This window comes from Streptomyces sp. CBMA291 (genome assembly GCF_014596525.1).
In the GTDB taxonomy this organism is placed as follows: Bacteria; Actinomycetota; Actinomycetes; order Streptomycetales; family Streptomycetaceae; genus Streptomyces.
In genome coordinates, this window is sequence record NZ_MSJP01000079.1 from 1 (window position 1) to 56730 (window position 56730).

Genomic DNA, 56730 nt, shown 5'->3' on the forward strand with positions numbered 1-56730 from the left:
GGTGGCGGCCCCGCCGCTGATCGCCGCCCTCGGCCCGCACCGGGGCGTCCCCACGGTCCTGCTCCTCGCGGTCCTGGCCTCGCTGCTGCCGCTCTCCCGGGGCTGGCGGCACACCCGCGCCCGGGACCCGGGCCGCGGGGGACGGACCGCGTGCCGAGGCCCAGTGGCGCAGGGGCCGTCGGCTCGCCGTCGAGGGCGGTGCCCGGCTGCTCGTGGACCTGGCCGACCGGACCCGCCCCGACGCGCCGGACCCGGCCACCGGTGGCCGCCTCGCCGGGCTCACCCCGCGCGAACGGGAGATCTCCGTCCTGGTGGCCGAGGGCCTGACCAACCAGGCCGTGGCCGAGCGGCTCTGTCTGAGCCCCCGTACGGTCGAGAGCCATGTCGCCCGGGTCTACCGGAAGACGGGCGTGGAGACCCGGGCGGCCCTCGCGTCGCTCGTCGCGCGGGACGGCGCCGCCGAAGGAGGTCAGTCCTTGCGGGGGTAGCTGGCGGTCACCCGGCCCCTGGCGTCGGCGTGCAGGGAGGCGGAGCCGTACGAGTCGGACAGGTACACGATGATGCCGAGGCCGTTTCCGGCGATTGTCGAGGCGGGGACGAGGACGACGTAACGGCTCGTCGGCTCGGCCACGCCCAGTTCCCGCTCGGCGCGCTTCAGGAGCGCGGGCAGGACGTCCCAGTCGACGGAGGAGAGGTCGGCGGGGACCGAGCCGGGGAAGGCGGTGCCCGAGCCCTGGCGGACGACCGCTTCCCCGCCCCGGTAGAGGTACCGGTCGAACCGCTTGGTGCTGCCCTTGACCAGCGCCTCGGCGACGGCGTACTCCGGGTACACGACGAAGCCGGTGACCTTGGTCCCGCCCGAGGCCTCCTTCACGGCGGCGATGGCGGTGCGGACCCCGGCGGGCGTCAGCAGATCGAGCCGCTTCGCTTCGGGCGCCGTCGTCTGCTCCGCGGGAGCCTTCGCCGGGGGTGTCGTCGCCGCGGGGGTCCGCAGCTCCGTCCTGTCCTGCCCGGAGGGCGCGGCGCCGCCGGGCCCGTCGCCGGAGTCGGCCGGCCGCCAATCCCAGGCCACCGCTCCCACGGGGATGCCGACGGCGAGCACCACGACGGCGACGGAGCCGAGGAACCGCCCGGTCCGCCCACGCCCCCGCCGCGCGCCCGCCCGCGCCGGGGCGAGGCCCGCCGGGGCGGTCGTCGCGGGGGAGGCCCCCGGCGCCGGAGCCCGGACAGACGGGGAGGAAGACCCCGGAGCCGGAGCCGGACCCGAGGGCGGTGCGAGGCGGAAGGAGGTCGTGTCGGCGGGGACGGACGGGGACACGGCCGCCCGCGAGGACGGGGCCCCGGCGGGAGCGGAGGGGGATCCGGACACCCGGGAGTCCGGGGCCTCGCCAGAAGCGGGCGAGGGCACGGCCGCTCGGGAGCCCGGGGCCTCGCCGGGAGCGGAGGGAGGCCCGGCCGCCCGGCCGCCCGGGGTCCCGGCGGGGGCCTGCGAGGGCGTGGGCGTCCCGGCCTCCGGGGCCTCGGTCCCTTCGCCGACGGCTCCGTCCGCCGACGCCGCCGCAGCGAGCACACGGTCGAGTTCCCCGGCGTCCGGGCGGGCGGCCGGGTCCCGTACCAGGAGGCGGACGAGCACCTCGGTCAGCGCACCGGCCCCGCGCGGCGGCGGCACGTCGTCGGAGAGGACGGCCGCGAGCGTCGCCAGGGTGTTCTCCCGGCGCAGCGGGTGGACGCCCTCGACCGCCACGTAGAGGAGCATGCCCAGCGACCACAGGTCGGCGGCCGGACCGCTGGTGCCGTTGCCCCGGATGCGCTCGGGGGCCATGTAGTCGGGGGAGCCGATGATGGAGCCGGAGGCGGTCAGGACGGTGGACTCGCGGATCGCCGCGATGCCGAAGTCGGTGAGGACGGGCCGCCCGTCGGGCCGCAGCAGGACGTTCGCGGGCTTCACGTCGCGGTGCTCGATGTCCCGTTCATGGGCCGCCCGCAGGGCCGCGAGCAGCCCACGGCCCAGGACGGCGGCCTCGGCGACCGACAGGGTGCCCCGGTCGAGCCGGTCCTGAAGGGAACCGCCGGTGACCAGCTCCATCACGAGCCAGGGGTACGTTCCCTCACCGGCGTCCACGATGTGGTGGATCGTCACCACATTGGGGTGGTCGATCCTGGCCAGCGCGCGGGCCTCGCGCAGGACCCGGGCGCGCAGGGTCCGGGCGCCCTCCACGTCGTGCTCGGCCATCGCGGGGTCCGGCGGGCGTACCTCCTTGAGCGCCACCTCACGGTGAAGGGCCAGGTCGCGGGCGCGCCAGACCGTGCCCATACCGCCCCCGCCCAGCCGTTCCACCAGCTCGAACCGGCCGTCGATCACTCTGCTCACACGCATCCCCGCACTCGGGTCCCCGGGACGGTCGCGGACCTCGGCCCGACTCCGCCCACCTCGCCGTACACGTTCATCTGATACCGCCCCACGGGCACCCCGGCCTCGGGAAGATCACGCAGCCCCGCCCAGGACCCGTCCCCGCCGCCGTCCCCGCCACCCGGGCCCGTACCGGCGTCGCCCCCGACCGTACCGCCGACACGACCGGAGCCGCCGAGCCCCCTGGACTCGCCCTCGGCGGCCGGGCCCCCGCCCGGCCGCCGTATCCCCGCCGCCCGCTCGTACGCGCGAGCCGCCTCCCCCGGTGCGCCCGCCGTCTCGAAGGCGTACCCGGCCCGGTGGTGCAGGGCGGCGGCGTGTCGGCGGTCGTCCCAGGACTCGGCCGCTTCGGCGGCCCGTGTGTACTCCCGTGCCGCCCGGCCCGGTTCGCCGAGCAGCAGGACGCAGTACGCGAGCCAGGCCCCGGCCCGTACCCGCTCCGCCGTCTCGTCGTCCCCGGCGAACCCGGTCAACGCCCGTTCCAGCAGCGGGGCCGCCTCACGGACGCGCCCCCGCTGCGCGTACACGACCCCGAGACCGAGCCGGGCGAAGAGGTCCACGAGGAGGTCCGGGCCCGGCCCCTCGGAGTGCCGGACGGCCTCCGCGAGCAGCGAGACCTCCTCGCCCCCGGCGTCCGTCGCCCCCGTCGGCGCGAGCGCCCGCACGAGGGCGAGCAGCAGCCGGGTCCGGTCGCCGGGCCGCAGCGGCGCCGCCGGCTCCTCGGCGGCGAGCGCCGCCCGCAGCAGCGCCACCGCCTCCGCACGGGCGCCGGTGGCCCGCAGGACGGCGGCGAGAAGCAGTTCGTGCTCGACCGCGCACCAGGAGCGGCCCCCGAAACGGTGACCCGCCACCGCCGTCCTCAGCAGGACGAGCGCGGCGGCCGGATCGTCCGGGGCGGTGACCCGGCCGAGCAGCGCCCGCGTGTCGGCGAGGACCCGGGAGACGGCCGGATCCTGCGCGTGCGGTACGGCGAAGGCGACGAGCCCGGTCAGTTCCGCGCGGAGGGCCGCCGCCTCGGCGGTGGGATCGGGCGCGGTGTCGAGCAGGTCGGCGGCGGCCCGGTCGCGCAGCAGCCGTACCGTCGCGGTCTCGGCGACCGAGGCCCTGCCGCTGACGTACAGGGCCTCGGCCCGCTCGTGGAGTTCGTCGAGCGCGGCCCGTGCCGTCGCGCCAGGACCGGCCCCGGAGAGCAGCGCCCGAGCCCGGGAGACCAGCGCCTTGCCCCGCTGACCGGCCTGTTCGTGCAGGTCGGCGGCCCGGGTGAAGAGCGGGCCCACGTCCGCCCTCGGAGTCTCCCGGCAGCCGAGCGCGGCGGCGTCCAAGGCGTCGGCGTGGTCGCCGGGGGCGAGGTTCCCGCCCGCGTGGCGCAGGGCCGTCGCGGCCCGCTCCCAGGAGGCCGAGGCCTCCGGGTGGCCCTCGGCGGTCAGCCGCCGGGCCCGGTACAGCAGCTCGTGCGGGTCCTCCGGCTCTTCGGCGGCGCCACGCCCCGAGTCGTACGGGCGCTGGGCGCAGGGGAACGCGTCGGACGAGCGGCTGCTCATGGAAGGTGCTCCGGCAGGTGGTGGGGGTGGGGGGAGACAAAGAGAGACGAAAGGAGGGAAGGGGAGGGGAAAAGAAGGGGAAACGGGGTGGAGGGCTGGGAACGTACAGGCCGGACCGACTTTCGCAGGCCGAAGCCGCCCGCACATCCGTAGAAATACGGAACCCTTGCTCCGGTCCCGAGGCTCCGGCCCCCACCCCGCCCACCCCGCTCGCCCGACCTCGCGGCTCCGATCGGCCGTGCTGCGCAGCGCCCGGGGGCGGGTCCTCGGCTACGGTGATGCGGTAGGCGCCCTCCGGGGCCGGGCCGATGTGTAGGTCGATGCGTGGAGACTCACCAGTCGTCGAGCGGGGTCCCGCAGCCGCCCCGGGCGGCCGTCGGGGACGCCGGTGTGCTCCGTGAACTGCTGCCGATCGCGCTCTGGCGGGAGGACTCCGGCGGCCGTGTCGTCGAGTGGTCGCTGGCCGCGCAGGACCTTCTGGGCCACCGGCCCGAGGAGGTCCTCGGGCGGCTCGCCGCCCCGCTGCTCGTCCCCGACGCCAACCGTGAACTGGCCGACCGGCTCACCGAACGCGTCCAGGCAGGCGAGACGATCGTCGGCACCCTGCCCGTCCGGCACCGGGACGGGCACCTGGTCGCCATGGAGATGTGGATCGTCCCGGCCACCGACCCGGAAGGGCGGCCGGGCGCGCTGCTCATCGCGGTGGAGACCTCCGAGGTCCTGCGGATGCGGGAGAACCTGGCGGCGATGGAGAGCCTGTTCACCCAGTCGCCCATCGGCATCGCCCTGCTCGACCCCGACCTGCGGTATCTGCGCGTCAACGACACCCTGGCCAGGATGAACGGCGTGTCGGCCGCCCGGCATGTGGGCCGCCGCCTGAGCGAGGTCGCGCCCGGCGTCAACACCGACGCGCTCGAAGCCCTGATGCGGCAGGTCCTCGACAGCGGGAAGGCGGTCGTCGACGCGCGCCGGGTCGGCCGTACCCCCGCCGACCCCGGTCGCGACCACGTCTGGTCCTGCTCGTACGCCCCGCTCGTCGACCGCGCCGAACGGCGCCCGCTCGGCATCATCGCCTCCCTCGTCGACATCACCGAGAGCCAGGAGGCGCACGGCGAGGTCGAGCGGGCCCGGCACCGGTTCGGGCTGCTCGCCGAGGCAGGGGCCAGGATCGGCACGACCCTGGACCTCGCGCAGACGGCCGAGGAGGTCGTCACCTTCCTCGTACCGCAGCTCGCCGACTCCGCCGACGTGCAGATGCTGGAGTCCTTCCTCGCCCCGGACGACTCCGCCGCCGCCACGCGCGGACTGCTGCGGCGGCTCGCGGTCCGCTTCCCCGACCCGACCGCCCCCACCACGGTGCTCGTCCCCGGAGGGACCTACCAGATCCCGCTGGACTCGGTGTACGAGCAGGTCGTCACCCGGGGGCTGCCCACGAACCTCTACCCGACCGACCTCCCCGCCCTCTTCACCGAGCCCGGCAGCGAGCCGCTCCGCGCCTACTTCGACGAGCACATCGGCTCGGCGCGGCTCGTGCCCCTGGTGGCGCGGGGCAAGGTGCTCGGGGCGGTCACCGTGACCCGGATGCGGGACCGGGAGCCGTTCGACGCGGAGGACCGCGTCCTCATCGACGAGGTCGTCGCCCGCGCGGCCCTCAACATCGACAACGCCCGGCTCTACACCACCCAGCGCGAGGCCGCCCTCACCCTTCAGCGCAGCCTCACCAACAGCGCGCTGCCCGCCGTCACCGGGCTCGAACTCACCGGCCGCTACCTCCCGGCGAGCGTCCACGACGTCGGCGGCGACTGGTTCGACGTCATCCCCCTGCCCGCCGGCAGGACCGGTCTGGTCATCGGGGACGTCATGGGGCACGGCATCCACGCGGCGGCGGTCATGGGCCAGCTCCGCACCGCCGTACGGACCCTGGCCCGGTTCGACATCGCGCCCGCCCGGCTGCTCAGCTCGCTCGACGCCGTCGTCGCCGACCTCGGCGAGGACACGATGGCCACCTGTGTCTACGCGGTCCACGACCCGGCGGACGGCGGCTGGGTCATCGCCCGCGCCGGGCATCCGCCACCCGCCGTGGTCACCCCGGACGGCACGGTCTCCTTCCTCGACGGGCCGCCCGGCACCCCGCTGGGTACCGGCGCGCTCGACTTCGGCACCGAGACGGTGGACCTCCCGGCCGGGGGGCTTCTCGTGCTCTACACGGACGGACTGATCGAGGCCAGGGACCGTGACCTCGACGAGGGGATGCGCCAGCTCGGCCGGGCGCTGCGGCACCCGGAGCGCCCCCTGGACGTGCTGTGCGACGGCATCCTCGCCCGGCTGCTCGCGGCCCCGGCCCAGGACGACGTGGCGATGCTGCTCGCCCGTACGGCCCGGTGAATCCCGCAGGGGACCCGGACTCGTCTCCGTACGGGCCGGGGGCGTCCCCTACGGGCCCGGGGTTCGTCCCGTACGGGCCCGGAGTCCGTCCCCTACGGGCTCTGTCCCGCCCCGTACGTGTCAGGGGACGGGGACAGGGCCCCTGGCGGGGGGTCACCCCGAGGCTCCTCGCAGCCGGTACAGGTCGCGTAGCAGGGCGATCTCGGCCCCGTGGTGCAGGAGTTCCTGGTTCACCCACCAGACGGTTTCGAGGAAAGGGTCCTCGGGGTCGCTCCCGTACGGGTAGGCGCTGAACCCGACGGTGTCCAGTGCCGTGTCGTCGACGGACAGCAGCGTCGCCCGCCAGGCGTCCGCCGCCGTGCCGAAGGCGGCCACGGCGGCGGTGGCGTCCCCGCTGCTCTCGTAGTCGTCGCGGGTCAGGGAGCGGCTGCCGCAGGTGTGGTCGGCGCGCAGCGCGAGCATCTCGCCGAGGTGGCTCAGCCGCCAGGCGATCGTGGTGAACGGCGGGGGCGTGGGGTGCGGTGGGGGAGTGGCGTCCCTGCCCCACCCTCCGGCGCCGGTGAGGAGGGCGGCGCCCGGCCCGGGACCGTCGGCGTGGCGCCGCACGGACCAGCAGCCGGGGCCCGGCTCCCACAGGTGCTCCGCGTCGCCCATCGGGCCCACGGCGACCTCCGTGCCGTTGCCGCTGTCCACCGCCGGGCCCGCCATCCGGTCGACGAGGCGCTTCCGGGCGAAGTCGAATTGCCGGAGCAGGGGATCGAGTCGGGCGGGCACGGCCATCGGACGCTCCGGATCGCTCGGGGACGGAACGCACGTACTGTGCCACGGGCCCGCCCCGGAAGCTCCCGCATTTTTCCTGCCTGCCGGCCCCCGGGGTGGCGGAGGCGGGGGATCAGACCCGGTCGATGTGCACGTTGGTCGACTTCACCCGGGCCGTGGCCTGCATGCCGACCGAGAGGCCCAGCTCCTCGACCGCCTCGCGGGTGAGCAGCGACACCAGCCGGTGCGGCCCCGCCTGGATCTCGACCTGCGCGGCGACGTCGCCCAGCTTCACGGCGGTCACGATTCCGGGGAACGCGTTCCGCGCCGAGGTGTACGGCACGTCCTCGTCGCCCTGCCCGCTGCCGGTCGCCGCCTGGCCCACCTCCACCGCGAAGGCGGCCAGGTCCCGCCCCTCGATGAGCCGCCGCCCGTTGTCGTCGCGACGGGTCGGGACCCGCCCGGCGTCGGCCCAGCGGCGTACGGTGTCGGGGCTCACGCCCAGCAGACGCGACGCCTGCCCGATGGTGTAGGACTGCATGGCCGCCAGCCTAGGCCGTACCTCGCGGTCCGCGCCGGGCCCACCCCTCCGCCGACCCAGGCCGTACCTCGCGGTCCGCGCCGGGCCCACCCCTCCGCCGACCTGGGCCGTACCGCTCGGACCGCGCCGGGCTCACCCCTCGTCGGACCGGCGGCCCACCGACTCCACCAGCGGCAGCAGCCGATGCGCCACCCGCTCGCGCAGCGCGATCTCGGTACGGGTGCGCACCACGCCCGGCAGCTGGATGAGCCGCTGGATCACATCCTCCAGATGCCCCGCGTCCCGGGCCACCACCCGGGTCAGCAGGTCGCCCCCGCCGGTGATGGAGAAGGCCTCGACGATCTCCGGCACGCCCGCGAGCGCGTCGCCGACCTCGTCCAGGTGTCCCTGGGTCACCTCGACGTGCACGAAGGCGAGGACCGGGTGGCCCAGGGCGGCGGGGGAGAGCGCCGGGCCGGTCGAGGTGATCACCCCGTCCCGCTCCAGCCGGTCGATCCTGGCCTGCACGGTGCCCCGGGCCACGCCCAGGATCCGCGCGTACTCGCGCACGCTGGTCCTCGGCTGCTCGATCAGCAACCGCAGGATGCGGGTGTCGAGTGCGTCCACCGCCATGTTCCGTCGCCCTCCCTGTGCTCCGGACGGCACCATCCGGACGGCTCCATTCTGGTACGCGGCCGGTGGGAAAGTTTCCTCCCGGGGATGTCGAGAACCCGTGTCCCGCTCCGTCCCAGGAGTGAACGCGGCCACCATGGCCGTACGACACGGAGGAGCGACACCATGGCCAAGTACCTGCTGCTGAAGCACTACCGGGGCGCCCCTGCCTCGCTCAACGACGTCCCCATGGACCAGTGGACGCCGGAGGAGATCTCGGCGCACATCGGGTACATGCGGGACTTCGCGGACCGGCTGGAGAAGTCGGGCGAGTTCGTCGACGGGCAGGCGCTCGCCCCCGAGGGCACCTTCGTACGCTACGACGGCGAGGGCCGGCCGCCGGTCACCGACGGCCCCTTCGCCGAGACGAAGGACCTGATCGCCGGCTGGATGGTGATCGACGTCGACAGCTACGAGCGCGCGCTCGAACTGGCCGGGGAACTGTCGGCGGCCCCCGGAGCGGGCGGCGAGCCGATCCACGAGTGGCTGGAACTCCGCCCGTTCCTCACCGAACCGCCGACCGTCACGGAGTGACCGCCGGGGCCCGCCCGCCACGCAGCGACCACCGGAGCCCGCCTGCCACGCAGCGACCAGGAACGGAGTACCCCCCATGGCCCCGCCCGAAGGCCCGGTCCTGCCTGACGGCCTGTCCTCGTCCGACGGCCCGCCCTCGCCCGAAGGCCCGGTCCCGCCTGACAGCCCGGCCCCGCCCGGCAGGGGCCCCACCCCGATGCCGCCCGGCAGGGCCTCCGTCCCCGCCCCGCCCGTCCCCGCCCCGCCCGTCCCGCCCGGCGACGGCCCGCCCCTGGACCAAGCCAGGCTCCGGGGGCTCATCCCCGAGGTGATCGCCTTGCTCGTCCGGCGCGGCGTGGACTTCGCGGCGGCCGAGGACGCCGTCCAGGACGCCCTGGTCGAGGCCGTCCGGGTCTGGCCGGGCGGCCCGCCGCGCGATCCGAAGGGCTGGCTGGTGACGGTGGCCTGGCGTCGCTTCCTCGACGCGGCGCGGGCCGACACCGCGCGCCGCCGCCGGGAGGAGCGCGTGGAGGAGGAGCCCGCGCCCGGCCCCGTACCGGACTCCGACGACACGCTCCGGCTCTACTTCCTCTGCGCGCACCCCTCCCTCACGCCGTCGGCGGCGGTCGCGCTCACCCTGCGGGCCGTCGGCGGGCTCACCACCCGGCAGATCGCACAGGCCTGTCTCGTCCCCGAGGCGACCATGGCGCAGCGCATCAGCCGGGCCAAGCGGACCGTCTCCGGGGTGCGTCTCGACCGGCCGGGGGACGTCTCCACCGTGCTGCGCGTCCTCTACCTGGTGTTCAACGAGGGCTACTCAGGGGAGATCGACCTCGCCGCCGAGGCCATCCGGCTCACCCGGCGGCTCGCCGCCTCCGTCGACCACCCGGAGGCGGCGGGACTGCTCGCCCTGATGCTGCTGCACCACGCCCGGCGCGCCGGCCGCACCGCGCCCGACGGCAGTCTCGTCCCCCTCGCCGAGCAGGACCGCGCCCGCTGGGACCGGGCGGCGATCGCCGAGGGCGTGGACCTCCTGCGGGCGGCCCTCGCCCGCGACCGGCTGGGCGAGTACCAGGCCCAGGCGGCCATCGCGGCCCTGCACGCCGACGCGCCCACCGCGAAGGAGACCGACTGGCAGCAGATCGTCGAGTGGTACGACGAACTGGTGCGGCTGACCGGCAGCCCGGTCGTCCGGCTCAACCGGGCCGTGGCCGTCGGAGAGGCCGAGGGGCCGCGCGCCGGACTCGCCGCGCTCGCCGAGCTGGACGGGACCCTGCCCCGGTACGGTGCGGCGGCCGCGTACCTCCACGAGCGCGCGGGCGATCTGGCGACCGCCGCCCTGCTCTACGCCGAGGCCGCCCACCGGGCCCCCAACCTCGCCGAACGCGACCATCTGACCCGGCAGGCCGCCCGTCTCAACGCCCTCAGGCCCCGCTGAGACCGAGCTGAGACCGAAGACCCGGCCGAAGATCCGGCCGATGGCAGGCGTGGTGGTCCGTTGGCTCCCCGATGGACCCGTGTAACACCCAGGTGCTAGGCCAATGGTCCAGTGGAACGGTGTTGAGTTGAGCCACGGGCCGTCAGGATGTTTTCCTTGGGGCATCCAGGTATTTTCGGCGCCGCGCAGCGCCGGACAGGCGACGAGGCCGGTCCGGACCGCGGCGCCTTCGTCGTGTCCGCGCACCCACCACCCCGGGTCGCCCGCGCCATGGCGGAGAGCAAGACAAGGGGGCGGCGAAGAGCCGTGAAGAAGATGTTCGTGGCGCCCGATCCCGGGCTCGTCAGACTCAGGAACTCCCTGCGGGCCGTCGTGGGGATCGCCCTCGCGGTCGCCCTCGCGGAACTCGCCGGGCTCTCGCTCACCGCCTCCATCACCGGCGGTCTGGCCGCGCTGCTCGCGCTCTTCACCGTCCTGGACGCCACCGTCCCCGCCCAGCGCCTCACCACCCTGCTCCTCCCGGTCGCGGGCTTCCCCGTCCTCGCCCTCGCCACCCTGCTGCACGACCTCACGGTGCTGCGGGACATCGCCTTCCTCGCGGTCGTCTTCTGCGGGGTCTACGCCCGGCGCTGGGGCCCGCGCGGACACGCCCTCGGCGTCTTCGCCTTCATGAACTTCTTCTCCACCCAGTTCCTGCACGCCGTCCCCGGGCAGCTCCCCGAGCTGTACGCGGCCGTGGGCATCGCCCTCGCCGCCGCCGGAGCGGTCCGCTTCGTCCTCTGGCCGCTGGAGCGCCGGGTCCCGCCGCCCGCCGCCCCCGCCCCGCTGCCCGGCACCGGGCTCGCCCGGGTGACCACCCGGCAGGCCGTGCAGGCGGCGGCCGCGTGCGCCGTGGCGCTCGGCATCGGCCAGGTGCTGTCCGAGGACCGCTGGTACTGGGCCGTCGGCACCACCTGGTGGATCTTCGTGAACACGGTGTCGCGGGGGGACACCCTGGTACGCGGCTTCCGCCGGGTCCTCGGCACGGTCATCGGCGTCGCCGTGGGCCTGGTCGTCGCCATCCCGCTGCACGGGGCCCCCGCCCCCACGGCCGCCCTGGTCGCCGTCTGCGTCTTCGGGATCTTCTACACGGCCCCCCTCTCGTACAGCTGGATGATGCTCGCCGTGACCGTGATGGCGGGCCTGCTCTACGGACTGCTCGGCGTCCTCGACCCGGAGCTGCTGCTCCTGCGCGTCGAGGAGACCGCCGTCGGTGCGGTGTGCGCCGCGCTCGCCGTCGTCGTCATCCTCCCCGTCACCACCCACGCCATCAACGACGTGTGGATCCAGCGGGCCCTCAACGGCGTCCGGGCCGCCACCTCCGCCTCCCTGCGGCGCCTCTCCGGCGAACCGGACGCCGACCCGGCCCCGCACGCCGCCGAACTGGAACTGCTCCTCGGTCGTGTCCGCCTGTCCCTGGCGCCGCTGGTCCATCCGCTGAGCCCGTTCCGGGCCCGCAAGGCCCGCGCCCGGCGGGTGCTCGCCCTCCTCGACGAGTGCGCGGCCGAGGTGCGGGGCCTCACCGTGGTCGCGGCCGACCCCGCCGCGAGCCACGACGCGAGGCTCGCGGCCGCCTGCTGGCGCGTCGAGGCCGCCGTCGAACGGCTCACCACCCCCGGCGACGGCCCCCGCACCGCACAGACCGCCCACGGCGCCTCGGCCGCCGGGGGACACGGCGCGCTCGGCCACGTCAGCGGCCTGGAGAAACTCCTCGCCGCCCTCGACGAACCCCTGCGCACCCCGCCGGGCTCCCTGCTGGTCCGCTCCTGACCCGCCAGGCTCCTGCCGGTCGGCTCCCCTGACCTGCCAGGTTCCTGGCGGTCGGCTCCCCTGACCTGCCAGGTTCCTGCCGGTCGGCTCCCCTGACCTGCCAGGTTCCTGCCGGTCGGCTCCCCTGACCCACCAGGCTCCCGCTGGTCGGTGTTCCTGCCCACGAGGCTCCCGCTTGTCCGCTCCCGACCCGCCTTGACCCACCCTGGCCTGCTGCCTCGCCCTCGGTCCCCGCCCCGGCCTCCTCGCCCTCGCCGTGTCCCCGCCCCGCCCCGTAGCGAAGGCCCCTGTGCCCCCGCCCGCCCTCGTACCCCCTCTGGTCTAGACCGCCTGCTACCGTCGGCCGCACGAAGGCCCTCGCGGCCCGGTCGTGGCACGGCCCCAGGGGCGGACGGCGGCCGGGGCGGGCGGCCGTGGCAGGCCGGGCGTACAGGACCGGCCCCGGGGACAGGGGTAACTCATGAGCGACACAGGGACGGTCCGGCCCGCCGCGCGGGCGTACATCGGCTCCTTCACCTCGGCGGGCGGTCTCGGCGTCCTCGCCGCCGATGTCGATCCCGGGACGGGCGCCCTCACCGTCACCGGCGGCAGCGCCGCCCTCGCGGACCCCTCCTTCCTCGCCCTCGCGGGCCCCGTGCTGCACGCCGTGTCCGAGACCGAGCCGGGCGCCGTGGCCGCCTTCGACGTCACCGGGCCCGCGCCCCGCCCGCTCGGCGGCCCCGTCCCCGTGGACGGCGCGGCCCCCACGCACCTCGCCGTCGCCGACGGACATCTCGTCACCGCCAACTACGCCTCCGGCAGCGTCACCGTCCTGCCCCTCGCCGAGGACGGCACCGCCCGGCCCGCCAGCGCGGTCCTGCCCCACGAGGGCAGCGGTCCCGTCGCCGACCGCCAGGCCGCCCCGCACGCCCACCAGGTCCTCCCCGACCCCACCGGCCGCTGGGTCCTCAGCGTGGACCTGGGCACCGACTCCGTACGGATCTGCGCCCTCGATCCCGCGAAGGGGACGCTCACCCTCCACGGCGAGACCGCCCTGCGCCCCGGCACCGGCCCGCGTCACCTGGCCTTCCACCCGGACGGCAGGCACGCCTACGTCCTGAACGAGCTGGCGCCCACCCTCACCGTCTGCCGGTGGGACGCTGCCACGGGCCTCCTCGAACCGCTCGCCGAGACCCCCGTCGTCCCCGAGGGCACCACGGGTCCCAGCTATCCCTCCGAGGTCGTCGTGGCCCCCGACGGACGTTTCCTCTGGGCTGCCGTGCGCGGCGACGACACCCTCGCCGTGCTCACGCTCGACCCGGAAGGCGCCGAGGCCTCCCTCGTCGCCACCGTGCCCTGCGGCGGCAACTGGCCCCGGGACCTGACACTCGACCCCACCGGACGGCACCTGTACGCGGCGAACGAGCGCTCCGGCGACGTCACCTGGTTCACCGTCGACCCCGAGACCGGCGTCCCCGCCCGCGCCGGCTCGGTCGAGGCCCCGGCGGCCTCCTGCGTCGTCCTCGGCTGAACCCCGCCCCGCCCCTACGCCGAAGGGCCCGCACCGGACATCCGGCGCGGGCCCTTCGGCGTAGGGGCGGACCGCCTGCCTCAGTGGGCGGCGGCACCCTGCGGCTGCTGCGGCGGGATGCCCAGCGCCGTCGTGTACTGCGAGAGCACCAGCTTGCCGATCGCCGGGTAGGCGCCGAGCGCCTCGGCGGACGCGCAGTCGGCCTCCTTCGAGGCCTCGTCGAGCAGACCGTCGGCCAGCTCGGGACCGATGAGATACGGGGCGAGCGCCAGCTGCTCCGAACCGGAGGCCCGCAGCTGGTCGGCGACGGCCGCGATCGAACCCTCCTGGTCGAGCGCGGCGGCCATCACCGGCACCGCGAGGCGCGCGGCGAGCAGCATGCCGGTGATCCCGGCGGCCTGCACGGCCTCCTCGCCGCCCACGGTGGCCAGGATGATGCCGTCGGCGGCCGTGGCCACCGTGAAGAGCCTGGCCCGGTCGGCGCGGGCGAGACCCGCCTCGGAGAGCCGCACGTGCAGTGCCTCGGCGAGCAGCGGGTGCGGGCCGAGGACATCGGTCAGCTCGGCGGTGTTGCCCGAGTCCATGACCGCCTGGCGCACCAGCCGCGTCTGCGCGCTGTCGGGACCCGCGAGCAGCGGCACGACCACCGCGGCGGGACCCGAGGGGGCGGCCACCTCACGGCCCGCGGCCACGGCCACGTCGTACCGCTGGACGCGCAGCGCGTCGATGGCCGTGAGCACGCCCGCGAGCGAGGCGTACTCGATGTCGTCGCCCTCCAGGAAACCGATCGCGGCCTCCAGACCGGGAAGTTCGGAGCGGGCGATGCTCACGACCTCTTCGGCCAGCGAACGTATGGCGGCGGACGGAGCACCGGGTACGGCGAGAACCAGCGCGGGAGCGCCCTCGGGCGCCGCCGCTGGTTCGGGGCGACGGTGCCGCCCGGACTGGCGGGGTCGAGGCATTCGTACAGGCAGGCCGGAAGCAGGCCCATTGGGGGAGCTCATGGCGCCGCATGCTACTGGTTTCGCCCCGTGCGCCGTCGGTTGAGGTAGGGGTCCGCGCCTTCTGCCCCTCTATGTCCGTACCTGTCCTTGACATGGCTCCGCTACACCGCCTCCGACCTGGGAGAACGCCCTTCGCGCGACGGTCCGACCGAGGTTGCGGGGCCCTCCGCCGGGGCCGCCGCCCGGCCCGCTCAGGCGCCGTGCAGGTGCAGCAGCGCGGCGTCCCCCGGCAGCCTCAGCGTGCCCGTGGCGAGCGCCGACGCGAGCGTCACCGCCCCGGCCAGCGGATCACCCGCCGGTTCCGTGACCCCGGCGTGCGGCAGCCGCTCCCGCAGAGCCGTTCGCAGGGGTACGAGCAGGGGGTCGCCCATCTTGAACACCCCACCGGTCAGGGCCACGAGCGCCCCCGGCCCGGCCGGACAGACCGCCTCGGCCGCCTCGGCGACATGCCCGGCCGCCCGCACGAGGATGTCCGCCGCCACCGGGTCCCGCTCCGCGCACCGGCCCACCTCGGGCGCGAAGGAGGCGAGCACCGCCGGCCGGTCCGGCCGCGGATAGAGCGCCCCCGGCAGACCCGCGACCGGACCGAACATCTTTTCGGCGCGGGCGAGGAGCGCCGCCGAACCGCCCCGCCGTCCGTCGTACGCGCGCATCGCCGCCTCCAGACCCGCCCGGCCGATCCACGCGCCGCTGCCGCAGTCGCCGAGGAGATGACCCCAGCCGTCCGCGCGCCGCCAGGAGGCCAGGTCCGTGCCGAGGGCGACCATGCCGGTGCCGCCCGCCACGACGGCCCCCGGCCGCTGGCCGAGCGCTCCGGCGTACGCGGTGACCGCGTCGGCCGCGAGCGCGAGCCGCCGCACCCCCCACGCCCCGGCCAGCGCCCCGGGCAGTTCGGCCCGCAACTCGTCGCCGAGGGTGGCCATCCCGGCGGCGCCCACGGCCACCGCGAGCAGCGGGCGCGCCCCGTGCGGTTCCACGAGGGCGGCGACGGCGGGCAGGACCTGACCGAGGAAGTGCCGGGCGGAGATCCCGCCGGGGCCCGTGGGCACCGGCTCCCGGGAGGCGCGGACACCGAGGACGGTGCCGTCGGCGGCCCCGGCGAGGGCCACCCGGAGCCCGGAGCCGCCGGAGTCGATTCCCACCACGAGACCCTCGGAGAGCCCGCCGGAGGGAAGCGCGGAGGGCGCGGTGACCGAGGAGGATTCGACGGCTTCGGCGTGCTCGGGGGGCACGGTGGGCTCGTTCACGGTGTCACTGTAGGCCGGTAGAGTGGCCGACCGTGGCAGCGCGACCCTTGAACGAACTGGTGGAGCCCGGCTGGGCGGAGGCCTTGAGCCCCGTCGGTGGCCGTGTGGCGGAGATGGGCGACTTCCTCCGGGGGGAGATCGCGGCGGGCCGGACGTATCTGCCGTCAGGGCAGAACGTCCTGCGGGCCTTCCAGCAGCCCTTCGACGAGGTGAGAGTCCTGATCGTGGGTCAGGACCCCTATCCCACCCCGGGCATGGCCATCGGTCTGAGCTTCGCCGTCGCGCCCGAGGTCCGCTCGCTGCCGGGCAGCCTGGAGAACATCTTCCGGGAGCTGCACACCGACCTCGGACTGCCCCGGCCGTCCAACGGCGACCTGACCCCGTGGACCCGCCAGGGAGTCCTGCTGCTCAACAGGGCGCTCACCACCGCCCCCAGGAAGCCCGCCGCCCACCGGGGCAAGGGCTGGGAAGAGGTGACCGAGCAGGCGATCCGCGCGCTCGCCGCCCGGGGCAAGCCGCTGGTGTCGATCCTGTGGGGCAGGGACGCGCGCAACGCGCGCCCGCTCCTCGGCGACCTGCCCGCGATCGAGTCCGCGCACCCCTCGCCGATGTCGGCGGACCGGGGCTTCTTCGGCTCCCGGCCGTTCAGCCGCGCCAACGAACTGCTGCTCGGACAGGGCGCGCAGCCGGTGGACTGGCGCCTGCCCTGAAGCCGGGGCAGGCCCGCCTGCCCGTTCCCACGGCCTCCTGCCCGCGCCTACGTGCCTTCCGCGTCCGCGCGGTACGGCCCCTGTCCGTGCCCGCGGCCCCGGTTCCGTGTGAACCGGCCCTGCTTCACGCGGACGCTCAGACGACCGCCGCCCGGACGCAGAGGACGTCCGGCAGGTGTTCGGCGAGCAGGCTCCAGCTGTCGCCGTCGTCGGCGCTCGCGTACAGCTCGCCGTTGCGGTTGCCGAAGTAGACGCCCGCCGGGTCGGCGTCGTCCGTGCACAGCGCGTCCCGCAGCACCGTGCCGTAGTGGTCGCCCCGGGGCAGCCCCTCGGCGAGCGGTTCCCAGGTCTCCCCGGCGTCGGTCGTCCGGTAGACCCGGCACCGGCGCCCGGCCGGGACCCGGTCGGAGTCCGCCGTGATCGGGAAGACGTACGCGGTGTCCGGGCGGTGCGGGTGGGCGGCGACCGCGAAGCCGAAATCGGAGGGCAGCCCCGCGCCGATGTCGGTCCAGTGGACCCCGGCGTCGTCGCTGCGGTAGACGCCCCAGTGGTTCTGGAGGTAGAGCCGGTCGGGATCGCCCGAGTCCTGGGCGATCTTGTGGACGCACTGGCCGAACTCGGGGTGCGGGTCCGGCAGGAACACGGCCGACACCCCGTCGTTCGACGGGTCCCAGTCCGCCCCGCCGTCCCGTGACCGGAACACCCCGGCGGTCGACACCGCGACCGTCAGCGCGTCCGGGTCCCGCCGGTCGGTGACCACGGTGTGCACCGCCTCGCCGCCCCCGCCGGGCACCCAGTGGCGCCGGGTGGGGTGCTCCCACAGCGGGCGGACGAGTTCGAAGGACTCGCCGCCGTCCGCCGACCGGAAGAGCGCGGCCGGTTCCGTCCCGGCGTACACCACCCGGGGCGAGTGGGCGGGCGCGGGGTGAAGCTGCCAGACGCGCTCCAGGGAGGCTCCGGTGTCCTCGGGGAACTTCACCGCCGGCCGGGCCGGTTCGGTCCACGACCGGCCGAGGTCGTCGGAGTGGAAGACGGACGGGCCCCAGTGGGCGCTGTCGCCGCCGACCAGGACGCGCGGGGAGGGACCGCGGGTGTCGACGGCGACCGAGTAGACCGCCTGAGAAGGGAAGGCGGGATCGTCGAACTCCCAGCGTCCTGCCTGCCTGCGACCGATGAAGAGCCCCTTGCGGGTGCCCACGGTGAGAAGTACGTCGGGCATGGCTGCCACCTTCAGGACGCCGTTGTCTCGGATACGGGCCAGTCTGCACCCGTGTGCCGACGACGACCTTCCGGAACACCCCGTGCCACCGGAACCGAGCCGAGGGTGACCGCCATGGAGTACGCGCGTACGCCCGGCACCCGGACGGGCTCAGATCACCAGCGGCGCCTCCGACCAGCGGCGGACCCGGTACGGGGCCCACCAGAGCCGGTCGCCGAAGCGGAAGGCGAGGCTCTCGGAGAGGAGGTCGTCCAGGACGGGCCGGGGCACCGCGTCGACGGACGCGCCGTCGGCGAGGCTCTCGATGGCCTCGTGGTACTCCGGCTCGTCGATGGTGAACCGGCGCAGCTCCCCGTAGCGCCGGTCGCGGACCTGGACGAAGCCGGGGCCGTACCGGTAGACGCACTTGCAGATGTAGTACGTGGCGCGCCAGGCGAGCGCCGTCGCGGCGGGGGCGTCGGTGCCGAGGACGGCGGTCGGCGGGTGGAGGTGGCCGTAGTGGCGCCAGGCGTCGGGGTCCGGACCGGTGTGGAGCTGCCAGTCGACCGAGACGGCCAGGCTGGACAGGTCGCCCACGAAGGCGAGCGCCCGGACCGTCCAGTCGGCGTCGGCGGGGTCGGTCACGTCGACCGGGCGGGGGAGCGTGACATGCCGGGCTCCGGCGGCGAACAGGCGCCGGGCGGCCTCGGCGCCGGACATGTCGATCTCGTAGCGGCCCAGGGCCATCGAGGGCAGCGTGCCCACCTCGGGGTCGTAGTCGCGTGAGGCGGTCACGGTGAAGGGCGCGGGGCCGGTGAGTGCAGGAGTCATCGTCGTCTCTCCGTCGGGCGGTCGTCAGGCGGTCGGCACGGCGAGCGCGGCCTCGCGGGCGGCGGTGTGCCGCATGAAGTCGATCCGCAGGAACTCCTCGTTGCGCGCCGGGGGCGCGATCTGCACGAACTGTCCGCCGTCCTCGAAGACCACCCCGAGCGCCCGCCACCGCGCGAGCAGCCCGCGCAGTCCGTCCTCGTCGAGGGTGTGGTCCTTGCCCAGCTTGCGGACGGCCGCCTTCACCGTGTGCGGCTGGTCGAGCAGCCGGAACAAGGCGAGTTCGAGCGGGTCGGTCAGTTCCAGGTGCGTCCAGTCGAAGGCCCGGCGCCTGCTGACGAGGACGATCCGGTCCTCCAGGTCGCAGTGGGTGAGACGGCTGCCGGCGTAGTTCCGCCGCCAGTGCCCGATGGCCTCGTCGAGGCGGGCGACGACGTCCTCGCCGATGCCGCGCGGCGGCACGTCGAAGACGTACGCCAGGTCCAGCATCTCGTCCTCGGGGAGGTCGTAGGTGAGCCGGTACGGTTCGGCCGGGCGCAGTTCGGAGAAGCCGAGTTCCGGCTTGTTGAAGTAGGGGCTGAACCGTTCGATGGCGATCCGGGAGGACGGGCCCACCGGCGGGTTGAGGTGTTCGAGCGCGGCCAGTTGGTCCACCACGTCGTCGTAGTCCTCGCGGTCCTCGCCGGGGAAGCCGTGCAGATAGTTCCAGGCCACCGAGAGGCCGACGGTGGCGGCGTCCCGGAGCATCCGGACGTTCTGGCCGCCGGTCACGCCCTTGTCCATCAGGGTCAGGACCCGGCTGTTGAGGCTCTCGATGCCCGGCTGGACGAAGATCAGTCCCGCGTCGGCGAGGGTCTGGAGCTGCCCCTGCCGCATGTTCGACTTGATCTCGATGTGCATGCGCAGGTCGTAGCCGCTGTCGATGATGCGCGGCAGCACCGTGTTGACGTACCCCATGTCCAGGATGTTGTCGACGACGTACATGTCCAGGATCCGGTGCTCGCGGGCCAGTTCCATGATCTCGTCGTAGAAGACGTCCGGGCTCTTGCTGCGGAACTCCATGAACGAGCCGTTCAGTCCGCAGAAGGTGCAGTGGTGCTTCTCGCCCCACCAGCAGCCCCGGGCGCCCTCGACGACCAGCTTGGGCTCGACCCAGTGCCGGGCGTGGGAGGCGGCGAGCCGCTCGAAGTAGCCGGAGTAGTCCGGCGGCAGGATCGCGGCGGGCGGCAGCGGGCGGGTGTTCATGGAGTTGACCACGGAGGCGCCGTCCGCGTCGCGCCAGCAGAGCCCGGGGACCTGCGACAGCGGCTCTCCGGCGTCCAGCGCGTTGAGCAGGGCGGGGAACGACACCTCGCCCTCGCCGCGCAGGACGTAGTCGACGAAGGGGAAGTTGCGGTGCACCGCCTCGCCCTGCTTGCCGTCGCAGTTGGCGCCGCCCATGGCCGTCGCGATGTGCGGGGCGAGACGCTTCACGTACTTCGCCGCCGCGAGGGCGGCGGTGTTCTGCTGGAACGTCGAGGTGAAACCGACCACGTCCGGGGCGATTTCCACGATGCGCTCGGCGATGTGACGGACGAAATCGGGCGCGGTCGTGTGGAGTGCCTTCGTCATCTCCATACGGGGCCCGCGCACCCGGGTGCGCATCGCGTCGGTGAATTCCTGGACCCGCCATCCGGGGTCGTCGTAAAGGGCGGACGAGAACACCCAGTCGCCACAGCCGAGGAAATAGGAGCCAAGGGAGTAGTAGGAGTAGTCCTCAAGGGTGAATTCCGTGTTGCTGGTGATCCAGTCCACGTATTCGATATTCGCGTGGAGAACGTCCGCCGTGCCGTTCGGGACGCGCTCGTCGACACTGCGCTTGAGAATTCCGAGAGCCAGCGACGGGAGGTCGATCGGGGCCCAGGGCATGTTCACCAGGAGTACGCGCATGGCTCGCCTCTTCTCGTGTGACCGGTCGGGTCGGGTGGGTGGGGAGCCGGTCCCGCACGGGTGCGGGACCGGTCCCTCGGTGCTACTTGCCCTCGTCCTCCATCTCCTCCGCGGAGCGGAGGTAGACGACGACGCCGACGCCCGGCTTGCGGCTCTCCTCGTCGCCCTCGAGCGGGTCGCCGTGGATGATGTCCTTCTGCATGATGTTCACCCCCTCTCCCGGTGCGAGGACGGCTCGGCCGGTGCGGGTGCCGGAGGCAGCCCGCGGCCGAGAAATCTGAGGGACCGTGTGATCACGGCCAGGTGGTCGGCCCCGTCGTAGCCGTCGTGGCCCGAGTCCAGCCACATCAGCTCGTGGGCCACGCCGCCCGCGCGCAGCACGTCCAGATACGCCTCGATCTGCTCCGGCGGGCACTTGGCGTCCCGGCGCGCGGCGACCACCAGGAGCGGTGCGCGGATGGCGGAGGCGTACGTGGAAGGGGAGGCGTGGGCGTAGGCCTCGGGGACCTCGTCCGGGGTGCCGCCGAACAGCGCGGTGTCCAGCGCCTGGAGGGCGGGCGTGGAGTGCCGGAAGGCCGTGACGCAGTCGGCGAGCGGCTTGACCGCCACCCCTGCGTCCCACAGCTCCGGCCGGGTCCCCAGGGCGAGCAGGGTCAGATAGCCGCCCCACGAGGTGCCGCACAGTCCCACGGCGCCCTCCCGGCCGATGCCCCGCTCGATCAGCTCGGCCCTGGCCCGCACCAGGTCGGCGACCTGGGTGTGCCCGACGCCCTCGGAGTAGGCGGAGCGCCAGCGGGGTCCGTAGCCGGTCGAGCCCCGGTAGTTGACCCGGGCCACGGCGTATCCCGAGCCGACGAGGGTCTGGACCATGGGGTCGTAGGCGTCGCGGTCGTGGTCGGCCGGTCCGCCGTGGACGAGGAAGACCAGCGGATACGGGGCGGGCCGGTCGGCGGGGGTGGTGACGAAGGTGTGCACCGGTCCGTCGGGGCCGGGTGTCCACAGGTCCTGGCGCTGCCCGAAGCGGGGCAGGCGCCACTGGCTCTGCCCGGGGAGCGAGGCACCCGAGAGGGACAGCGCGCGCGGTACGTTCACGGCGTCGGTCCAGAGGAAGTGGACGTCGCCGTCGGCGGCGGGTACGGCGTCCAGGACGCTGCCCTCGGGGGTGGGTACCGGGGTCAGTTCGCGGCGGTCCAGGTCGGCGGTGAAGAGCCGGCTGCGGCCGTGCCGGTCCTGCCGGAGCAGGACCCGGGGGCGGCCCGTTCCGGGGTACCAGCGGGCGGTCGTCTCGGTGTCGAAGGCGCACCAGGGGAGCAGGTCGAGGCCGCGCCCGGGGGCCCAGGTGCCCAGGTGGTAGCGGCCGTCCCGCTCGCGCATCACGAGGAGGAGGGGGCGGCCGGGGGAGGAGCCCGGGGCGGGTGGGGACGGGGGTGCGGTCGCCGAGGGGCCGGGCGCGGGCCCGGTCGCGGAGCTTGACGCGGGCGCGGTCCCGGCTTCGGCTTCGGGCAGGCTCGCGGCGGCGGGGGCGAAGCCGAGGGCCCAGGTGCGTTCGCGGGTCCCGGAGAGCACGTCGACGATGGTTCCGTCCGGGGCCAGCAGGGTCACGGCCCGCGCGGAGTGGGCGGGTCCCGAGACCGCGAGGAGCCCGCCGTCCGGGGACAGGTCGCAGAGGGTGCCGGACTCCTTCGTACGCAGGACGGGGACGCCGGTGCCGCCGCGCCGCCCCAGGTGCACGCTGAACCCCTCGGGGTCCCGGATGCCGACGGCGACCGTGCCCGCCTCGGTCAGGGCGAGACCGGCGGGCCGCCCGTACGGCACTCCGGCCAGGGCCGGGCGGTCGGGTCCGCCGTCGAAGTCCTGGGTGCGCCAGGCGCCGCTGCCGCCCGGGTCCTCGTCGAACCACCACACGGCGTCCTCGGCGTCGAGGGCGCAGAGCAGGGTGCCGTGCGGTCGGTCGGTCAGCTGTCGTCCGGTGCCGGTGGAGCGGTCCCAGGTGAAGATCTCGCAGCGGCCGTCGGCGTCGCCGGTGTAGACCATCCGGTCCGGGTCGCGGGGGCTGGTCACGGGCAGGACCGGCCGGTAGACGCCGTAGGTGCGGGCGGCCGTCTTCGGGGGCGGGGGCGGGGTCACGGCGCCTCCTTGACGACGAGTCCGGCGCGGACGGTCGCGTACAGCGCGAGTGCGGCGAACGCGCCCGCGCAGCCCCAGGCCACCGGGCGGCCGCCGTACGAGGCCACCAGGACCCCCGCCGCCACGGGCGCGAGGACCGCGACGGCCTGCCCTGCGGTGCCGAGGACCGTGCCCATCCGGGCCAGCAGCCGGTCGGGGGTGACCAGGATCGCCCGGGTCTGGAGGACGACCACGACGGACGGCACGATCAGCGACACCCCGCTCAGGAGCAGCCCGTAGGTCCAGGTCCGGGAGGCGAAGGCGAGTCCGGCGGCGGTCGGGACCATGGCCCAGGAGGCGCCGGTCACGATCCGGGCGGCCGGGATCCGCCGGACCAGCCAGGGTGCGGCGAGCGCGCCGAGGAGTCCGCCGACGCCGGCCAGGGTGAGGATGAGCCCGATCGAGGAGGGGCTCGCGCCCTGGTCGTGGGAGGTGAAGACGGCGTGGAAGTAGAGGGTGCCGAGCAGGGCGTTGATCCCCGCGGTCCACACGACCACGAAGCGCAGGAAGGGTTCGGCCCACACGAAGCGCAGCCCCTCGGAGAGGTCGCGGGTGAAGGAGCCTGCCGGGCCTTCCCGTTCGGGTGTCAGGTCTGTGCGGATGGCCTTGGTCGCGGCGGCGACCAGCAGGAACGACACCGCGTCGGCGAGCAGCGGCACCCAGCGGGCCAGTTGGTAGAGGACGCCGCCCAGGGACGGTCCGACGATCTGCACGGCCTGGTCGCGTGCCTGGAGGAGGCCGATCGCCCGGGGGTACTCGCCGGGCGGTACGAGGCGCCTGATCGTTCCGGAGGCGGCCGCCCCGTAGGTGGCGCTGGCCGCCTGCTCGACCACGGCGGCGAGGAGTACGTGGACGAGGACGACCCGGCCGAGGGCCACGGCGACGAAGACCGATCCCATGGCGGCGGCCGCGGTCAGGGCCGCCGCGTACATCATCGGCTTGCGGGGCCGGCGGTCGGCGAACACGCCCGCGACCGGGGAGACCACGAGTCCGCTGATCAGGGCGGTCGAGCCGACGAGTCCGGCGAGCCCGGCGGAGTATCCGGCGCCCAGCAGGATCAGCGGAAGGAAAAGCGAGGAAGCGCAGGTGCCGAGACCGTCGACGGCCCCGGCGAGCCAGAAGAGCGAGAAGTCCCGTCTTCGGAACGGAGAGCGGGGGGATTCTTTCGATAATTCGGGGCCGGAGGGTCTTAACGCCTCTTCGGCCTCGCCCATCAGGATTCCCGCTCGGGGGATATTGCTGACGCTGACGCACCCACAATGCCCCCTGTGAAAAGCGGACTTCCGGCCGTTGAGGGTTGTGATCGTAGCGAACGGATAGACCGCTCACAATACCTGAGTTCGAATACGGTTCTTGATCAAGGCAGGGGGATTCCGGGGTTCCGCGCGACCGGCCCGCGCGCGGCCCCGGGGGCGGCGGGGTGGGGCGCACGGGCACGGTGGGGATGGTGGGGCGTGGCGCGTGGGGCCGGAGGGGGCCGTGTGAGGGGCGCGCGGGGGACCGGTGGGGTCAGATCGCCCAGGCGTACGCGGGCGGTGCCTCGTGGGTCCGGGCGCCGAGTTCACGGGCGGCGCGGCGGGCCCAGGAGGCGTCGCGGAGCAGTTCCCGGCCGAGGAAGACGGCGTCGGCGGCGCCTTCGGCGAGGATCGTCTCGGCCTGCGCGCTCTCGGTGATCAGCCCGACGGCGGCCACCGGCAGCCCGGTCTCCTCCTTGACCCGGGTCGCGAAGGGCACTTGGTAGCCCGGGGCGGTCGGGATGCGGGCGGGGCCGCCGTTGCCGCCGCTGGAGACGTCGAGGAGGTCGACGCCGTGGTCGCGGAGGAGCGCGGCGAAGCGCACGGTGTCGTCGACGGTCCAGCCGTGCTCGGCGAGCCAGTCGGTGGCCGAGATGCGGAAGAACAGGGGGAGTTCCTCGGGCCAGACGGCCCGGACGGCGTCGACGACCTCCAGGGCGAAACGGGTCCGGTTCTCGAAGGAGCCGCCGTACTCGTCGGTGCGGTGGTTGCTGTGCGGGGAGAGGAACTCGCCGATGAGATAGCCGTGCGCGCCGTGCACCTCGACGACCTCGAACCCCGCGTCGAGGGCGCGGCGGGCGGCGTCCGCGAACTGGCCGGTGACCTCCCGGATCCGCTCCGGGGTCAGCTCGGCCGGAACGGGGCGGTCCTCGGCGAAGGGAAGGGGGCTGGGGGCGACGGTCTGCCAGCCGGTGCCGTCCTGGGGGAGGGCGCCGCGACCCTCCCAGGGGCGCTGGGACGAGGCCTTGCGTCCGGCGTGTCCGATCTGGATCCCGGCGGTGGTGCCTTGCTCCTTGAGGAAGGAGGCGATCCGGCGCAGCCCCTCGGTCTGGGCGTCGTTCCAGAGGCCGAGGTCCGCCGGGCTGATCCGGCCCTCGGGGGAGACGGCGGTCGCCTCGATCAGGATGAGTCCGGTGCCGCCGGTGGCGCGGGCGGCGTAGTGGGCGAAGTGCCAGTCCGTGGCGACGCCCGTGAGCGGGCCCGTCGTCGCCGCGGAGTACTGGCACATGGGCGCCATCCAGACCCGGTTGGGCACGGTGAGGGAACGCAGGGTGTACGGCTCGAACAGGGCGGCGCTCATGACGGACTCCGTTTCGGATGCCTCGAAGGACGCTAGTACGGTACTCATCGTAGTACGGCACCTGTCAAACTACGAGAGTCCTCGTACAATGGGAGGCGTCCCGGAAGAAGTGGAGCCGCCGCCATGACGACCGCCACCAGTGCCCGCGCCCTCGACCACCCCGAGCGCGAGGAGATCCGCCTGGAAGCCGTGCTGCACGCCCTCGCGGATCCGGTGCGCCTGCTGATCGTGCGGGAGATGGCACGCGAGGACACCGAACTCAGCTGCTCGTGCTTCGACCTGCCGGTCACCAAGTCCACCTCGACCCATCACTTCCGGGTCCTGCGCGAGGGCGGCGTCATCCGGCAGACCTACCGGGGCACGGCCAAGCTCAACTCCCTGCGCCGCGCGGACCTGGACGCGCTCTTCCCCGGACTCCTCGCCGCCGTCCTGGCCGCCGCCGACTCCCGGGCGGCCGGGGAGGAAGCCGCGCGCTGACGACCTCCCGGCGGACGGGCCCTTCCCCGGGGAAGGGCCCGCCACGGCGACCTCCTCGGAGGAGAGGGGCTCAGCCGGCCGGAGGTACGGGGCCCGGCCGGCCCGCTACAGCGACCGCATCCGCTGGATCTCCGCGGTCTGCTGGGCGATCACGTCGTTCGCCATCTCCTCCACCAGGACGTTGTTGCCCTGGCTCAGGACCTCGGTCGCCATCGTCACCGCCCCCTCGTGGTGAGTGATCATCAGCTTCAGGAACAAGGCGTCGAAGGTCTTGCCCCGGGCGTCCCTCAGCCGCCCCAGCTGCTCCTCGGTCGCCATGCCCGGCATCGCGCCGTGGTCGTGGCCCGACAGGGCGCGCGGACCGCCGTTGTTTTTCAGCCAACCTTCCATCGCGCCGATCTCCGGCCCCTGCGCCGCCGCGATCCGCTCGGCCACCTTCTTCACCCGGGGGGAGTCCGCCCGCTCGGGGACCAGCGCCGTCATGGTCAGGGCCTGTCGGTGGTGGGCGATCATCATCTGCGCGTACCGGAAGTCCGCGCCGTTCGGGCTCTCGTCCGGGAGCAGCCGCGCCGCCTCCTCCGGCGACACCCGCCGGGCCGGTCCGCCGGGCTTCCCCGGCACCACCACCGTGTTCCCGCTCGGCGCCGACCGAGGCGCGTCCCCGCCGGGTGTCGACTCGCAGGCGGTCAGGGCGAGTACGGCGACGGCGGACAGGGCGGCGACGGCGACGACCGGACGCTGACGGCGGATCAACAACACGACCTCCAGGTGGACTTGCGGCGGAATGGGGCCGATCCTGGCACTTTTCTCGCGGGGGCGATCGAAAACCTTCATGACGTCTGTGTTGCCATCTGTTGAGATGTACACGGCGAAGAACATACTGCCGGGGTCCCACACCGTTCGACACCGAACGGTCACCAGGGAGGACGGAGTGACTTCATTGCGTACCCCGCGCACACCATCCACCACACGCGACCCGCGTGCACGGACGAGACGGCTGGCCGTGGCATCCGCCGCCGCCGGACTCCTCGCCACCCTGTTCACGACCGGGCCCGCCTCGGCCACCCCCGGCCCCGGGGACACCCCCGTCGAGACCCCGGTCTCCTCGCGGCAGGTCGCCGACACGCGCTCCGCCATCCGGAGCGGCGAGATACCCGGCGTGGACGAGATCGTCCACAGCGCCAACATCCAGCACCTCGCGAACGTCCCCAAGGACGCGCTGCCGAGCCTCAACACGGATCTCGCGTTCCAGGGCAGGTACGCCTTCGCGGGCAACTACGACGGCTTCCGCATCTTCGACATCGCCGACCCGAAGGCGCCGAAGACCGTCGCCCAGGTCCTGTGCCCCGGCTCCCAGAACGACATCTCCGTCTCGGGGAACCTGCTGTTCCTCTCGACGGACTCCTCCCGCAGCGACGACTCCTGCGCCAGCACCACGCAGCCCGCGTCGGTGAAGGAGTCCTGGGAGGGCATGAAGATCTTCGACATCAGCGACATCACCGACCCCAAGTACGTCGCCTCCGTCGAGACCGACTGCGGCTCCCACACCCACACCCTGGTGCCGAGGAAGAAGGACGTCTACGTCTACGTCTCCTCGTACGGTCCCGCCGCCGCGTTCCCCGACTGCCAGCCGCCGCACGACGGCATCTCCGTCATCAAGGTGCCCCGCGACGCCCCCGAGCGGGCGGCGGTCGTCGGCTTCCCCGTCCTCTTCCCGGGCGAGGGACCGGACGGCGGCGGCAACCCCGGCGCCCCGACCAACCCGGGCGTCTCCAAGACCTCCGGCTGCCACGACATCACCGTGCTGCCCGACAAGGACCTCGCCGCGGGCGCCTGCATGGGCGACGGCATCCTCTTCGACATCTCCGACCCCGTGCGCCCGCAGGTCCTCGACCGCGTCCAGGACAACGTCAACTTCGCCTTCTGGCACTCCGCGACCTTCAACCAGAAGGCGGACAAGGTCGTCTTCACCGACGAGCTGGGCGGCGGCGGCGCGGCCACCTGCAACGCGGCCGTCGGCCCGAACCGGGGCGCGGACGGCATCTACGACATCGTCGGCAAGGGCCGCAAGAGCAAGCTCGTCTTCCGCGGCTACTACAAGATCCCGCGCCACCAGGCGGACACCGAGAACTGCGTCGCCCACAACGCCTCGCTGATCCCGGTCAAGGGCAGGGACCTCATGGTCCAGGCCTGGTACCAGGGCGGCGTCTCCGTCTGGGACTTCACCGACTCCGCCAGGCCGAAGGAGATCGCCTACTTCGAGCGAGGCCCGCTCTCCGCCACCGAGATGGCGACGGGCGGCTCCTGGTCCGCGTACTACTACAACGGCCACATCTACTCGAACGACATCGCCAAGGGACTCGACGTCCTGAAGCTCTCCGACCCCCGCACCGACCCCGCCGCCCGTCTCCGGATGGACGAGCTGAACGTCCAGACCCAGCCCGACTACTCGGACTTCGACGACTGAGACGACGGCCTGAAAGGAGGTGTGCCGTCGGGCGGACCCCCGTCCGGCGGCACGCCCGCCTCCCAGTCCAGTCCGTACCGGTGGAACAGCTCCGCCCGCAGCCGCGCCAAGGGCAGGGGCGCGCCCGGCAGCAGCACCGCCACCACCGCACCCATCAACTGGGCGCGCAGCAGCGGATAGTCCGTTTCCACGTCGTCGGAGCCGTACCGCGTGACGGTGTCCCGCAGCAGGAAGGCCAGCCGCTGCTGCTCCTCGCACCGCACGAACCCCTCGGCCTGGAGGATGCCCGCCATGTGGGTCCGCATCAGCGTCGGGCGCTCCGCCGCGAGTCCCAGGATCGCGTCGATCGCGCGGGCCATCCGCTCCCGGCCGTCCTCCGTGCGCGGCGCGCGGTCGAGCCCCGCCTCCAGGGTGAGGTGCATCAGCCGGTGCACGGCCGCCTGGAGCAACTGCCGCTTGCCCGGGAAGTAGTACGAGACGAGTCCCCGCGCGGTACCGGCCCGCTCCGCTATGTCACCGAGCGTCGTCGCCTCGTAACCCCGGGTGTCGACGAGGTCCACTGTGGCGCGCAGAATGCGCTCCCGCGACCTGCGTCGCAGTTCTTCATTGACCGATGGGCTACGCGGGGACATGCTGGACTCCTGCGTTGACTGGCTGCGGGCCAATATACTCGGCGCATTCCGTCGGCATGCCTCTGCGGCATACCCGCGGAACAGCCGTCTGTTCTGGGCGACACGGGGGATCGTCCAGAACAGACGGCGTCATACCGCACCTCCGCTCCGGCTCCCCGTGCCGCCGTGTCCCTTCCGCGTACGGCGCCGCTCGCTCCGGCGGTACGCCAAGACCGTCACGGCCACCAGGCACCAGCCGAACAGCCAGCCGCCCAGGACGTCCGAGGGCCAGTGCACGCCCAGATAGACCCGCGTCCAGCCGACCCCGAGCACCGAGAACACGGCGACGCCCGTCAGGGTGCCCCAGCCGCGCCACTCGTCCCGCCAGTGCGACGCGAGCACCCAGAGCAGCAGTCCACAGGTCACCGTCGCCGTCAGGACGTGCCCGGACGGGAAGGCGGCGTACCGCGCCGAGTCCACCGGGTCCACCCAGTGCGGTCGCTCCCGCCCCACCAGCGCCTTCAGCCCCTGCTGAAGCCCCACGGTCAGCAGGCTCACGCCCGCCACCCACAGGGCGGTGCGCCACTCCCGCCGCCACCACAGCAGCAGCGCCGTCGCGGCGGCCAGGGCGCGCATGGTCCACGGGTCCCACACCCAGTCGCTGAGCACCCGGTTGAGATGGGTGAACCCAGGGTGGGCGACGGCGTGCCGGTGGAGGGCGACGGAGACCGAGCGGTCGAAGGAGAGCAGCGGCGCCCAGCCCACGGCGACGAGCACGAGCAGCAGAACGGCCAGGACCCCGGTGACCACGGCGGAGGTACGCATCCCCCGATCCTGCCGGACCCCCGGCTCCGGGCGTACCCCGACACCGGGCACGCCCTCCCCGGCCGTCATCCCAGTGCGCGGAGCGCCGGTACGAAAGCCACGAGCACCGGGACCACCGGCACCAGGGCGGCGGCGGCCGTCAGGCGCAGGCGGTGGCTCGCGGGGAGCCGGGGCGTGGCCGAGAGCAGTCGGTTCACCCGCTGCGGAAGGTCCGCGTCGGGGGCGGAGCCGGGTCCGAACACGCCCCGGTCCTCGTTCAGTTCGACGAGGGCGAGGGCGATCGTCAGGCGTCCGAAGCGGCGCGAGGCCACATCGTCGGCGGCCAGCTCCACCAGACGGTGCATCTCCTCGCGGAAGGCCGCGAAGACCGGGACGCCGGGGAATCCCGAGGCCAGCGCCGCCGAGCAGTGCAGGAGCCAGTCGTGCCGGGCGCGCGCGTGCCCCTGCTCATGGGCGAGGAGGGCGTCGAGCTGGCGTCCCTTCAGCCGCCGCAGCGCCGCCGTGGTGACGACCAGTCGGGGTGCCGCCCCGGCCAGCCACCAGGCGCCCGCCCGCTCGCCCTCCAGGACGACGAGCCGCTCGTCGCCCGGCTGTTCGCCCGGCAGCAGGGGCGCGCGCACGAGCAGCTCGCCGCGCCGCCGGCGGCGCCCGGCGCGGGCCAGGCCGATCTCCCGGCCGAGCATCGCCCCGGACCACAGCCCACCGGCCGCCAGGGCCACCGCGAGCACGGCGGACCAGGGGCCGCTCGTGCCGAGTTCGTAGGCCTCGACCACCGCGCGCGGTGCGGGCGCGAAGAGCTGCCCCCGGACGGCCTGCCAGGCGGCGGAGGCGCTGAACGTCATGGAGAGCGCGAAGCTCAGCAGCACGGCGGCGACCACGCACTGCCAGGCCCAGAGGGCCACCACGGGTTCTCGCTCCGCCCAGTGCGCTCGCGCGAGGAGCCGGGGAGCCGTGAGGGCGGTCAGAAGGCCGAACAGGAACAGCGCGAGGGAGACCCACATGGGCGTCACCCTATGAGCGGGATACGGGCCCGGGGTACGGCCTCGCACGCCAAGTGACGCACACCACGGTTTCGTTGCCGCCCGGGGAAGGCCCCGGCACCGGGAGGGCGGCCCGGCGCGGGGAGGGCGGCCCGGCGCGGGGAGGGCGGCCCGGCGTGGGGAGGGCGGCGTCGCACGCGGGCCCCTCCCGCCGGGCCGCAGACTCAGAAGCAGGCCCAGCCCCAGCCCCGGGCTTCCAGTCCCAGCCTCAGCCTCAGCCTCGGGCTCCCAGTCCCAGCCCCAGCCCCGGGCTCCCAGCCCCAGCCCCGGGCTCCCCGCGGTGAAGGCGGGTCAGAGCGTCACCAGCATCGCGACCATCGCGAGCGCCATCGAGAGGCGGCAGACCCGTGCCAGTTCCGGCCGGGCGCTCCCGGCGGGCCCTCCTCCGCCGGTGCCCGCAGGGACCGCTCCCGGGACCGGCCCCGGCGCGGGTCCCGGCGCCGGGACGAGCCGCGCGCCCGTGTGGAGCACGTACACCCCGTAATAGAGGAGGAGGCTGCCGGTGAGTACGGGGACGCCCGCCGTCGTGCCCCCGTGGTGCGCCGTGTGTGCTCCGGGGCCGGCCGCCGCCATCGCCACCGCCATGTAGACCATGGCGAGCGAGCCCACCAGGTGGTGCAGATGGTGGCCGCCGCGGCGGATCGCGAAGAGGCCGTGCAGGGCGGCCGTGCCGAACACCGCCGCGTACACCGTCCAGCTCCACTCGGGCGGGGTGAGCGCGGCGGCGGGCAGCGCCATGGCGGCCATGCCGAAGCCCATCACCGCCTCGCCGCCCGCCGCCCGGCGCTCGATCCCGGTGCCCTCGCGCATGCGGAGCAGGCAGTACGCCCCCGTGGCCGCGCACAGCGCGACCATCAGCCATCCGGACAGGGCCGCTCCGTGCACGGCACACCTCCCCCTCGACGCGGTCCGCTCCCCGGAGGCATGCCCGCCGCCCGCCCGGCACACGCGGGCGCACGGTCGCGCACGGGCGTACGGCAGGGGCGGTGAGGGGGGCGCGTTAGGCTCGGGCCGGGTCGCGCACCGCGATCGTCAGCGCCCGAGGGGAGCCCTGCTCGCATGGAAACCGCCACGCCTCACGAGACCGGCCGGATCACCTACCGGGAGGCGGTCCTCGACGACGTCCCGGCACTCGTCCCGCTCGTCGAGTCGGCCTACCGGGGCGACGACAGCCGGGGCGGCTGGACCACGGAGGCGGACCTCCTCCAGGGGCAGCGCACCGACGCCGAGGGGGTGGCGGCGGTGATCACCACGCCCGGCAGCTGTCTTCTGGTGGTGGAGCGCGATGGCGTCCTGGTGGCCTGCTGCCAGCTGGAGGACCGGGGCGAGGCGGCCTACTTCGGCATGTTCGCCGTCCGTCCCGAGCTCCAGGGCGCGGGACTGGGCAAGCTGATCATCGCGGAGGCCGAGCGCCGGGTCCGCGAGCTGTGGGGCGCGCGGGAGATGCACATGACGGTGATCTCCGTACGCGAGGAGCTGGTGGCCTGGTACGAGCGGCGCGGCTACCGGCGCACCGGGCGGATGTCGCCGTTCCCTTACGGGGACGAGCGCTTCGGGGTGCCTCAGCGTGACGACCTGGAGTTCGAGCTCCTGGTGAAGCCGCTGGCGTGAGCCCTCCGGCGGAAGAAGGGATTCCCCCCTGAGTAACAGGAAAAACTTCTGTTGACAGGGGGGTGTTACCGGAAATTTTCCCATGCTCCTCTTGTGGCGAAGAACCGTCGGTGGTTACGGTGTCTTTACGCGAGGTTCTCCTGTGGAGGAAGTGGCATGACGGAAATTCTTGAGCAGGACATGACCGGTGGGGGGATATCCACCGAAGCCCGAGTGATCGATCACCCCGCCTGGCCCGAGCTCAAGAACGCCGTGGAAGAGATCCGCACCTGGCAGAGCACGGACGGCTCCATCGACTTCGGGCGCGAGGGCGCGCCCGCCCGCTCCCTCGCGGAGCTGACCCTCGACCGCGTCACCTCCGCCATCGAGCAGCTCTCCCCGCTCGTCCCGCACGACGGCGCCTATCACCGCGCCCTCGTCTCCGACCTGCGCAAGTGGGGCGAGAGCGGCTTCACCGTCCCGGACTTCCTGGACTCGCTGCTCACCTTCCACCCGGCCGCCGACCGCGTCGACGGACTTCAGCACCTCGTGCTCTTCCCGATGTACACGCAGAACGGGAACCCGGACCGCAACCTCGAAGCCGTCGTGCTCCGCATGGTCTGGCCCGAGTGGCTCTCGGAGCTGGAACGCACCCGCTACGACAACCCGCTCTTCTGCGGCATCACCTTCGAGGACTTCACCAGCGGGTACGACACCAACTCCGCCGTCCTCTTCCCGGAGACCATCGCCGTCCGCGAGGCCCCCGAGCGCTTCACCTGGGGCGGCATCTTCTGCGACCGCGAGGCGGCCCGCTTCCGCAAGGTGACCGAGGCGGCCGTCGACACCCTCGGCATCGAGCTGCCGGACGACATCGCCGCGATGATCGGCGACCAGACCCGCTGCGAGCAGGCCTTCGTGCTCTGGGACATGGTCCACGACCGCACCCACAGCCACGGGGACCTGCCCTTCGACCCCTTCATGATCAAGCAGCGCCAGCCCTTCTGGATGTACGGCCTCGAAGAGCTGCGCTGCGACCTCACCGCCTTCAAGGAGGCTGTGAAGCTGGAGGCCGAAGGCAACACGCACGGCCGTGACGTGCAGTACGCGGTCCTCTTCGACCGCATGTTCCGCTTCCCGCTCTCCGGCGACCGCAACCGCAACTACGACGGTCTCGGCGGCCAGCTCCTCTTCGCGTACCTGCACAAGAACGACGTGGTGCGCTGGACGGACAACACCCTCAAGATCGACTGGCAGCGGGCCCCCGAGGTCACCAACCGCCTCTGCGCCGAGATCGAGACGCTCTACCGCGACGGCATCGACCGCCCGAAGCTCGTCCACTGGTTCAAGGCGTACGAGCTGGTCTCCGCCTATCTCGCCCCCCACCCGGGCTCCACCTGGGCCAAGGGTCCCGAGGCCCTGGACCTCTCCCTCCCGCCGCGCAAGCTCGTCGACGACGTGCTTCCCGACGAGTTTCCGCTCAGCATGTTCTTCGAGGCCCTCGCCAAGAAGCTGAAGGGCGTGATCGCCGAGACGAAGGGGATCACCGCCACCGGCGCCCCGCGGGCAGAGCGGGCCGCCGCGTGAGCGCGGGCACCGAGAACACGGAGGAGGCGTCGCCCATGAACGCCAACGGAAACGGCGGGCCGCTCGACGGCGCCGTCATCGCGGTCGCCGGAGCGGCGGGACCCGCGGGCCGCGCGGCCCTGCTGCGCCTCGCCGAGGCGGGCGCCACCGTGGTCGCGTCCGACGCCGACCCGGCCCGCCTCGCGGAGGCCGTCGACGCCGCCAGCTACGCCCACGGCGGCGCCAAGGTCGTCGGCGACACCGTCGACCTGCTCGACCTGGCCGCCACCCGCGACTGGGCCGACAAGACGGAGAAGGAATTCGGCCGCGTCGACGGCCTGGTCCACCTCGTCGGAGGCTGGCGCGGCAGCCCCTCCTTCACCGAGACGGACCTCAAGGACTGGGACTTCCTGGAGAAGCTCCTCGTCCGCACCGTCCAGCACACCTCCCTCGCCTTCCACGACGCCCTGCTGCGCGGCGGCGGCCGGGGTCGCTACGCCCTGATCAGCCAGGTCGGCGCGCACAAGCCGGTCGCGCGGAACGCCGCGTACAACGCGGGCAAGGCGGCGGCCGAGGCCTGGACCCTCGCCATGGCCGACTCCTTCCGCAAGCTCGGGGGAGACGAAGGCCCCCAGGCGGCGGCTGCCATCCTGGTGATCAAGGCACTGGTGCACGACGCCATGCGCGCCGAACGCCCCGATGCGAAATTCGCGGGCTTCACCGACGTCGACGACCTGGCCCGCGAGATCGTCGGCCTGTGGAGCAAGCCCGCCCAGGAACTGAATGGACAGCGTCTGTGGCTGACCCCCAAGCCGTGACCGCGCACCCCGGACTCCGGACCGACGCCCGTCGTCGCCACGACCCCTCGGTCCGGGGCTTCGCCAGCGACAACTACGCCGGCGCCCACCCGGAGATCCTCGCGGCCCTCGCCCTCGCCAACGACGGCCACCAGGTCGCCTACGGCGAGGACCAGTACACCGAACACCTCCAGCAGATCATGCGCGGCCACTTCGGCCCCGCCGCCGAGGCCTTCCCGGTCTTCAACGGCACGGGGGCCAACGTGACCGCCCTCCAGGCGCTCACCGACCGCTGGGGCGCGGTGATCTGCGCCGAGTCCGCCCACATCAACGTGGACGAGGGCGGCGCTCCGGAGCGGATGGGCGGCCTCAAGCTGCTCACCGTGCCCACTCCGGACGGCAAGCTCACCCCTGAGCTGATCGACCGGCAGGCCTGGGGCTGGGAGGACGAGCACCGGGCGATGCCGCAGGTCGTCTCGATCACCCAGAACACCGAGCTGGGCACCGTCTACACGGTGGACGAGATCCGCGCGATCGTCGAGCACGCCCACGCCAAGGGCATGAAGGTGCACCTCGACGGGGCCCGGATAGCCAACGCCGCCGCCTCGCTCGGCGTGCCGATGGGCGCGTTCACCAGCGAGGTGGGCGTCGACGTGCTGTCCTACGGCGGCACGAAGAACGGCATGATGTTCGGCGAGGCGGTCGTGGTCCTCGACCCCGGCACGGTCAGCCACATGAAGCACCTGCGCAAGCTGTCCATGCAGCTCGCGTCGAAGATGCGCTTCGTGTCGGTGCAGCTGGAAGCCCTCCTCGCGAAGGACCTGTGGCTGCGCAACGCGGGTCACGCCAACGCGATGGCCCGTCGGCTCGCCGCCGGGGTGCGCGAGGTCGACGGGGTGGAGATCCTCTACCCGGTGCAGGCCAACGCGGTCTTCGCCCGCCTGCCGCACGAGGTGTCCCGACGCCTCCAGAAGCGCTTCCGCTTCTACTTCTGGGACGAGGCGGCCGGTGATGTGCGCTGGATGTGCGCCTACGACACCACGGAGGACGACGTGGACGCCTTCCTCCAGGCCCTGAAGGAAGAGATCGCCCACTGACCCGGGCTGCATGAATATACGGCCGGATGGAAAGTCATTGACTTCCGTCCGGCCGTTTCCGTACGCTCCCCCCACATGGAACTCATCCAGCAGAACCCGGACATCGCCGCCTATCTGGCCCCCGGTGAAGCCGTCGACCACGAGCATCCGACGGTCGGACGCGTCGTCGAACACCTCTCCCGGGAACACCCGGACGCATACGCATACGCCGAAGCGGCCTTCGCGCACGTCCGCGACACCATCCCGCACTCCGCCGACTCCGGCGACCTCCGCGTCACCTGGCGCGCCTCCGACGTCCTGGAGGAGCGCACCGGCATCTGCTACGCCAAGGCGGTGGCGTACGCCGCGCTCCTGCGTGCCCGGGGGATCCCGGCGGCCCTCTGCTACCAGCGGCTCGCCGACGACGACGGATCGCGTCCGGTGCTCCACGGTCTCGTCGCCGTCCTGCTCCCGGGGGAGCGGACCTGGGCCCGGCAGGACCCGCGCGGCAACAAGCCCGGCGTCGACGCCCGGTTCTCGATCGGGGAGGAGCGGCTGGCCTGGACCGTACGCCCGGAGTTCAATGAAGTGGACTATCCGGTGCTCTATGCTGAACCACATCCGGTCGTCCTCGACGCACTGCGCGCCGCCCCCGACCGGCCCACCCTCTGGCGGACGCTCCCCACCGAGCTCTGACCCCGGACACCGGCGAACGGCGGATCATGACCCTCACGCTCACAGTCTCCGAAGAAGTGCGCACCCTCGCCCCCGGCTTCAGCTTCCTGCTGGTCGAAGCCCGCGGACTGGTCAACGGGCCCAGCGACGAGGCCAGTTCGGCGCTTCTCGACGAGGCCGCGCGGCGGCTCGCCGAACGGCTCGACGGCCGCACCCCCGACCAGGACCCGCACATCGCCGCCTGGCGCGCCGCGTACACCGCGTTCGGCGCCAAGCCCTCCCGTACGCGCAACTCGGCGGAGGCGCTCGCCCGGCGCGCCCTCGCGGACGGCGGACTGCCCCGGATCAACCGGCTGGTCGACGCCTACAACGCGGTCAGCGTCGCCCGTCTGATCCCGGTCGGCGGCGAGGACCTGAGCCGCGTCCAGGGCGCCATGAGCCTGGTCAGGGCCGGTGGGGACGAGCCCTTCGTCACCATGGCGGGCGGCGCGGAGACCGTCGAGCACCCCGAGCCCGGCGAGATCGTCTGGCGCGACGAGGAGGGCGTCACCTGCCGCCGCTGGAACTGGCGCCAGGGCCCCCGTACCCGGATCGACGACGACACCACCGACGCCTTCTTCCTCCTGGAGTCGCTCGCCCCCATGACCGGGGACGAACTCCGAGCGGCGGGCGCCGAGCTGGCACGGTCGCTCGAAAAGCTCAGCCCCGGCGCCCGGATCACCGTCCGCGACCCGGAGTGAGCCACCCCGCCAGGGTCAGCCGGCTTCCTTGACCTGGGCGGGCGTCGGAGCCGTACCCCCGAGGTGCGCGGGCACCCACCAGGTGTCGCCCGCGTCCTTGGGGCGGACCGGATAGGCGCGCTGGGCCGCCTCCAGAAGCTCCTGGACGCGTCCGCGCAGCCGACGGGTGATCGCGCCCGCGTACTGGTCGGCGGGCGCCTCCACGGGCTCGCCGACCCGGATCGTCACCGGGATGTGGCTGCGCTTGAAGTTCCTCGGCCGGCCCTTCGTCCAGATCCGCTGGGTGCCCCACAGCGCCATCGGGACCAGCGGGACGCCCGCCTCCTGCGCGAGGCGCGCCGCGCCCGTCTTGAAGCCCTTCAGCGTGAACGAGGGGGAGATCGTCGCCTCGGGGAAGACGCCGATGATCTCCCCGGCGCGCAGCGACTCCAGGGCGTGCCGGTAGGCGTGCTCGCCCTGGGTGCGGTCCACCGGGATGTGCTTCATGCCGCGCATGAGCGGTCCCGAGACCTTGTGCCGGAAGACCGAGTCCTTCGCCATGAAGCGCACCAGACGCTTCTGCGGGCGGGCCGCGAGCCCGGTGAAGATGAAGTCGAGGTAGCTGATGTGGTTGCTGACCAGCACCGCCCCTCCGGTCCGCGGGATGTGCTCGGAACCCTGGGTGTCGATCTTCAGATCGAGTGCCTTGAACAGGGTGAGCGCGGCACCGATGACCGGCCGGTAGACGAGTTCTGCCATCGGAGAGGAACCTCTTCTTCGTCTGCCTGGGGAGGGTCTCCCGGCGAAGTTACGCGGCCGTAGGTTTTCGGCTTTGGGCAGATCGTGCCCCATGTGGGCCGTCGTGACCAGTCCAGACGGCTTCATACGGGGAGATTCTCGTCACTCGCGGTTGCGGGGGCGGGAATCGAATGCTCTCGTGTGACGCTGCACCACGGGGAACGGAAACGAAGCGGAGGAGGGGGAAGGATGACCACCGGGATCCTTGATCCGGAGGTGCTCGGCGCGCCGCTGGGGGAGCGGGCCACCCTCGTCCAGTTCTCCAGCGCTTTCTGTCAGCCCTGCCGCGCCACCCGCCGCACCCTGGCCGAGGTCGCCGCCATGGTCCCGGGCGTCGGGCACGTGGAGATCGACGCGGAGGAGCGGCTCGCGCTCGTCCGCGAACTCGGGGTCACCCGCACTCCCACCGTCCTCGTCCTCGACGCGGCGGGTCGCATCATGCGGCGCGCCGCCGGGCAGCCCCGCACGGCGGATGTCATCGCGGCCCTGGGCCGGGTGCTCTGACGCCGTGACACTCCTCCCACATCGCGGTACGCGCTTGACTGCACGCGGCAACGATCGTCACCCTGACGGTGTGCCCCCAGAACTCCTTCTCTACGGCCGGCCCCATGTGGACCTGGCCCGCAACGCGAGCGCGCGCTGTCCGGGTGTCTGACGACCCCAGGACCACTTCCATGCAGCCCTCGCAGAAGGACAACTCCATGACGGTTTCGCCCGAGCTTCGTACCGTTCCCCCTCTCGGCGTCCCCCGGCAGGCCTCTCCCGACCTGCTCCGCTCCGTCTTCCGCCGGCACGCGGCCGGTGTCGCGGTCGTCACCGCGCACGGCGAGCACCCCGTCGGTTTCACCGCCACCTCGCTCAACTCCGTCGCCGCCGAGCCCCCCTTGATCTCCTTCGGGGTGGGTGTCTCCTCCTCCAGCTGGCCCGTGCTCGCCGAGGCCGAGCACATCGGCGTGCACATACTCGGCGAGCACCAGCAGGAGCTGGCCGCCCTCTTCGCGCGCAGCGGAGCCGACCGCTTCGGCGAGGGGACCCGCTGGAGCACCGGCCCCGAGGGCGTCCCCGTGCTCGACGGCGTCCTCGCCTGGCTGGTCTGCCGTGTGGTGGCCCGGGTGCCCGCGGGGGACCACCGGATCGTGATCGCGCAGGCGATCGCGGGCGACCCCGACGGGGCGGGCCGGCCGCTGCTCTACCACCACGGCCGCTTCAACGCCCTGCGCGACTGAGAGTTCCCGCGCGGACGGCTTTCCGCGCGTTGGGCAGATCACATTCCTGAGCGCTTGCTTACCGGTCGCCAACTGGGTCTACTGGCGAGTAATATTTCGGTCGGGGCGTCCGCCGCCCCGACCGGAAACCCGCCCTTCAGGCGCCTATGCTGCCAAGCGACAAGGCAGCCAAGTTATGACGATGCAGTAGGAGAGCCGGCGTGAGCTTGAGGATCGTTGTCTGTGTGAAGTACGTGCCCGACGCCACCGGCGACCGGCACTTCGCCGATGACCTGACCGTCGACCGCGACGACGTCGACGGCCTGCTGTCGGAGCTTGACGAGTACGCGGTCGAGCAGGCGCTCCAGATCGCCGAAGAGGCCGACGACGCCGAGGTCACCGTGGTCACCGTCGGCCCCGAGGACGCCAAGGACGCCCTGCGCAAGGCGCTCTCCATGGGCGCCGACAAGGCCGTCCACGTCGAGGACGACGACCTGCACGGCAGCGACGTCATGGCCACCTCCCTGGTGCTCGCCAAGGCGATCGAGAAGACCGGCTACGACGTCGTCATCGCGGGCATGGCCTCCACCGACGGCGTCATGGGCGTCCTCCCGGCCATCCTCGCCGAGCGTCTGGGCGTCCCGCAGGTCACCCTGCTCTCCGAGGTCGGCATCGAGGACGGCAAGGTCACCGGCCGCCGCGACGGCGACACCGCCTCCGAGCAGCTGGAGGCCTCCCTCCCGGCCGTCGTCTCCGTGACCGACCAGTCCGGCGAGGCGCGCTACCCCTCCTTCAAGGGCATCATGGCGGCCAAGAAGAAGCCGGTCGAGTCCCTCGACCTCTCCGACCTCGGCCTCGAAGCCGGGGAAGTGGGTCTCGAAGGCTCCTGGACCGCGGTCGACTCCGCCACCGAGCGTCCGGCGCGCACCGCCGGAACGATCGTCAAGGACGAGGGCGAGGGCGGCAGGCAGCTCGCCGGCTTCCTCGCGGAGCAGAAGTTCATCTAGGACTCAGCCCCGCGGGCCGGACGCACCCTCCCGGCCCGTGCGAGCCCTTCCGACCGCCCCTTTTTCGTTCGCAGGAGATGAAAGTCCCATGGCTGAGATCCTCGTCTACGTCGACCACGTCGACGGAGCCGTCCGCAAGCCCACCCTGGAGCTGCTGACCCTCGCCCGCCGCATCGGCGAGCCGGTCGCCGTCGCCCTCGGCAACGGCGCCGCCGACACCGCCGCCGCGCTCGCCGAGCACGGCGCGGTGAAGGTCCTCACCGCCGACGCGCCGGAGTTCGCCGAGTACCTCGTCGTCCCGAAGGTCGACGCCCTCCAGGCCGCCTACGAGGCCGTGTCCCCGGCCGCCGTGCTCGTCCCGTCCTCCGCCGAGGGCAAGGAGATCGCGGCCCGCCTCGCCGTCCGCATCGGCTCCGGCCTCATCACCGACGCCGTGGACCTGGAAGCCGGAGACGAGGGCCCGGTCGCGACGCAGGCCGCGTTCGCCGCCTCCTTCACCACCAAGTCCCGTGTCTCCAAGGGCACCCCGGTCATCACGGTCAAGCCGAACTCGGCCCCCGTCGAGGCCGCCCCGGCCGCCGGCGCCGTCGAGGCCCTCGCGGTCTCCTTCGGCGCGCTGGCCACCGGCACCAAGGTGACCGCCCGCACCCCGCGCGAGTCCACCGGCCGCCCGGAGCTGACCGAGGCCGCGATCGTGGTCTCCGGCGGCCGAGGCGTCAACGGCGCCGAGAACTTCGCGATCATCGAGGCGCTCGCCGACTCGCTCGGTGCCGCCGTCGGCGCCTCCCGCGCCGCCGTCGACGCCGGCTGGTACCCGCACTCCAGCCAGGTCGGCCAGACCGGCAAGTCGGTCTCGCCGCAGCTGTACATCGCCTCCGGCATCTCCGGCGCGATCCAGCACCGCGCGGGCATGCAGACCTCGAAGACGATCGTCGCGATCAACAAGGACGCCGAGGCGCCGATCTTCGAGCTGGTCGACTACGGCGTCGTCGGCGACCTGTTCGACGTCGTCCCGCAGCTCACCGAGGAGATCGAGTCCCGCAAGGGCTGAGCCTCCCTCGTCGTACCGGTCCGGGGGCCGCGTGGTGATCGTCACCGCGCGGCCCCCGGCCGTTTCCGGCCACACGGCCGGGCCGTTCCCGGAGGTACGACCGAGGGGCCCGACTCCTTCCGGACACCCATTGACGTGCGCAACACCGCCCACTAACTTCGCCATACGGATTGTCGATTCCGTTCAGCGGAAAACAGGAGGGTGTGGGATGGGTCAGCAGGAGAAGGTGCCGACAAGCCTCGCGGGCGCGGTCAGCGAGGACATCAGCGCCTCCCTCGCCGCCGTGGACGCCGAACTGGAGCGCCGCTACCCCGGGGACCCCGGCACCCGCCAGCCCGTCCACACCGTGTACGTACCGGGCGACGCCTTCGAGGCCGGAACCATCCGCTCCTGGGGTGACCGGGCACTCGCCGCCCTCGACGAGCACGCCCCCGACGCCGCCTCCTTCGCCGCCGCCCTCGGCCTCCCCGACGCCCTCGCCCAGGACGTCTACGACCGAGTCGTCGCCAAGCTGCGCCGCGAGCCCGTCGAAGACCTGCGCATCGACTTCGAGGACGGCTACACCGGCACGGACGAGGACCGGGACGCCGCCCGCGCCGCCCGCCTCGTCACCGAGGCCCGGCGCGACGGCACCGCGGCCCCGTACACGGGCATCCGCATGAAGTGCATGGAGTCCGCCGTACGCGACCGGGGCATCCGCACCACCGACGTCTTCCTCACCGGCCTCATGGAGAACGGCGGCCTCCCCGAAGGCCTCGTCCTCACCCTCCCCAAGGTGACCTACCCCGAACAGGTCACCGCCTTCGTGCGCCTCCTCGAAGCCTTCGAGAAGGCGCACGGCCTCGACGCGGGCCGCCTCGGCTTCGAGATCCAGATCGAGACCAGCCAGTCCATCCTCGCCGCCGACGGCACCGCCGCCGTCGCCCGGATGATCGGCGCCGCCGAGGGCCGCGCCACCGGACTGCACTACGGCACCTTCGACTACAGCGCCTGCCTCGGCGTCTCCGCCGCCTACCAGGCGAGCGACCACCCGGCCGCCGACCACGCCAAGGCGATCATGCAGGTCGCCGCCGCGGGCACCGGAGTCCGCGTCTCCGACGGCTCCACCAACGTCCTGCCCGTCGGCACCACCGCCCACGTCCACGAGGCCTGGCGCCTCCACTACGGCCTCACCCGACGCGCCCTCGCCCGCGCCTACTACCAGGGCTGGGACATGCACCCCGGCCACATCCCCACCCGCTACGCAGCCGTCTTCGCCTTCTACCGCGAGGGCTTCGAGACCGCAGCCAAGCGCCTGGCCGCCTACGCCAACCACGCGGGCGGCGACGTCATGGACGAGCCCGCCACCGCCAAGGCCCTCGGCTCCTACCTCCTCCGGGGCATCGACTGCGGCGCCCTCGACACCGCCGAGGTCGACGCCCTCACCGGACTCGACCGCGCCGCACTCCACCGCTTCGCCGCCCCGCGCCGGGGCGACCTCACCGCCTCGGCGGAGTAGCCGGAGCCGCCGCCCCGCCCCGGGTTCGCCGGGGGCGGGGCCCGTCAGGCGCCCGGCGGCGGCAGCTCCCCCGAGCCCCGGACGAGGAGCGTCGTGCCGAGCACCACCCGCTCCGGCGCCCCGCCGCCCCCTTCGAGCCGCCGGAACAGACGCTCCGCCGCCGTCCTGCCGAGGGCGGCGGCGTCCTGGGCGATCACGGTGATGCCGAGCAGATCGGCCAGCTCGATGTCGTCGAAACCGACCAGCGCCACCGGCCGGGGATGCCCGGCGAGGACCCGGACCACCGTGACCGTCACCCGGTTGTTCCCCGCGAAGAACGCCGTCACGGGCTCCGGTCCCGTCAGCATCCCCCGTACCGCCGCACGCACCCGCCCGGGGTCGGTGGGCCCGAGCGCCACCCACGCGTCCCTGACCGGCAGCCCCGCGTCCTCCATCGCCGCGCGGTAGCCGCGCAGCCGCTCGGCCGAGGTGTGGATACGGGGCCGGTCGCCGATGAAACCGATCCGGCGATGCCCGTGGGCGATCAGATGCGCCACCCCCTCAAGGGACCCGCCGAAACTGTCCGAGAGCACGGCGTCCGCCTCGATGAGCCCCGCGGGCCGGTCCACGAAGACGGTGGCGACACCCGCCCTGATCTCCGGCTCCAGATAACGGTGGTCGTCGCCGGAGGGGATCACGATCAGACCGTCGACCCGGCGCGCGCACAGGGCGAGCGCCAACTCCTGCTCCCGGTCCGGGTCCTCGGCGCTCGACCCGTTGACGAGCAGCGCCCCGTGCGCCCGCGCGACCTCCTCCACCGCCCGGCTGAGCGGACCGTAGAACGGGTCGGCGAGGTCCTCCAGGACGAGACCGACGGTCGCGGTGCGGCCCTTGCGCAGCACCCTCGCGCTGTCGTTGCGGCGGAACCCGAGCACCTCGATGGCCGCCTGGACCCGCCGCTCGGTCTCCGCCGTCACCCCCGGCTCGCCGTTCACCACCCGGGACACCGTTTTCAGGCCGACGCCTGCGCGCGCGGCGACGTCCTTCATCGTGGGCCGGTTTCCGTAGCGGTGGTCGGGGCGGCGAGCGGTGTCGGCCACGGTGCGCGGTTCCTCCGTCAAGGGTCGGAGATCGGGCGGCGGCCTTCTGCCGAGCGATGCCCGACCGTCTCTCTCGGGCCGAAGCATAGAGGCTGGACAACGTTGTCAAGCCGAGCGGAGACTGTACGGTACCGTCCTGCTTCCGCCCGCCCCGACTGGAGATCCCGCGCCCATGCAGACCGAATCCGACCCGGGCTCCGCCGAAGGCCTCGTCATCGCCCTCGACATCGGCGGCACCAAGATCGCCGGAGCCCTGGTCGACGCCGGGGGAGACATCCGGGTCCGCGCCCTGCGGCCCACGCCCGCGCGGGAGGACGGCGAGACGGTGATGCGCGCGGTCGAAGCGGTGCTCACGCGGCTGTCCGCTTCCCCGCTCTGGGACGCGGCCGGGGCCGTCGGCATCGGCAGCGCGGGGCCCGTGGACGCCGAGCGGGGGACCGTCAGCCCGGTCAACGTGCCGGGCTGGCGAGCGTATCCGCTGGTGGAACGGGTGCGCCGGGCGACGGGCGGACGGCCCGTCACCCTGGTCGGCGACGGCGTCGCCATGGCGGCGGCCGAACACTGGCTCGGTGCGGCCCGGGGCCATGACAACGCGCTGGGCCTGGTGGTCTCCACGGGCGTCGGCGGCGGGCTCGTCCTCGGCGGCCGACTCCACCCGGGCCCCACCGGAAACGCCGGTCACATCGGCCACATCGTGGTGGACCTGGACGGCGACCCCTGCGCCTGCGGCGGACGCGGCTGCGTGGAGCGCCTTGCCAGCGGCCCGCACCTGGCCCGCCGCGCCCTGGGGAACGGCTGGCGGCCGGGACGCGACGGCGACGCCTCCGCCGCAGGGGTGGCCGCCGCCGCCCACGCGGGGGACCCGATCGCCCTCGCCGCCTTCGCACGGGCGGCGAGGGCCCTGGCGGCGGGCATCGCCACCACGGCGGCCCTCGTCGAGATCGACATCGCGGTCGTGGGCGGCGGCGTCGCCCGCGCGGGCGAGATCCTGTTCACCCCGCTCCGCCACGCCCTCGCCGAGTACGCCACCCTGTCCTTCCTCCGCGACCTGACGGTGCTCCCGGCCGCCACGGGCACCGACGCGGGCCTCCTGGGCGCGGCGGCTGCGGCCTGGGCGGGCCCGGGAGGCCCGGCGGGTGCGCAGGGCAGCCGGCCGGGGCGGGAACCAGGCGACTCGACGGAGGCGTGACGGAGATGGTGGGAGCGTGACGGGGACAGCGGGGAGTGACGGGGTGCGGTGGAGGGGGAGGCGGACGAAGGGGGCGTGAGACGGACCGGCAGGGGGGGCGAGGCGGACCGGCGGGGCGGTGGCCCGGAGCGGTGAAGCAGGGGCACAGACCGGCGGCAAGTGACACGGACCGGCAGGTCGGCGGGGCCCGCGCCGGGCGCGCCGCACGTGCGCCGGGCGCCCGGTCGGCCGCACTCCGTCCACGCGTGCCCGGACATGTGTTCACGGGTTTCCGTGGCAGGGTGTGGGGCAAGCCACAGGGGGCCGTCGAAGAGGGGGAATCGTGATCGTCTGGCTCAACGGCGCGTTCGGCGCGGGGAAGACCTCCACCGCACGTGAACTGGTCGACCTGATCCCGAACAGCACGCTGTACGACCCCGAGGCCACCGGCGGCAGCCTGCGGGCCCTGCTGCCGGCCAAGCGGCTCGCGGAGGTCGAGGACTACCAGGACCTGCCGATGTGGCGGCGCCTGGTGGTGGACACGGCCGCCGCCCTGCTCGCCGAGGTCGGCGGCGTCCTGGTGGTCCCGATGACCCTGCTGCGCCAGGAGTACCGGGACGAGATCTTCGGCGGGCTCGCCGCCCGCCGCATCGATGTGCGCCATGTCCTCCTCGCCTCGGAGGAAACGATCCTGCGCCGACGGATCGAGGACCGCGCCGACTACGGCGACCCCGAGACCGACGCCCGCGTCCGCGACTGGTGCCACGCCCACCTCGCGCCCTACCGCGAAGCCCTCGGCTGGCTCGCCGCCGACGCGTACACCGTCGACACCTCGGCACTGAGCGCGTCCGAGACGGCCCGGGACATCGCCGACGCGCTCGAATCCGGGCGCGCCGCCTCCTGCGGGATCGTCCAGACCCCCCGGCCGACCCGGGAGACGCTCGCCTCGGGCGTCCTCCTCTTCGACGAGCACGGCCGCTTCCTGCTCGTCGACCCCACCTACAAGCCCGGCTGGGAGTTCCCCGGCGGCGTCGTCGAGTCCGGCGAGGCCCCGGCCCGCGCGGGCATGCGCGAGGTCACCGAGGAACTGGGCCTCGAACTCGCCGCCGTACCCCGGCTGCTGCTCGTCGACTGGGAGCCCCCCGAGCCGCCCGCGTACGGCGGACTGCGCTTCCTCTTCGACGGCGGCGGACTCGGCGCGGCCGACATCGGGCGCCTCCGCCTCCCCGGCGCCGAACTGCGCGACTGGCGCTTCGTCACCGAGGAGGAGGCGGCGGACCTGCTGCCGCCCGTCCGCTACCGCCGCCTCCGCTGGGCCCTGCGCGCCCGCGAGCGCGGCACCGTCCTCAACCTGGAGGCGGGCGTCCCGGCCGACTGACGGCGGGGGAGCCCTGCGGGCCCCGTCCACCGACTACGGCGCGGCCGCCGTCAGCCGGGCCGCCGTGTCCTCGGTCACCGGGGCGCCGTGGCCGCAGCACAGGACCGAAGGGGCCAGCGCGGCGAGGGCGCGCATCGACCGCGCGGCCAGGGCGCGGTCGACATGGAGCACGCCGAACATGACCTCGCCCACGGACGCCACCGTGTCCCCGGCGAACAGCACGCCATGGCGCGGCAGATGGACCGCGATCGAACCGGGCGTGTGCCCCGGCGTGTGGACCACGAAGGCCCCGTCGCCGAACCCCAGCTCCTCCCCGTCCTCGACCTCCCGGTCGACCCGGGTCGGCGGTGCTTCCGGAGAGGTCAGACCGTGCTCGAAGATCGGCACCTCCCAGTCGAGCAGCTCGGGCTCCGGCACCGGCGCCTCGCCCCGGATCACGGGAGCGTCGAGCCGGTGCGCGACGATCTCGGCGCCGTGCCGGTCGGCGAGCGCGAGCGCCGAGCCCACATGGTCCCGGTGGCAGTGGGTGAGCACGATCCGCCGCAGCCGGTCCGGATCGAGACCGGCCGCCCGTATCGTCCGCGCCGTCGTGTCCGCCGTACCGGCCCAACCGGCGTCGATCAGCGTCAACTCCTCCTCGTCCCGCCACAGATAGGCCTGGCCGATGGAGAAGTCGAGGAGGTGAAGCCGAGGGGTGACCGGAAGGAGTTCCATACGGCGAACCTACGCGTCCGCGCGGGTCCGCCGTATGCCTCTTACGCTCTCGGCGAGCTTCGCCGAACGCTGAACCGGCGTAGCGTCAGCCCTGCTTGGAGCGGGCGTAGTTGGCGAGGAAGTGCGCCTCGGCCACGGAGAGGCGCTCCAGCTCCTCAGGCGAGACCGACTCGTTCGGCGCGTGGATCTGCGCCTCCGGCTCGCTCAGGCCGATCAGCAGGATCTCCGCCTCCGGGTAGAGCGAGGCCAGTGTGTTGCAGAGCGGGATCGAGCCGCCGAGACCCGCCGTCTGCATCTCCTCGCCCGGGTACGCGACCCGCATCGCCTCCGCCATCGACGCGTACGCCGGGCTCGACGTGTCCGCCTGGAACGGCTGGCCCTGACCGACCTGCTCCAGGGTCACCCGGGCGTTCCACGGCGTGTGCTTCTCGATGTGCGCGAAGAGCAGCTTCGTCGCCTCGGCCGCGTCCTGACCCGGCGGCACCCGCAGGCTCACCTGCGCGCGCGCCGAGGACGGCACCGACGGGGTCGCACCGGCCACCGGCTGGCAGTCGATGCCGACCACGGTGACGGCCGGACGGGCCCACACCCGGTCCGCGACGGTCCCGGAGCCCGGCAGGTCGACGCCCGAGAGGACCTTCGCGTCCCGCCGGAAGTCCTCCTCCGGGTACTGCAACCCCTCCCAGGTGTCGTCGGCGGGCAGCCCGTCGATGACGGTGGAGCCGTCGGGCCCGCGCAGCGAGTCCAGGACGCGGATCAGCGCGGCCAGCGCGTCCGGAGCGGCGCCGCCGAACTGACCGGAGTGCAGATTGCCCTCAAGGGTCTCGATGCCGACCCGGATCATCGTCATGCCCCGCAGGGTCGCCGTCACCGTCGGCAGGCCCACCCGGAAGTTGCCCGCGTCGCCGATCACGATGGCGTCGGAGACGAGGACCTCCGGGTGCTGCTCGGCGTACCGCTCCAGACCGCCGGTGCCCTGCTCCTCCGAACCCTCGACGATCACCTTGACCGTCACCGGGACGCCGCCGTTCGCCTTCAGGGCGCGCAGCGCGAGCAGGTGCATGACCACACCGCCCTTGCAGTCGGCGGTGCCGCGCCCGTACCAGCGCCCGTTCCGCTCGGTCAGCTCGAACGGCGGGGTGAGCCACGCCGACTCGTCGAGCTTGGGCTGTACGTCGTAGTGCGCGTAGAGCAGCACCGTCGGCGCGCCGACCGGGCCGGGCAGGATGCCGTAGACGGACTGCGAACCGTCCGGGGTGTCGAGCAGCGCCACATCCTGGAAGCCCTCGGCGCGCAGCGCGTCCGCGACCCAGTTCGCCGCGCCCTCGCACTCGCTGCGGGGGGCCACGGTCTCGTCCGCGACCGACTCGAAGGCCACCAGCTCGGTGAGCTCGTCCTTGGCGCGTGGCATCAGGGACCGGACGGTCTCGGCGATCGGATTCGAGGTCATGGGCACGCTCCTGATGGGTGCGACGTTGACGACAGAGGGACGGCGTCCGGCGTATGTCGTGGTACGCCGAGCGCACCGTCGATCCTACGGGCGGGGCCCTGGCTACCGCGCCGTAGGATGCGTCAGGAGCAGACCGCCGGTCGGATCAGGAGCAGAAGTACATCGTGAGCAGCGAGCACGCAGGGAACGCCGGTCCGGAGCACACCGCGCCTGAAGGCGCGGCTCCCGAGGGCATCGGTGCGCGGGCGTCGGAGGACGCGGCCCCGGTGACGGACCGGGGGGAGACCCCGGACGCGCCGTCGGCCGGGGACCCGGCCGACGCCGTGGAACCGGCGACGGACACGGGTGACGCCCCGTCGGCCGAGGCGGGCGAGGGCCCGTCCGGCGTCTGGGACGTCGTGGTCGTCGGCGCCGGACCCGCCGGTGCCTCCGCCGCCTACGCGGCGGCCGTCGCCGGGCGCAGCGTCCTGCTCCTGGAGAAGGCGGAGCTGCCCCGGTACAAGACCTGCGGCGGCGGCATCATCGGCCCCTCCCGCGACTCCCTGCCGCCCGGCTTCGAACTGCCCCTCCAGGACCGGGTGCACGCCGTCACCTTCTCCCTCGACGGGCGCTTCGCCCGCACCCGCAAGTCGCGCCGGATGCTCTTCGGGCTCGTCAACCGGCCCGAGTTCGACGCGCAGCTCGTCGAGCACGCCCAGAAGGCCGGCGCCGAACTGCGCACCGGCGCCACCGTGTCCCGGGTGGAGCAGCACGGCCCGGCCGTGCCCGACCGGCGGACTGTCGCCGTCGTCCTCGCCGACGGGGAGACGATCCTCGCGCGCGCGGTCGTCGGCGCCGACGGCAGCGCCAGCCGGATAGGCGCCCACGTGGGTGTGAAGCTCGGTCAGGTCGACCTGGGCCTCGAAGCGGAGATCCCGGTGCCCCCGTCGGTGGCCGAGGACTGGAAGGGCCGGGTCCTCATCGACTGGGGCCCGATGCCCGGCAGCTACGGCTGGGTCTTCCCTAAGGGGGACACGCTCACCGTCGGCGTCATCTCGGCGCGCGGCGAGGGCGCGGCGACCAAGCGGTATCTGGAGGACTTCGTCGCCCGGCTCGGCCTCTCCGGTTTCGAGCCCGCCGTCTCCTCCGGGCACCTGACGCGCTGCCGCACCGACGATTCGCCGCTCTCCCGGGGCCGGGTCCTCGTCTGCGGTGACGCGGCGGGTCTCCTCGAACCGTGGACGCGGGAGGGCATCTCGTACGCGCTCCGCTCGGGCCGGCTCGCCGGTGAGTGGGCGGTACGGGTCGCCGAGGCGAACGACGCGGTGGACGCCCGGCGCCAGGCCCTCAACTACGTGTTCGCCATCAAGGCGGGGCTCGGCGTCGAGATGGCGGTCGGCCGTCGGATGCTCGCCGTCTTCGAGCGGCGCCCGGGGCTGCTGCACGCGGCGATCACGGGGCTTCGGCCCGCGTGGAACGCCTTCGCGGACATCACCCGGGGCTCGGCCACGCTCGGCGGCATGGCCCGCTCGAACGGCATGACCCGGCGGGCCATCGACCTGCTCGACAAGCGCATGGACACGGAGTCGGGCGTCGGCCCCACCGGCCGGGGCGTCGGCCGCAAGGACGAAGCGGAGCAGGAGCCCGAGGACCCGAAGGCCGACCCGGGCGACGCCGACGCGGTGCGGGGCGAGCCGGGCGAGGACGGGACGGCACCGGGCGGGAACGCGCAGGACGAGACCCGACAGGACGAGACCTCGCAGGACGAGACCTCGCGGGGCGGGACCGAGGCGGGCCCGGGGGAGAAGGGGCCGGACGCGCCGGAGGCCGTCTGACGGGTTACCGGGCCTGGTCCTGGGCCCGGGGCCAGGGCTGGGGCCGGGTCTGGCTCAGGACCCGGGGAGTCTGAAGAGTGGAGCGGACGGGCTCCACCACACCGGTCGGCTCATGCCGCCGGGGTGGTGGGGCCCGTCGGCGTGATGCGGAAGCCGGGGTGCGGACGGGCGACGGCCCTCGGACCGTGAAGCGGGGAGCAGGGAGCGGGGAGCAGGGGCGATGGCCCCGGCTCCCCGTCGGAGCAGCAGGGGGCCGACCCCGGTGACGCAGGCGCCGACCTCGTGGACCGCCATCGGCCCGCGCATCCGCCTACTCCGCAGGGAGTACGGGTGACCACCCCGCCGGGCTGACGCCCCCGGGGCGCGTCCCCGGTTAGCGTGGCGGACATGGACCAGGAGCGGAGGGACGGGCGCGCGCATCCGGGGGACCGCCGAGCCCACGGCCGAGGCCGAGACGGGGAGGGCCCGGACGGCCGGGACCACCGGGACCACCGGAGCCGCCATGACCATGACGGCCACCGCGCGTTCCCCAGCCCCCCAGGCCACCCCACCCACCCAGGCCACCCCAGCCCCTCAGGCCACCCCAGCCCGCCAGGTCACTCCACCCACCCGGGCCGCTGGGACCACCCGGACCGCTGGGACCGTGTCCGTTCCGGTGCTCGGTTGCCCTGGTGGTCCACCGTGGTGATCGCCGTGTTCGTGATCGCCGGGTCCGGATTCGCGTCGCGGAGCCAGCAGTCCCGGGAGACGCTCGACGCACTCGGGCACGCCCTGCTCCTGCTCGGTGTGGCGCCGCTGCTGTTCCGTCACCGATGGCCCGTGCCCGTGCTGTTCGGCGTGGTGGCCGTCACCCTCGGCTATCTGGCGGCCGGTTATCCGTACGGCCCGGTGTTCGTCCTCGTCGCCGTCGCCTGTTTCGCGGCCGTTCTGCACGGGCACCGGACTTCCGCCGCCTGGGCCCTCGGCCTGCTCTGGACGGGCCATCTGCTGCTCGCCCACTGGCTCTACCGCTGGCTGCCCCCGGCCGGGGACGGGCCCGCCCGCTGGGGGCAGGAGCTGCCCGCCGCCGCCTTCGCGGTGGCCGTGTTCGCGGCCTCGGAGTCAGTGCGGGTCCGGCGCGAACAGCACGCGCAGCGACGGGCCGAGCGGGCGGCGGCCGAGCGGCGCCGCGCCGACGAGGAGCGGCTGCGTATCGCCAGGGAACTCCATGACGTGCTCGCCCACTCGATCTCCGTGATCAACGTGCAGGCGGGCGTCGGCCTCGCGCTCCTCGACTCCGATCCCGAGCAGGCCCGGTCGGCGCTGACCACCATCAAGGCGGCCAGCAAGGAGGCGCTCGGCGAGGTCCGGCAGGTCCTCGACACCCTCCGTGCCCCGGGGGACGCGCCGCGTGCCCCGGCCCCCGGACTCGACCGGCTCCCCGAACTCGTCGAACAGGCCGCCGCGACGGGCCTCGCCGTCTCCGTGGCGGCGAGCGGTCCGCGTACGGCCCTGCCGCCCGGCGCCGACCTCGCCGCCTTCCGGATCGTGCAGGAAGCGCTCACCAACGTCGTACGCCACTCCGGTTCGCGTACCGCCCGGGTGCGGATCGCGTACGGCTCCGGACGGCTGGAACTGACCGTCGACGACGACGGTCCCGCCACCGGGACCGAGGCGGGCGGCAGCGGCAACGGGCTCGCCGGGATGCGGGAACGGGCCGCCGCCCTCGGCGGCACGATCGAGGCGGGTGCCCGCCCGGACGGCGGCTTCCGCGTCCACGTCGTACTCCCGCTGCGTTCCAAGGAGACCCCGTGATCCGTGTGCTGCTCGCCGACGACCAGTCGCTGGTACGGGCGGGGTTCCGCGCGCTCCTGAGCGCGCAGCCGGACATCGAGGTGGTGGCCGAGGCGGCGGACGGCGCCGAGGCGGTGGAGCGCGTACGGGCCCTGCGGCCCGATGTCGTCCTCATGGACATCCGCATGCCGCGCCTCGACGGTCTGGAGGCCACCCGGCGGATCACGGCCGACGCGGAGCCGACGGGCGTCCGGGTCGTCATGCTGACCACGTTCGAACTCGACGAGTACGTCTTCGAGGCGATCCGCGCCGGCGCCTCCGGATTCCTCGTCAAGGACACCGAACCGGAAGAGCTGATCCGCGCGGTCCGTGCCGTCGTCGACGGCGACGCCCTGCTCTCGCCGGGAGTCACCCGGAGGCTGATCGAGGAGTTCGCGGCCCGTTCCAAGGCGCCGACGGCCACGGCGACGCTGAGCGCCCTGACCGAGCGGGAGCGGGAGGTGATGGCGCTGGTCGGCATCGGACTGTCGAACGAGGAGATCGCCCGCAGGCTCGTCGTCAGCCCGCTCACCGCGAAGACCCACGTCAGCCGGGCCATGGTCAAGCTCGGCGCCCGGGACCGCGCCCAACTCGTCGTCCTCGCCTACGAATCGGGGCTCGTCCGGCCGGGCTGGCTGGGCTGACCGCAGACGGGCGGGTCGGCGGCGCGGGCCAGGGGGCCGGGGGCGGACGCGCCCCACCGCGACGGCCGTGTCTCCCCGGGCCCGCCCCGCGCCCCAGCCGGTGATACGCGGTTCAGGACCAGGTGACGGCCGAGTTCTCCCGCCACATGTGAGCCAGGTCCTCGTCGCCGGTCAGTGTCACGGCGGAGAGGGGAAGCCGGTTCCAGAGGGTCAGGTACAGACGGTCGGCCGGGCCGCTCAGCTCGGTGTCCGGGGTTTGCAGGACCGTTCCCGCACCGGTCGCCGGATGCCCCCGGTCCGTTCTCGGTGGTTCCGTCGCCGACAAGTGCACCGTCCAGACGTCGCCCGTGTCCGTCGTCCGCAGCCGCAGGATCCGGGGCTCCGGGGTGTGCAGCCGACTGCCGTCCTGGCAGTGGAAGGCGCGCAGCAGTTCGTCCAGACCGTCGGCGGCCAGCTCCGCCGCCACCGGCCCCGGCCCCGCGCCCAGCGCCGACTCGGCGTCCGCGCGGTGGACGGTCGTCTCGTGGGCCTGGCGCCGTGCCCAGAACGCGAGCGGCGAGGCGGTGGGCAGGACCGTCCAGCAGTCCAGCGTCTCCGGAGCCGCCCGCAGGGCCTCGACCAGGGCCGTGTGCCCCTCCCTGAAGTACTCGAGCAGTTCCGCCCCGTCCAGCTTCGGCTCCCCGGCGCCCGGGTGGAACGCGGTGCGCCGCTCCACCACGAGGTCCGTGGCCCAGCGGTGCACCATCGACACATGCCGGAGCAGGTCGCGGATCCGCCATTCGGGACAGGTCGGCACGTCCGCGTCCGGGCCGGCCCCCGCGGCGGCGTCGGCCAGGGCCCGGCCCGCCGTCTCCAGTGCCTCGATGTGCTCCGAGATCTTCATGTTTACGCCGGTGTTCTCGTCCATGGGTGGGATTGTCGCAGTCGTCGAAGTGGCGGCGAGGTGGTCCGGCGGAATTGCCATGAAGGGGTCAACAGGTGTGCTAAAGGACCCGAAGTGTGACTCCGGCACATCCACCGGGCCTGTGTTCCCGGCCCCTCCGCCCCCCGCCGCCGACTCCGGGCGGTCCCGGACCCGCCCGGGGGGTGCGGGACCGGCGTACCGTCCGATCATGGGAGACTCACCCCCATGAGCGGCAAGGCGACGACCACCCGGACACGGCTGGACAGGGGGCGGAACGCGCTGGGCCCCGCGCTTGAACTGGTGCACACCGGCAGGGCGCCGACCCGGGCCGTCCTCACCGCCGAACTCGGCGTCACCCGGGCCACCGCGGGTGCGGTCGCCGCCGAGCTGGAGGCCCTCGGCCTCATCCGCGTCGATTCGAATCCGGGCGCCGCCGCGGGCTCCCAGGGGCGCCCCTCGCATCGCCTCGCCGTCGACGAGAAGGGCCCCGTCGCCCTCGCCGCCCAGGTCCACGCCGACGGCTTCCGCGCCGCGCTCGTCGGCCTCGGCGGCACCATCGTGGCCACCGCCCCCGGCTGCGTCACCGTCTCCGCCGACCCCGCCCAGGTCCTCGGCGCGGTCGTCGACGCGGGTGCCGCGCTGCTCCGGGAGAGCGGCCGCCGGTGCGTCGGCGCCGGACTCGCCGCCCCCTCCGCCGTGGCCGAACCCGAGGGCACCGCGCTCAACCCACTGCACCTCGCCTGGCCCGCCGGGGCCCCCGTACGGGAGATCTTCGCCGAGCGGGTACGGGCCGCGGGCATCGAAGGACCCGCCTTCACGGGCAACGACGTCAACCTCGCCGCCCTCGCCGAGCACCGCCACGGCGCGGGGCGCGGCGCCCGGGACCTGCTCTGCGTGGCCACCGGGCACCGGGGTGTCGGCGGCGCGCTCGTCCTCGACGGGCGCCTGCACACCGGCAGCGCGGGCCTCGCCCTGGAGGTCGGCCACCTCACGGTCAGCCCGGAGGGCCGCCCCTGCTACTGCGGCAGCCGTGGCTGTCTGGACGTCGAGACCGACCCGCTCGCCTTCCTCACGGCCGCCGGACGCGACCCCGGGCCCGAGGTCTCGCTGCTCCAGCAATGCCGCGACCTGCTGCGCAGCAGCCCCGACGACCCCGGCGTCCGGGTCGCCACGGGCGAGCTGATCGACCGCCTCGGCCTCGGGCTCGCGGGTCTCGTGAACATCCTCAACCCGGACCGGATCATCCTCGGCGGTCTCCACCGCGAACTCCTCGACGCCGACCCCGAGCGCCTGCGCGCGGTCGTCGCGGACCGCAGCCTCTGGGGGCGCAGCGGAAGCGTCCCGATCCTCCCCTGCACCCTGGACCACAACAGCCTCGTCGGCGCCGCCGAACTGGCCTGGCAGCCGGTCCTGGACGACCCCCTGTCCGTCTTGAGCCGCGAACCGGCCTGAGAAGGGGCACCGGGACCGTTCAGGACCGGACCTCCTCCTCAGGCCGTCCCTCGGCCAGAGCCGCCAGCCGGTCGAGGGCCATCCGGGTGCCCAGCTCGTTGTCGGCGGCGGGCACGGCGTCCGGGATCCCCTCGTGGAAAAGGATCACATCGGTCCCGCCCTCCATCGGGACCAGCGTGGTCGTGAGGCTCATCGCGCCCCGCAAACCGGGGTCCTCGGTCTCGAACTCGACGACCTCGACCACCCGTTCGTCCGACAGCAGCTCCGCGAACCGCCCGTGGTAGGTGTCGGTACGGCCCCCCGACCCGCCCGTGCCGCCGTCCTCGCCCTCGTACGTCAGGGAGACCCGGAAGGTCCCGCCCTCGCGCGCGTCGAACTCGTGCACCTCGCAGGTCATCCCGTACGGCACTCGCCAGCGCGCGACGGCCGCCGGGTCGACGAGCGCCCGGTAGACGGCCGAGGGCGGGGCGGCGACGTGTCGGGACACACGCGTGCTGTACACGCCTCCAGGCTAGGGCGAGACCGTCCGGACCGCGCCTCCGGGCGGAAAACCGGTGGGGGAGGACCGCCGTACGACGTACCGTTCCGCCCCATGACCTCACACGATTCCGATCTTCCCCCGCGTCTCGGCAGCCTCACCTTCCACAACCCGATCTCCGATTCCCGTGCCGACCGCATGGTCGAACGCCTCACCGCCCACGACCCCGCGGAGGTGCTCGACATCGGCTGTGGCTGGGGCGAGTCGCTGCTGCGGGTCCTGGCGGCGGCGCCCGGCGCCCGGGGGACAGGGCTCGACATCAACGCCGAGGATCTGGACCGTGGCCGCGCCCTCGCGGCATCCCGGGGGCTCGCCGACCGCGTGGCCTTCGTCGAGGAGTCGGCGCTCGGCACCGATCGCGGCCCCGTCGACGCGATCCTCTGTCTCGGGGCGAGCCAGGCGCTCTGCGATCCCGGGCTGCCGCACGATCCCGCCGTCGCCCTGCACGAACTGCGCCGGCTCGTCCGTACGGGCGGCCGGGTCGTGCTCGGCGAGGGCATCTGGGAGCGCCCGCCCACCGGGCCCGAACTGGCCCGGATGTGGCCCGGCGCCCACGACGGCGACCACTTGAGCCTCGGCGCCCTGGTGGACCTGGCCGTCGAGTCGGGGTTCCGGCCGGTGTGGATCGAGACGGCGACCAGGGAGGAGTGGGAGGAGTTCGAGTCGGGCTACCGGTACGACACCGAACTCTGGCTCGCCGCCCATCCCGGCCACCCGCTCGCCGCCGAGACCCGCGAGCGCCTCGACCGCCAGCGCTCCGGCTGGCTCCACGGCTACCGGGGCGTCCTCGGGCTCGCCTACCTCACGCTGATCGCGGTCGACTGACGGATCCGGGCGGGTCGGGTCGGTGCCTGCCGGTGCGGGCGGCGCCCTTCCGGCGGTCCCTGTCGGCCGGGGCGCCCATGGACGCCAGGTCCGGCCTCCGGCGTACTCCCCTCGTCGTACGCGCGAAGCCGCTGCCCGTACGACGCCCCGGGGCCCCTCCGGGAGCGAGGCTCGTACCACGGACAGCGTCACATCGCACCGAGGAGACGAACCGCCATGAACACACTCGCCCTAGCGGGCCCCGGCCCGTGGATTCTTTTCTTCCCCCTCTTCTGGGCCGCCGCCATCGTCGGCGTCGTCACCGTCGTCCGGCGCGCCG

At 73.8% G+C, this 56730-nt stretch carries 53 protein-coding genes (1 of these 53 only partly in view); 28 read left to right on the forward strand and 25 right to left on the reverse strand.

What is annotated here, in order from left to right; translation table 11 throughout:
- The first annotated feature begins 212 nt into the window (after positions 1-212).
- Positions 213-488 carry a helix-turn-helix transcriptional regulator gene (locus tag BU197_RS18530; RefSeq protein WP_317453396.1) on the forward strand — a complete coding sequence of 92 codons (276 nt, stop codon included), beginning with the start codon at positions 213-215 and terminating at the stop codon, positions 486-488.
- On the opposite strand, the gene BU197_RS18535 is transcribed toward BU197_RS18530, so the two are convergent.
- Both BU197_RS18535 and BU197_RS18540 read right to left on the reverse strand, forming a co-directional pair.
- The gene (locus BU197_RS18535) at positions 470-2377 is read right to left on the reverse strand and encodes a serine/threonine-protein kinase (protein ID WP_188269403.1); all 1908 of its coding nucleotides are present in this window, start codon (positions 2375-2377) and stop codon (positions 470-472) included. The two genes, BU197_RS18530 and BU197_RS18535, sit on opposite strands and share 19 nt — an antisense overlap.
- Entirely contained in the window at positions 2368-3951 is a 1584-nt protein-coding gene (locus BU197_RS18540; protein WP_188269404.1) for a hypothetical protein, read from the reverse strand. Before BU197_RS18540 ends, BU197_RS18535 begins: the two co-directional genes overlap by 10 nt.
- A 324-nt stretch (positions 3952-4275) precedes the next feature.
- Here BU197_RS18540 and BU197_RS18545 point away from each other — a divergent pair, with 324 nt between their 5' ends.
- A complete protein-coding gene (locus BU197_RS18545; RefSeq protein WP_188269405.1) occupies positions 4276-6336 on the forward strand; it encodes a SpoIIE family protein phosphatase in 2061 nt (686 codons plus the stop codon).
- A gap of 153 nt (positions 6337-6489) precedes the next feature.
- Here BU197_RS18545 and BU197_RS18550 read toward each other — a convergent pair whose 3' ends face one another.
- The 3 genes from BU197_RS18550 to BU197_RS18560 form a co-directional block, all read right to left on the reverse strand.
- On the reverse strand, positions 6490-7116 hold the full coding sequence (locus BU197_RS18550; protein WP_188269406.1) for a DinB family protein: 627 nt from the start codon (positions 7114-7116) through the stop codon (positions 6490-6492).
- Positions 7117-7228: 112 nt separating this feature from the next.
- Positions 7229-7636 (reverse strand): molybdopterin-binding protein, encoded by a 408-nt coding sequence (locus BU197_RS18555; RefSeq protein WP_188269407.1) that lies wholly within the window; start codon positions 7634-7636, stop codon positions 7229-7231.
- 132 nt (positions 7637-7768) lie between these two features.
- The gene (locus tag BU197_RS18560) at positions 7769-8248 is read right to left on the reverse strand and encodes an Lrp/AsnC family transcriptional regulator (RefSeq protein WP_188269408.1); all 480 of its coding nucleotides are present in this window, start codon (positions 8246-8248) and stop codon (positions 7769-7771) included.
- 165 nt (positions 8249-8413) lie between these two features.
- Between BU197_RS18560 and BU197_RS18565 the strand changes: the two genes are divergently transcribed.
- From BU197_RS18565 to BU197_RS18580, 4 genes are all read left to right on the forward strand, one after another.
- Positions 8414-8821 (forward strand): YciI family protein, encoded by a 408-nt coding sequence (locus tag BU197_RS18565; protein WP_188269409.1) that lies wholly within the window; start codon positions 8414-8416, stop codon positions 8819-8821.
- 271 nt (positions 8822-9092) lie between these two features.
- Entirely contained in the window at positions 9093-10238 is a 1146-nt protein-coding gene (locus tag BU197_RS18570; RefSeq protein WP_188269513.1) for an RNA polymerase sigma factor, read from the forward strand.
- 315 nt (positions 10239-10553) lie between these two features.
- Complete coding sequence (locus BU197_RS18575) at positions 10554-12047, forward strand: FUSC family protein (RefSeq protein WP_188269514.1); 1494 nt, start codon at positions 10554-10556, stop codon at positions 12045-12047.
- A 460-nt stretch (positions 12048-12507) separates the two neighbouring features.
- Positions 12508-13557, forward strand: a complete 1050-nt coding sequence (locus BU197_RS18580) for a lactonase family protein (protein WP_188269410.1) — start codon at positions 12508-12510, stop codon at positions 13555-13557.
- A gap of 80 nt (positions 13558-13637) precedes the next feature.
- Here BU197_RS18580 and BU197_RS18585 read toward each other — a convergent pair whose 3' ends face one another.
- Positions 13638-14561, reverse strand: coding sequence for a sirohydrochlorin chelatase (locus BU197_RS18585; RefSeq protein WP_188269411.1), 924 nt, complete (start codon positions 14559-14561; stop codon positions 13638-13640).
- Positions 14562-14752: 191 nt separating this feature from the next.
- Complete coding sequence (locus tag BU197_RS18590; protein WP_317453397.1) at positions 14753-15706, reverse strand: N-acetylglucosamine kinase; 954 nt, start codon at positions 15704-15706, stop codon at positions 14753-14755.
- A 134-nt stretch (positions 15707-15840) separates the two neighbouring features.
- Between BU197_RS18590 and BU197_RS18595 the strand changes: the two genes are divergently transcribed.
- Positions 15841-16518 carry a uracil-DNA glycosylase gene (locus BU197_RS18595; RefSeq protein WP_188266158.1) on the forward strand — a complete coding sequence of 226 codons (678 nt, stop codon included), beginning with the start codon at positions 15841-15843 and terminating at the stop codon, positions 16516-16518.
- A gap of 136 nt (positions 16519-16654) precedes the next feature.
- Here BU197_RS18595 and BU197_RS18600 read toward each other — a convergent pair whose 3' ends face one another.
- The 7 genes from BU197_RS18600 to BU197_RS18625 all read right to left on the reverse strand — a co-directional run bounded on the left by BU197_RS18600 (position 16655) and on the right by BU197_RS18625 (position 25234).
- A complete protein-coding gene (locus tag BU197_RS18600; RefSeq protein ID WP_188266157.1) occupies positions 16655-17737 on the reverse strand; it encodes a WD40/YVTN/BNR-like repeat-containing protein in 1083 nt (360 codons plus the stop codon).
- A gap of 150 nt (positions 17738-17887) precedes the next feature.
- Positions 17888-18547: a DUF5825 family protein gene (locus tag BU197_RS18605; protein WP_188266156.1), complete on the reverse strand. Its 660-nt coding sequence runs from the start codon at positions 18545-18547 to the stop codon at positions 17888-17890.
- A gap of 24 nt (positions 18548-18571) precedes the next feature.
- A complete protein-coding gene (locus BU197_RS18610; RefSeq protein ID WP_188266155.1) occupies positions 18572-20473 on the reverse strand; it encodes a RiPP maturation radical SAM C-methyltransferase in 1902 nt (633 codons plus the stop codon).
- Positions 20474-20555: 82 nt separating this feature from the next.
- On the reverse strand, positions 20556-20684 hold the full coding sequence (locus tag BU197_RS31030; RefSeq protein ID WP_262928217.1) for a hypothetical protein: 129 nt from the start codon (positions 20682-20684) through the stop codon (positions 20556-20558).
- On the reverse strand, positions 20681-22507 hold the full coding sequence (locus tag BU197_RS18615) for an alpha/beta fold hydrolase (protein WP_188266164.1): 1827 nt from the start codon (positions 22505-22507) through the stop codon (positions 20681-20683). Before BU197_RS18615 ends, BU197_RS31030 begins: the two co-directional genes overlap by 4 nt.
- An 89-nt stretch (positions 22508-22596) precedes the next feature.
- A complete protein-coding gene (locus BU197_RS18620; protein WP_188266154.1) occupies positions 22597-23853 on the reverse strand; it encodes an MFS transporter in 1257 nt (418 codons plus the stop codon).
- Positions 23854-24148: 295 nt separating this feature from the next.
- Positions 24149-25234: an NADH:flavin oxidoreductase/NADH oxidase gene (locus tag BU197_RS18625; RefSeq protein WP_188266153.1), complete on the reverse strand. Its 1086-nt coding sequence runs from the start codon at positions 25232-25234 to the stop codon at positions 24149-24151.
- Positions 25235-25357: 123 nt separating this feature from the next.
- Here BU197_RS18625 and BU197_RS18630 point away from each other — a divergent pair, with 123 nt between their 5' ends.
- A complete protein-coding gene (locus BU197_RS18630; protein WP_188266152.1) occupies positions 25358-25711 on the forward strand; it encodes an ArsR/SmtB family transcription factor in 354 nt (117 codons plus the stop codon).
- 105 nt (positions 25712-25816) lie between these two features.
- Here BU197_RS18630 and BU197_RS18635 read toward each other — a convergent pair whose 3' ends face one another.
- Positions 25817-26464: a DUF305 domain-containing protein gene (locus BU197_RS18635; protein WP_411158425.1), complete on the reverse strand. Its 648-nt coding sequence runs from the start codon at positions 26462-26464 to the stop codon at positions 25817-25819.
- 178 nt (positions 26465-26642) lie between these two features.
- On the opposite strand from BU197_RS18635, the gene BU197_RS18640 reads away from it, so the two are divergent.
- A complete protein-coding gene (locus tag BU197_RS18640) occupies positions 26643-28178 on the forward strand; it encodes an LVIVD repeat-containing protein (protein ID WP_188266150.1) in 1536 nt (511 codons plus the stop codon).
- On the opposite strand, the gene BU197_RS18645 is transcribed toward BU197_RS18640, so the two are convergent.
- From BU197_RS18645 to BU197_RS18660, 4 genes are all read right to left on the reverse strand, one after another.
- Positions 28157-28810, reverse strand: a complete 654-nt coding sequence (locus tag BU197_RS18645; RefSeq protein ID WP_188266149.1) for a TetR/AcrR family transcriptional regulator — start codon at positions 28808-28810, stop codon at positions 28157-28159. The genes BU197_RS18640 and BU197_RS18645 overlap by 22 nt on opposite strands.
- A 129-nt stretch (positions 28811-28939) precedes the next feature.
- Positions 28940-29614: a phosphatase PAP2 family protein gene (locus BU197_RS18650; protein WP_223183736.1), complete on the reverse strand. Its 675-nt coding sequence runs from the start codon at positions 29612-29614 to the stop codon at positions 28940-28942.
- A gap of 65 nt (positions 29615-29679) precedes the next feature.
- The gene (locus tag BU197_RS18655; RefSeq protein WP_188266147.1) at positions 29680-30615 is read right to left on the reverse strand and encodes a M56 family metallopeptidase; all 936 of its coding nucleotides are present in this window, start codon (positions 30613-30615) and stop codon (positions 29680-29682) included.
- Positions 30616-30945: 330 nt separating this feature from the next.
- The gene (locus BU197_RS18660; RefSeq protein ID WP_188266146.1) at positions 30946-31539 is read right to left on the reverse strand and encodes a DUF5134 domain-containing protein; all 594 of its coding nucleotides are present in this window, start codon (positions 31537-31539) and stop codon (positions 30946-30948) included.
- Positions 31540-31713: 174 nt separating this feature from the next.
- On the opposite strand from BU197_RS18660, the gene BU197_RS18665 reads away from it, so the two are divergent.
- The 6 genes from BU197_RS18665 (at position 31714) to BU197_RS18690 (ending at position 37095) form a co-directional block, all read left to right on the forward strand.
- Positions 31714-32265 (forward strand): GNAT family N-acetyltransferase, encoded by a 552-nt coding sequence (locus tag BU197_RS18665; protein WP_188266145.1) that lies wholly within the window; start codon positions 31714-31716, stop codon positions 32263-32265.
- A 156-nt stretch (positions 32266-32421) separates the two neighbouring features.
- A complete protein-coding gene (locus BU197_RS18670; protein WP_188266144.1) occupies positions 32422-33828 on the forward strand; it encodes a DUF6421 family protein in 1407 nt (468 codons plus the stop codon).
- A 35-nt stretch (positions 33829-33863) separates the two neighbouring features.
- Entirely contained in the window at positions 33864-34625 is a 762-nt protein-coding gene (locus tag BU197_RS18675) for an SDR family oxidoreductase (RefSeq protein ID WP_188266143.1), read from the forward strand.
- Positions 34622-35701 (forward strand): threonine aldolase family protein, encoded by a 1080-nt coding sequence (locus tag BU197_RS18680; protein WP_188266163.1) that lies wholly within the window; start codon positions 34622-34624, stop codon positions 35699-35701. The genes BU197_RS18675 and BU197_RS18680 overlap by 4 nt, the downstream gene beginning before the upstream one ends.
- Positions 35702-35776: 75 nt before the next feature.
- Entirely contained in the window at positions 35777-36376 is a 600-nt protein-coding gene (locus BU197_RS18685; protein ID WP_188266142.1) for a transglutaminase-like domain-containing protein, read from the forward strand.
- Between the two features lie 26 nt (positions 36377-36402).
- Positions 36403-37095, forward strand: a complete 693-nt coding sequence (locus BU197_RS18690; RefSeq protein ID WP_188266141.1) for a B3/4 domain-containing protein — start codon at positions 36403-36405, stop codon at positions 37093-37095.
- Between the two features lie 15 nt (positions 37096-37110).
- Here the strand turns inward: BU197_RS18690 and BU197_RS18695 are convergent, their stop codons facing one another.
- Entirely contained in the window at positions 37111-37833 is a 723-nt protein-coding gene (locus BU197_RS18695) for a lysophospholipid acyltransferase family protein (protein WP_188266140.1), read from the reverse strand.
- Between the two features lie 228 nt (positions 37834-38061).
- On the opposite strand from BU197_RS18695, the gene BU197_RS18700 reads away from it, so the two are divergent.
- The 5 genes from BU197_RS18700 (at position 38062) to BU197_RS18720 (ending at position 42633) form a co-directional block, all read left to right on the forward strand.
- The gene (locus BU197_RS18700; RefSeq protein WP_188266139.1) at positions 38062-38376 is read left to right on the forward strand and encodes a TlpA family protein disulfide reductase; all 315 of its coding nucleotides are present in this window, start codon (positions 38062-38064) and stop codon (positions 38374-38376) included.
- A gap of 197 nt (positions 38377-38573) precedes the next feature.
- On the forward strand, positions 38574-39098 hold the full coding sequence (locus tag BU197_RS18705; protein ID WP_188266162.1) for a flavin reductase family protein: 525 nt from the start codon (positions 38574-38576) through the stop codon (positions 39096-39098).
- 200 nt (positions 39099-39298) lie between these two features.
- Complete coding sequence (locus tag BU197_RS18710) at positions 39299-40084, forward strand: electron transfer flavoprotein subunit beta/FixA family protein (protein WP_188266138.1); 786 nt, start codon at positions 39299-39301, stop codon at positions 40082-40084.
- Positions 40085-40172: 88 nt separating this feature from the next.
- On the forward strand, positions 40173-41135 hold the full coding sequence (locus BU197_RS18715) for an electron transfer flavoprotein subunit alpha/FixB family protein (protein ID WP_188266137.1): 963 nt from the start codon (positions 40173-40175) through the stop codon (positions 41133-41135).
- Between the two features lie 208 nt (positions 41136-41343).
- Positions 41344-42633: a DUF6986 family protein gene (locus BU197_RS18720; RefSeq protein ID WP_188266136.1), complete on the forward strand. Its 1290-nt coding sequence runs from the start codon at positions 41344-41346 to the stop codon at positions 42631-42633.
- A 44-nt stretch (positions 42634-42677) separates the two neighbouring features.
- On the opposite strand, the gene BU197_RS18725 is transcribed toward BU197_RS18720, so the two are convergent.
- Complete coding sequence (locus BU197_RS18725) at positions 42678-43712, reverse strand: LacI family DNA-binding transcriptional regulator (protein ID WP_188266135.1); 1035 nt, start codon at positions 43710-43712, stop codon at positions 42678-42680.
- A 172-nt stretch (positions 43713-43884) separates the two neighbouring features.
- Between BU197_RS18725 and BU197_RS18730 the strand changes: the two genes are divergently transcribed.
- Together BU197_RS18730 and BU197_RS18735 are read left to right on the forward strand one after the other, a co-directional pair.
- The gene (locus tag BU197_RS18730; protein ID WP_188269412.1) at positions 43885-44901 is read left to right on the forward strand and encodes an ROK family protein; all 1017 of its coding nucleotides are present in this window, start codon (positions 43885-43887) and stop codon (positions 44899-44901) included.
- A 322-nt stretch (positions 44902-45223) separates the two neighbouring features.
- Positions 45224-46258 carry an NUDIX hydrolase gene (locus BU197_RS18735; RefSeq protein WP_188269413.1) on the forward strand — a complete coding sequence of 345 codons (1035 nt, stop codon included), beginning with the start codon at positions 45224-45226 and terminating at the stop codon, positions 46256-46258.
- Between the two features lie 33 nt (positions 46259-46291).
- Here the strand turns inward: BU197_RS18735 and BU197_RS18740 are convergent, their stop codons facing one another.
- Entirely contained in the window at positions 46292-46972 is a 681-nt protein-coding gene (locus BU197_RS18740) for an MBL fold metallo-hydrolase (protein ID WP_188269414.1), read from the reverse strand.
- Between the two features lie 85 nt (positions 46973-47057).
- Positions 47058-48422, reverse strand: coding sequence for a dipeptidase (locus BU197_RS18745; protein ID WP_188269415.1), 1365 nt, complete (start codon positions 48420-48422; stop codon positions 47058-47060).
- Positions 48423-48820: 398 nt separating this feature from the next.
- On the opposite strand from BU197_RS18745, the gene BU197_RS18750 reads away from it, so the two are divergent.
- The 3 genes from BU197_RS18750 to BU197_RS18760 all read left to right on the forward strand — a co-directional run bounded on the left by BU197_RS18750 (position 48821) and on the right by BU197_RS18760 (position 52692).
- A complete protein-coding gene (locus BU197_RS18750) occupies positions 48821-50236 on the forward strand; it encodes a geranylgeranyl reductase family protein (RefSeq protein ID WP_411158506.1) in 1416 nt (471 codons plus the stop codon).
- A gap of 663 nt (positions 50237-50899) precedes the next feature.
- Positions 50900-52030: a sensor histidine kinase gene (locus BU197_RS18755; RefSeq protein ID WP_188269417.1), complete on the forward strand. Its 1131-nt coding sequence runs from the start codon at positions 50900-50902 to the stop codon at positions 52028-52030.
- Positions 52027-52692, forward strand: coding sequence for a response regulator (locus tag BU197_RS18760; RefSeq protein WP_188269418.1), 666 nt, complete (start codon positions 52027-52029; stop codon positions 52690-52692). Before BU197_RS18755 ends, BU197_RS18760 begins: the two co-directional genes overlap by 4 nt.
- Positions 52693-52804: 112 nt before the next feature.
- On the opposite strand, the gene BU197_RS18765 is transcribed toward BU197_RS18760, so the two are convergent.
- Positions 52805-53575 (reverse strand): maleylpyruvate isomerase family mycothiol-dependent enzyme, encoded by a 771-nt coding sequence (locus BU197_RS18765; protein ID WP_188269516.1) that lies wholly within the window; start codon positions 53573-53575, stop codon positions 52805-52807.
- Positions 53576-53821: 246 nt separating this feature from the next.
- Here BU197_RS18765 and BU197_RS18770 point away from each other — a divergent pair, with 246 nt between their 5' ends.
- Positions 53822-55048 carry an ROK family protein gene (locus BU197_RS18770; protein ID WP_188269419.1) on the forward strand — a complete coding sequence of 409 codons (1227 nt, stop codon included), beginning with the start codon at positions 53822-53824 and terminating at the stop codon, positions 55046-55048.
- A gap of 19 nt (positions 55049-55067) precedes the next feature.
- On the opposite strand, the gene BU197_RS18775 is transcribed toward BU197_RS18770, so the two are convergent.
- Positions 55068-55550 (reverse strand): SRPBCC domain-containing protein, encoded by a 483-nt coding sequence (locus tag BU197_RS18775; RefSeq protein WP_188269420.1) that lies wholly within the window; start codon positions 55548-55550, stop codon positions 55068-55070.
- Between the two features lie 90 nt (positions 55551-55640).
- On the opposite strand from BU197_RS18775, the gene BU197_RS18780 reads away from it, so the two are divergent.
- Complete coding sequence (locus BU197_RS18780) at positions 55641-56411, forward strand: methyltransferase (RefSeq protein ID WP_188269421.1); 771 nt, start codon at positions 55641-55643, stop codon at positions 56409-56411.
- A 216-nt stretch (positions 56412-56627) separates the two neighbouring features.
- Positions 56628-56730, forward strand: the 5' end (the start) of a protein-coding gene (locus BU197_RS18785) for an SHOCT domain-containing protein (protein WP_188269422.1). Its footprint extends 185 nt past the window's final position; the window shows 103 of its 288 coding nt (coding positions 1-103); the start codon lies at positions 56628-56630; the stop codon falls past the right edge of the window.

Coding starts and splice junctions, on each gene's coding strand:
- BU197_RS18535 (WP_188269403.1), bottom strand. CDS start 2,377: ATGCGTGTGAGCAGAGTGATCGACGGCCGGTTCGAGCTGGTGGAACGG.
- BU197_RS18540 (WP_188269404.1), bottom strand. CDS start 3,951: ATGAGCAGCCGCTCGTCCGACGCGTTCCCCTGCGCCCAGCGCCCGTAC.
- BU197_RS18550 (WP_188269406.1), bottom strand. CDS start 7,116: ATGGCCGTGCCCGCCCGACTCGATCCCCTGCTCCGGCAATTCGACTTC.
- BU197_RS18555 (WP_188269407.1), bottom strand. CDS start 7,636: ATGCAGTCCTACACCATCGGGCAGGCGTCGCGTCTGCTGGGCGTGAGC.
- BU197_RS18560 (WP_188269408.1), bottom strand. CDS start 8,248: ATGGCGGTGGACGCACTCGACACCCGCATCCTGCGGTTGCTGATCGAG.
- BU197_RS18565 (WP_188269409.1), top strand. CDS start 8,414: ATGGCCAAGTACCTGCTGCTGAAGCACTACCGGGGCGCCCCTGCCTCG.
- BU197_RS18575 (WP_188269514.1), top strand. CDS start 10,554: ATGTTCGTGGCGCCCGATCCCGGGCTCGTCAGACTCAGGAACTCCCTG.
- BU197_RS18580 (WP_188269410.1), top strand. CDS start 12,508: ATGAGCGACACAGGGACGGTCCGGCCCGCCGCGCGGGCGTACATCGGC.
- BU197_RS18585 (WP_188269411.1), bottom strand. CDS start 14,561: ATGAGCTCCCCCAATGGGCCTGCTTCCGGCCTGCCTGTACGAATGCCT.
- BU197_RS18600 (WP_188266157.1), bottom strand. CDS start 17,737: ATGCCCGACGTACTTCTCACCGTGGGCACCCGCAAGGGGCTCTTCATC.
- BU197_RS18605 (WP_188266156.1), bottom strand. CDS start 18,547: ATGACTCCTGCACTCACCGGCCCCGCGCCCTTCACCGTGACCGCCTCA.
- BU197_RS18610 (WP_188266155.1), bottom strand. CDS start 20,473: ATGCGCGTACTCCTGGTGAACATGCCCTGGGCCCCGATCGACCTCCCG.
- BU197_RS18615 (WP_188266164.1), bottom strand. CDS start 22,507: ATGGTCTACACCGGCGACGCCGACGGCCGCTGCGAGATCTTCACCTGG.
- BU197_RS18620 (WP_188266154.1), bottom strand. CDS start 23,853: ATGGGCGAGGCCGAAGAGGCGTTAAGACCCTCCGGCCCCGAATTATCG.
- BU197_RS18625 (WP_188266153.1), bottom strand. CDS start 25,234: ATGAGCGCCGCCCTGTTCGAGCCGTACACCCTGCGTTCCCTCACCGTG.
- BU197_RS18630 (WP_188266152.1), top strand. CDS start 25,358: ATGACGACCGCCACCAGTGCCCGCGCCCTCGACCACCCCGAGCGCGAG.
- BU197_RS18645 (WP_188266149.1), bottom strand. CDS start 28,810: ATGTCCCCGCGTAGCCCATCGGTCAATGAAGAACTGCGACGCAGGTCG.
- BU197_RS18650 (WP_223183736.1), bottom strand. CDS start 29,614: ATGCGTACCTCCGCCGTGGTCACCGGGGTCCTGGCCGTTCTGCTGCTC.
- BU197_RS18655 (WP_188266147.1), bottom strand. CDS start 30,615: ATGTGGGTCTCCCTCGCGCTGTTCCTGTTCGGCCTTCTGACCGCCCTC.
- BU197_RS18665 (WP_188266145.1), top strand. CDS start 31,714: ATGGAAACCGCCACGCCTCACGAGACCGGCCGGATCACCTACCGGGAG.
- BU197_RS18670 (WP_188266144.1), top strand. CDS start 32,422: ATGACGGAAATTCTTGAGCAGGACATGACCGGTGGGGGGATATCCACC.
- BU197_RS18675 (WP_188266143.1), top strand. CDS start 33,864: ATGAACGCCAACGGAAACGGCGGGCCGCTCGACGGCGCCGTCATCGCG.
- BU197_RS18685 (WP_188266142.1), top strand. CDS start 35,777: ATGGAACTCATCCAGCAGAACCCGGACATCGCCGCCTATCTGGCCCCC.
- BU197_RS18690 (WP_188266141.1), top strand. CDS start 36,403: ATGACCCTCACGCTCACAGTCTCCGAAGAAGTGCGCACCCTCGCCCCC.
- BU197_RS18695 (WP_188266140.1), bottom strand. CDS start 37,833: ATGGCAGAACTCGTCTACCGGCCGGTCATCGGTGCCGCGCTCACCCTG.
- BU197_RS18700 (WP_188266139.1), top strand. CDS start 38,062: ATGACCACCGGGATCCTTGATCCGGAGGTGCTCGGCGCGCCGCTGGGG.
- BU197_RS18705 (WP_188266162.1), top strand. CDS start 38,574: ATGACGGTTTCGCCCGAGCTTCGTACCGTTCCCCCTCTCGGCGTCCCC.
- BU197_RS18715 (WP_188266137.1), top strand. CDS start 40,173: ATGGCTGAGATCCTCGTCTACGTCGACCACGTCGACGGAGCCGTCCGC.
- BU197_RS18720 (WP_188266136.1), top strand. CDS start 41,344: ATGGGTCAGCAGGAGAAGGTGCCGACAAGCCTCGCGGGCGCGGTCAGC.
- BU197_RS18730 (WP_188269412.1), top strand. CDS start 43,885: ATGCAGACCGAATCCGACCCGGGCTCCGCCGAAGGCCTCGTCATCGCC.
- BU197_RS18740 (WP_188269414.1), bottom strand. CDS start 46,972: ATGGAACTCCTTCCGGTCACCCCTCGGCTTCACCTCCTCGACTTCTCC.
- BU197_RS18745 (WP_188269415.1), bottom strand. CDS start 48,422: ATGACCTCGAATCCGATCGCCGAGACCGTCCGGTCCCTGATGCCACGC.
- BU197_RS18765 (WP_188269516.1), bottom strand. CDS start 53,575: ATGAAGATCTCGGAGCACATCGAGGCACTGGAGACGGCGGGCCGGGCC.
- BU197_RS18770 (WP_188269419.1), top strand. CDS start 53,822: ATGAGCGGCAAGGCGACGACCACCCGGACACGGCTGGACAGGGGGCGG.
- BU197_RS18780 (WP_188269421.1), top strand. CDS start 55,641: ATGACCTCACACGATTCCGATCTTCCCCCGCGTCTCGGCAGCCTCACC.